At 64.5% G+C, this 56,559-nt stretch carries 56 protein-coding genes and 1 riboswitch (2 of these 57 running past the window's edge); of the genes, 34 read left to right on the plus strand and 22 right to left on the minus strand.

What is annotated here, in order from left to right:
- A protein-coding gene (locus CH286_RS07185; RefSeq protein ID WP_094608797.1) for an ABC1 kinase family protein crosses the window boundary here: on the plus strand, positions 1–1,375 show its 3' portion. The gene continues 11 nt to the left of window position 1, outside the view; 1,375 of the gene's 1,386 nt are visible here — the last part of the coding sequence; the start codon falls outside the window, past its left edge; its stop codon occupies positions 1,373–1,375.
- A gap of 21 nt (positions 1,376–1,396) precedes the next feature.
- On the opposite strand, the gene CH286_RS07190 is transcribed toward CH286_RS07185, so the two are convergent.
- The gene (locus CH286_RS07190; RefSeq protein ID WP_032378580.1) at positions 1,397–2,374 is read right to left on the minus strand and encodes an NADPH:quinone oxidoreductase family protein; all 978 of its coding nucleotides are present in this window, start codon (positions 2,372–2,374) and stop codon (positions 1,397–1,399) included.
- A 2-nt stretch (positions 2,375–2,376) separates the two neighbouring features.
- On the opposite strand from CH286_RS07190, the gene CH286_RS07195 reads away from it, so the two are divergent.
- Both CH286_RS07195 and CH286_RS07200 read left to right on the plus strand, forming a co-directional pair.
- A complete protein-coding gene (locus CH286_RS07195) occupies positions 2,377–3,234 on the plus strand; it encodes a dienelactone hydrolase family protein (protein ID WP_094608798.1) in 858 nt (285 codons plus the stop codon).
- Positions 3,221–4,129, plus strand: coding sequence for an amidohydrolase family protein (locus tag CH286_RS07200; RefSeq protein ID WP_094608799.1), 909 nt, complete (start codon positions 3,221–3,223; stop codon positions 4,127–4,129). Before CH286_RS07195 ends, CH286_RS07200 begins: the two co-directional genes overlap by 14 nt.
- Before the next feature lie 9 nt (positions 4,130–4,138).
- Here CH286_RS07200 and CH286_RS07205 read toward each other — a convergent pair whose 3' ends face one another.
- Both CH286_RS07205 and CH286_RS07210 read right to left on the minus strand, forming a co-directional pair.
- Positions 4,139–4,984, minus strand: a complete 846-nt coding sequence (locus CH286_RS07205; protein WP_094608800.1) for a patatin-like phospholipase family protein — start codon at positions 4,982–4,984, stop codon at positions 4,139–4,141.
- A gap of 29 nt (positions 4,985–5,013) precedes the next feature.
- Positions 5,014–5,880, minus strand: coding sequence for an alpha/beta hydrolase (locus CH286_RS07210; protein WP_094608801.1), 867 nt, complete (start codon positions 5,878–5,880; stop codon positions 5,014–5,016).
- Positions 5,881–6,046: 166 nt separating this feature from the next.
- Here CH286_RS07210 and CH286_RS07215 point away from each other — a divergent pair, with 166 nt between their 5' ends.
- A complete protein-coding gene (locus CH286_RS07215; protein ID WP_094608802.1) occupies positions 6,047–7,234 on the plus strand; it encodes an alkane 1-monooxygenase in 1,188 nt (395 codons plus the stop codon).
- Between the two features lies 1 nt (position 7,235).
- Here CH286_RS07215 and CH286_RS07220 read toward each other — a convergent pair whose 3' ends face one another.
- Entirely contained in the window at positions 7,236–8,438 is a 1,203-nt protein-coding gene (locus tag CH286_RS07220; protein ID WP_032402181.1) for an ATP-binding protein, read from the minus strand.
- A 228-nt stretch (positions 8,439–8,666) separates the two neighbouring features.
- Between CH286_RS07220 and CH286_RS07225 the strand changes: the two genes are divergently transcribed.
- Complete coding sequence (locus tag CH286_RS07225) at positions 8,667–9,134, plus strand: alpha-isopropylmalate synthase regulatory domain-containing protein (RefSeq protein WP_094608803.1); 468 nt, start codon at positions 8,667–8,669, stop codon at positions 9,132–9,134.
- A 48-nt stretch (positions 9,135–9,182) separates the two neighbouring features.
- On the opposite strand, the gene CH286_RS07230 is transcribed toward CH286_RS07225, so the two are convergent.
- Entirely contained in the window at positions 9,183–9,698 is a 516-nt protein-coding gene (locus tag CH286_RS07230; RefSeq protein WP_052064928.1) for an HD domain-containing protein, read from the minus strand.
- A gap of 115 nt (positions 9,699–9,813) precedes the next feature.
- Between CH286_RS07230 and CH286_RS07235 the strand changes: the two genes are divergently transcribed.
- The 3 genes from CH286_RS07235 to CH286_RS07245 are packed head-to-tail and all read left to right on the plus strand — an operon-like array spanning position 9,814 to position 12,719.
- Positions 9,814–10,713: a metal-dependent hydrolase gene (locus CH286_RS07235; RefSeq protein ID WP_094608849.1), complete on the plus strand. Its 900-nt coding sequence runs from the start codon at positions 9,814–9,816 to the stop codon at positions 10,711–10,713.
- Complete coding sequence (locus CH286_RS07240; RefSeq protein ID WP_094608804.1) at positions 10,710–11,816, plus strand: PDR/VanB family oxidoreductase; 1,107 nt, start codon at positions 10,710–10,712, stop codon at positions 11,814–11,816. The genes CH286_RS07235 and CH286_RS07240 overlap by 4 nt, the downstream gene beginning before the upstream one ends.
- Positions 11,817–11,828: 12 nt before the next feature.
- Complete coding sequence (locus CH286_RS07245) at positions 11,829–12,719, plus strand: alpha/beta fold hydrolase (protein WP_032402258.1); 891 nt, start codon at positions 11,829–11,831, stop codon at positions 12,717–12,719.
- 12 nt (positions 12,720–12,731) lie between these two features.
- Here the strand turns inward: CH286_RS07245 and CH286_RS07250 are convergent, their stop codons facing one another.
- Positions 12,732–13,586, minus strand: a complete 855-nt coding sequence (locus CH286_RS07250; protein WP_255182593.1) for a quinone oxidoreductase family protein — start codon at positions 13,584–13,586, stop codon at positions 12,732–12,734.
- A 169-nt stretch (positions 13,587–13,755) separates the two neighbouring features.
- Between CH286_RS07250 and CH286_RS07255 the strand changes: the two genes are divergently transcribed.
- Positions 13,756–14,343 carry a TetR/AcrR family transcriptional regulator gene (locus CH286_RS07255; protein ID WP_094608850.1) on the plus strand — a complete coding sequence of 196 codons (588 nt, stop codon included), beginning with the start codon at positions 13,756–13,758 and terminating at the stop codon, positions 14,341–14,343.
- Here CH286_RS07255 and CH286_RS07260 read toward each other — a convergent pair.
- Positions 14,337–15,605 carry an LLM class flavin-dependent oxidoreductase gene (locus CH286_RS07260; RefSeq protein ID WP_094608806.1) on the minus strand — a complete coding sequence of 423 codons (1,269 nt, stop codon included), beginning with the start codon at positions 15,603–15,605 and terminating at the stop codon, positions 14,337–14,339. The two genes, CH286_RS07255 and CH286_RS07260, sit on opposite strands and share 7 nt — an antisense overlap.
- Before the next feature lies 1 nt (position 15,606).
- Complete coding sequence (locus CH286_RS07265; RefSeq protein WP_094608807.1) at positions 15,607–16,368, minus strand: 3-oxoacyl-ACP reductase; 762 nt, start codon at positions 16,366–16,368, stop codon at positions 15,607–15,609.
- A gap of 49 nt (positions 16,369–16,417) precedes the next feature.
- A riboswitch (TPP riboswitch) is annotated at positions 16,418–16,510 on the minus strand.
- 105 nt (positions 16,511–16,615) lie between these two features.
- On the opposite strand from CH286_RS07265, the gene CH286_RS07270 reads away from it, so the two are divergent.
- Entirely contained in the window at positions 16,616–16,930 is a 315-nt protein-coding gene (locus tag CH286_RS07270; RefSeq protein WP_094608808.1) for a hypothetical protein, read from the plus strand.
- Here CH286_RS07270 and CH286_RS07275 read toward each other — a convergent pair.
- From CH286_RS07275 to CH286_RS07285, 3 genes are read right to left on the minus strand one after another with little or no spacing between them, the layout of a single operon-like run.
- On the minus strand, positions 16,920–18,215 hold the full coding sequence (locus tag CH286_RS07275) for an alpha-amylase family protein (protein WP_094608809.1): 1,296 nt from the start codon (positions 18,213–18,215) through the stop codon (positions 16,920–16,922). The genes CH286_RS07270 and CH286_RS07275 overlap by 11 nt on opposite strands.
- Positions 18,215–19,393: an alpha-hydroxy-acid oxidizing protein gene (locus CH286_RS07280; RefSeq protein WP_094608810.1), complete on the minus strand. Its 1,179-nt coding sequence runs from the start codon at positions 19,391–19,393 to the stop codon at positions 18,215–18,217. The genes CH286_RS07275 and CH286_RS07280 overlap by 1 nt, the downstream gene beginning before the upstream one ends.
- 9 nt (positions 19,394–19,402) lie before the next feature.
- Positions 19,403–20,116, minus strand: a complete 714-nt coding sequence (locus CH286_RS07285; RefSeq protein ID WP_094608851.1) for a type 1 glutamine amidotransferase — start codon at positions 20,114–20,116, stop codon at positions 19,403–19,405.
- Positions 20,117–20,164: 48 nt separating this feature from the next.
- Here CH286_RS07285 and CH286_RS07290 point away from each other — a divergent pair, with 48 nt between their 5' ends.
- Together CH286_RS07290 and CH286_RS27800 are read left to right on the plus strand one after the other, a co-directional pair.
- Positions 20,165–22,138, plus strand: coding sequence for a helicase-related protein (locus tag CH286_RS07290; RefSeq protein WP_037151848.1), 1,974 nt, complete (start codon positions 20,165–20,167; stop codon positions 22,136–22,138).
- A gap of 93 nt (positions 22,139–22,231) precedes the next feature.
- The gene (locus CH286_RS27800) at positions 22,232–22,387 is read left to right on the plus strand and encodes a DUF6131 family protein (protein ID WP_094608853.1); all 156 of its coding nucleotides are present in this window, start codon (positions 22,232–22,234) and stop codon (positions 22,385–22,387) included.
- A 261-nt stretch (positions 22,388–22,648) separates the two neighbouring features.
- Here CH286_RS27800 and CH286_RS27805 read toward each other — a convergent pair whose 3' ends face one another.
- A complete protein-coding gene (locus CH286_RS27805) occupies positions 22,649–22,810 on the minus strand; it encodes a hypothetical protein (RefSeq protein ID WP_155289226.1) in 162 nt (53 codons plus the stop codon).
- Here CH286_RS27805 and CH286_RS07300 point away from each other — a divergent pair.
- The gene (locus CH286_RS07300) at positions 22,809–23,567 is read left to right on the plus strand and encodes a GTP pyrophosphokinase (RefSeq protein WP_052058511.1); all 759 of its coding nucleotides are present in this window, start codon (positions 22,809–22,811) and stop codon (positions 23,565–23,567) included. The genes CH286_RS27805 and CH286_RS07300 overlap by 2 nt on opposite strands.
- 69 nt (positions 23,568–23,636) lie before the next feature.
- Here CH286_RS07300 and CH286_RS07305 read toward each other — a convergent pair whose 3' ends face one another.
- On the minus strand, positions 23,637–25,256 hold the full coding sequence (locus CH286_RS07305; protein WP_255182594.1) for an MFS transporter: 1,620 nt from the start codon (positions 25,254–25,256) through the stop codon (positions 23,637–23,639).
- A gap of 81 nt (positions 25,257–25,337) precedes the next feature.
- On the opposite strand from CH286_RS07305, the gene CH286_RS07310 reads away from it, so the two are divergent.
- Positions 25,338–25,904, plus strand: coding sequence for a TetR family transcriptional regulator (locus tag CH286_RS07310; protein ID WP_032402259.1), 567 nt, complete (start codon positions 25,338–25,340; stop codon positions 25,902–25,904).
- Between the two features lie 181 nt (positions 25,905–26,085).
- Here the strand turns inward: CH286_RS07310 and CH286_RS07315 are convergent, their stop codons facing one another.
- From CH286_RS07315 to CH286_RS07325, 3 genes are all read right to left on the minus strand, one after another.
- The gene (locus CH286_RS07315) at positions 26,086–27,108 is read right to left on the minus strand and encodes an NAD-dependent epimerase/dehydratase family protein (RefSeq protein WP_094608812.1); all 1,023 of its coding nucleotides are present in this window, start codon (positions 27,106–27,108) and stop codon (positions 26,086–26,088) included.
- A 112-nt stretch (positions 27,109–27,220) separates the two neighbouring features.
- Positions 27,221–28,054 carry a DUF72 domain-containing protein gene (locus tag CH286_RS07320; protein ID WP_094608813.1) on the minus strand — a complete coding sequence of 278 codons (834 nt, stop codon included), beginning with the start codon at positions 28,052–28,054 and terminating at the stop codon, positions 27,221–27,223.
- A gap of 236 nt (positions 28,055–28,290) precedes the next feature.
- Positions 28,291–28,872 (minus strand): TetR/AcrR family transcriptional regulator, encoded by a 582-nt coding sequence (locus CH286_RS07325; RefSeq protein WP_255182595.1) that lies wholly within the window; start codon positions 28,870–28,872, stop codon positions 28,291–28,293.
- Between the two features lie 50 nt (positions 28,873–28,922).
- On the opposite strand from CH286_RS07325, the gene CH286_RS07330 reads away from it, so the two are divergent.
- The 3 genes from CH286_RS07330 (at position 28,923) to CH286_RS07340 (ending at position 32,222) form a co-directional block, all read left to right on the plus strand.
- Positions 28,923–29,390 (plus strand): group II truncated hemoglobin, encoded by a 468-nt coding sequence (locus CH286_RS07330; protein WP_032378605.1) that lies wholly within the window; start codon positions 28,923–28,925, stop codon positions 29,388–29,390.
- Positions 29,391–29,529: 139 nt separating this feature from the next.
- Positions 29,530–31,074, plus strand: coding sequence for a metallophosphoesterase (locus tag CH286_RS07335; RefSeq protein WP_094608814.1), 1,545 nt, complete (start codon positions 29,530–29,532; stop codon positions 31,072–31,074).
- Positions 31,075–31,112: 38 nt separating this feature from the next.
- A complete protein-coding gene (locus tag CH286_RS07340; protein ID WP_094608815.1) occupies positions 31,113–32,222 on the plus strand; it encodes a S1C family serine protease in 1,110 nt (369 codons plus the stop codon).
- Positions 32,223–32,258: 36 nt separating this feature from the next.
- Here CH286_RS07340 and CH286_RS07345 read toward each other — a convergent pair whose 3' ends face one another.
- Positions 32,259–32,636 carry a VOC family protein gene (locus CH286_RS07345; RefSeq protein WP_037151866.1) on the minus strand — a complete coding sequence of 126 codons (378 nt, stop codon included), beginning with the start codon at positions 32,634–32,636 and terminating at the stop codon, positions 32,259–32,261.
- Positions 32,637–32,695: 59 nt separating this feature from the next.
- Here CH286_RS07345 and CH286_RS07350 point away from each other — a divergent pair, with 59 nt between their 5' ends.
- From CH286_RS07350 to CH286_RS07365, 4 genes are all read left to right on the plus strand, one after another.
- Positions 32,696–33,673 carry an LLM class F420-dependent oxidoreductase gene (locus tag CH286_RS07350; RefSeq protein WP_032379391.1) on the plus strand — a complete coding sequence of 326 codons (978 nt, stop codon included), beginning with the start codon at positions 32,696–32,698 and terminating at the stop codon, positions 33,671–33,673.
- 67 nt (positions 33,674–33,740) lie between these two features.
- Positions 33,741–34,349, plus strand: coding sequence for an AIM24 family protein (locus CH286_RS07355; protein ID WP_037172562.1), 609 nt, complete (start codon positions 33,741–33,743; stop codon positions 34,347–34,349).
- A gap of 1 nt (position 34,350) precedes the next feature.
- Positions 34,351–35,028 carry an AIM24 family protein gene (locus CH286_RS07360; RefSeq protein WP_032378609.1) on the plus strand — a complete coding sequence of 226 codons (678 nt, stop codon included), beginning with the start codon at positions 34,351–34,353 and terminating at the stop codon, positions 35,026–35,028.
- A gap of 11 nt (positions 35,029–35,039) precedes the next feature.
- The gene (locus tag CH286_RS07365) at positions 35,040–35,783 is read left to right on the plus strand and encodes an AIM24 family protein (RefSeq protein WP_094608816.1); all 744 of its coding nucleotides are present in this window, start codon (positions 35,040–35,042) and stop codon (positions 35,781–35,783) included.
- 17 nt (positions 35,784–35,800) lie between these two features.
- Here the strand turns inward: CH286_RS07365 and CH286_RS07370 are convergent, their stop codons facing one another.
- The gene (locus CH286_RS07370; RefSeq protein WP_094608817.1) at positions 35,801–36,523 is read right to left on the minus strand and encodes an alpha/beta fold hydrolase; all 723 of its coding nucleotides are present in this window, start codon (positions 36,521–36,523) and stop codon (positions 35,801–35,803) included.
- Positions 36,524–36,551: 28 nt separating this feature from the next.
- Between CH286_RS07370 and CH286_RS07375 the strand changes: the two genes are divergently transcribed.
- Both CH286_RS07375 and CH286_RS07380 read left to right on the plus strand, forming a co-directional pair.
- Complete coding sequence (locus tag CH286_RS07375; protein WP_032378612.1) at positions 36,552–36,878, plus strand: hypothetical protein; 327 nt, start codon at positions 36,552–36,554, stop codon at positions 36,876–36,878.
- A 48-nt stretch (positions 36,879–36,926) separates the two neighbouring features.
- Positions 36,927–37,652, plus strand: a complete 726-nt coding sequence (locus tag CH286_RS07380; protein ID WP_094608818.1) for a rhomboid family intramembrane serine protease — start codon at positions 36,927–36,929, stop codon at positions 37,650–37,652.
- Positions 37,653–37,722: 70 nt separating this feature from the next.
- Here the strand turns inward: CH286_RS07380 and CH286_RS07385 are convergent, their stop codons facing one another.
- Both CH286_RS07385 and CH286_RS07390 read right to left on the minus strand, forming a co-directional pair.
- On the minus strand, positions 37,723–38,871 hold the full coding sequence (locus tag CH286_RS07385) for a macrolide family glycosyltransferase (RefSeq protein ID WP_094608855.1): 1,149 nt from the start codon (positions 38,869–38,871) through the stop codon (positions 37,723–37,725).
- Positions 38,872–38,904: 33 nt separating this feature from the next.
- The gene (locus CH286_RS07390) at positions 38,905–39,219 is read right to left on the minus strand and encodes an ArsR/SmtB family transcription factor (protein WP_032402262.1); all 315 of its coding nucleotides are present in this window, start codon (positions 39,217–39,219) and stop codon (positions 38,905–38,907) included.
- Between the two features lie 89 nt (positions 39,220–39,308).
- On the opposite strand from CH286_RS07390, the gene CH286_RS07395 reads away from it, so the two are divergent.
- The 4 genes from CH286_RS07395 to CH286_RS07410 are packed head-to-tail and all read left to right on the plus strand — an operon-like array spanning position 39,309 to position 45,459.
- Positions 39,309–40,589, plus strand: a complete 1,281-nt coding sequence (locus tag CH286_RS07395; protein ID WP_094608819.1) for an MFS transporter — start codon at positions 39,309–39,311, stop codon at positions 40,587–40,589.
- Positions 40,558–41,145 (plus strand): GNAT family N-acetyltransferase, encoded by a 588-nt coding sequence (locus tag CH286_RS07400; RefSeq protein ID WP_032402263.1) that lies wholly within the window; start codon positions 40,558–40,560, stop codon positions 41,143–41,145. Before CH286_RS07395 ends, CH286_RS07400 begins: the two co-directional genes overlap by 32 nt.
- 9 nt (positions 41,146–41,154) lie before the next feature.
- A complete protein-coding gene (locus CH286_RS07405) occupies positions 41,155–43,524 on the plus strand; it encodes a lysylphosphatidylglycerol synthase transmembrane domain-containing protein (RefSeq protein ID WP_094608820.1) in 2,370 nt (789 codons plus the stop codon).
- Between the two features lie 15 nt (positions 43,525–43,539).
- The gene (locus tag CH286_RS07410; protein ID WP_255182596.1) at positions 43,540–45,459 is read left to right on the plus strand and encodes a bifunctional diguanylate cyclase/phosphodiesterase; all 1,920 of its coding nucleotides are present in this window, start codon (positions 43,540–43,542) and stop codon (positions 45,457–45,459) included.
- A 28-nt stretch (positions 45,460–45,487) separates the two neighbouring features.
- Here CH286_RS07410 and CH286_RS07415 read toward each other — a convergent pair whose 3' ends face one another.
- Positions 45,488–45,784 (minus strand): putative quinol monooxygenase, encoded by a 297-nt coding sequence (locus CH286_RS07415; RefSeq protein WP_032379396.1) that lies wholly within the window; start codon positions 45,782–45,784, stop codon positions 45,488–45,490.
- Between the two features lie 14 nt (positions 45,785–45,798).
- Entirely contained in the window at positions 45,799–47,304 is a 1,506-nt protein-coding gene (locus CH286_RS07420; RefSeq protein ID WP_255182597.1) for a PucR family transcriptional regulator, read from the minus strand.
- A 147-nt stretch (positions 47,305–47,451) separates the two neighbouring features.
- Between CH286_RS07420 and CH286_RS07425 the strand changes: the two genes are divergently transcribed.
- The 7 genes from CH286_RS07425 to CH286_RS07460 all read left to right on the plus strand — a co-directional run.
- Positions 47,452–48,318, plus strand: a complete 867-nt coding sequence (locus tag CH286_RS07425) for an FAD binding domain-containing protein (RefSeq protein ID WP_032402265.1) — start codon at positions 47,452–47,454, stop codon at positions 48,316–48,318.
- Positions 48,319–48,320: 2 nt separating this feature from the next.
- On the plus strand, positions 48,321–48,794 hold the full coding sequence (locus tag CH286_RS07430; RefSeq protein ID WP_032378620.1) for a (2Fe-2S)-binding protein: 474 nt from the start codon (positions 48,321–48,323) through the stop codon (positions 48,792–48,794).
- On the plus strand, positions 48,791–50,143 hold the full coding sequence (locus tag CH286_RS07435) for an 8-oxoguanine deaminase (RefSeq protein WP_037151886.1): 1,353 nt from the start codon (positions 48,791–48,793) through the stop codon (positions 50,141–50,143). Before CH286_RS07430 ends, CH286_RS07435 begins: the two co-directional genes overlap by 4 nt.
- Positions 50,140–52,464 (plus strand): xanthine dehydrogenase family protein molybdopterin-binding subunit, encoded by a 2,325-nt coding sequence (locus CH286_RS07440; RefSeq protein WP_255182598.1) that lies wholly within the window; start codon positions 50,140–50,142, stop codon positions 52,462–52,464. The genes CH286_RS07435 and CH286_RS07440 overlap by 4 nt, the downstream gene beginning before the upstream one ends.
- Before the next feature lie 109 nt (positions 52,465–52,573).
- A complete protein-coding gene (locus tag CH286_RS07445; RefSeq protein ID WP_037151889.1) occupies positions 52,574–54,016 on the plus strand; it encodes an NCS2 family permease in 1,443 nt (480 codons plus the stop codon).
- Position 54,017: 1 nt separating this feature from the next.
- The gene (locus CH286_RS07450) at positions 54,018–55,094 is read left to right on the plus strand and encodes an XdhC family protein (RefSeq protein WP_094608821.1); all 1,077 of its coding nucleotides are present in this window, start codon (positions 54,018–54,020) and stop codon (positions 55,092–55,094) included.
- Positions 55,095–55,758: 664 nt separating this feature from the next.
- On the plus strand, positions 55,759–56,559 hold the beginning of the coding sequence (locus CH286_RS07460; RefSeq protein ID WP_094608823.1) for a DUF222 domain-containing protein. It continues 1,077 nt past the right edge of the window; the window shows 801 of its 1,878 coding nt (coding positions 1–801); its start codon is at positions 55,759–55,761; its stop codon lies beyond the right edge, outside the window.

Below are 56,559 nucleotides of genomic sequence, written 5' to 3' on the forward strand. Positions count from 1 at the left end.
CGACACGACACCCGAGCCCGCTGTACCCGAAGCCTTGACGCCCGAGCCCGCACCCGAGCTGAGGACTTTCCGCATACGAGAACTGCTGCGGCTGATCGTCATCGGTTCGGTGTTGACGTACTTCCAGGTCGTCGCGATCGGACGCTGGGTTCGTGCGCCCCGACGCGGGTGGCCGTTACATGCGTCGGAGGCCGTCGTCGACGCCTTCTTCGCTCTCGGACCCACATTCGTCAAAGTCGGGCAGCTCATGGGCTCCTCACCGGGTCTGTTCCCGAAGGTCCTCGCCGATACGTGCCTGCGGTGCCTCGACGAGGTTCCACCGTTCCCCGGCTCGCAGGCACGCGCGGTGATCGAGGCCGATCTCGGCCGCGGAATCGACGATCTGTTCTCCTCGTTCGACGACGTGCCACTCTCGTCCGCGTCGGTTGCTCAGGTACACCTGTGCGTGCGCCGCGATAACGGGCGCGAAGTGGTCATGAAGGTGCAGCGGCGAGGGATCTACCACCGCATGAAGATCGATCTACGGATCGCGTACCTCATCGCCCGCGGGCTGGAGAAGTTCATTCCGTTCTTCGCCACCGCCAATGCGTCGGCCATCATCGTGGACCTGCATGCTGCCACCTTCGCGGAACTCGACAGCGCCGTGGAAGCGAAGCGGCAGGACAGCTTTCGCGCGGCCATCGGCGCGTTCGGCGACAACGAGCACGTCACCGCCCCCGAGGTGTTCCTCGACTACTGCGGCGGCCGCGTCATCTGTATGGAACGCATGCACGGTTCCCCACTCGACCGCTACGAGCCCGGGGAGCAGTCCGAGCTCATCGTCCGCCGAGCGGCCAAGGTCTGGATGGAAGCGCTTGTGCTGCACGGCCTTTTTCACGGCGACGTGCACGCGGGCAATGTGTGGGTGCTCGACGACGGCAGGGTGGCGTTCCTCGACTTCGGAGTCATGGGCGAGGTGGACGAACAGTGGCGCGCACTGCTACTGGACCTGTTCCATGCCACCGTGATCGACGGCGACTTCACCCGGCTCGCAGGCACCGTCAAACGCCTGGGAATCGTTGCACCACAGATGGGTTCGGACGCCGAGGTCGGGGCGATACTGCAGTCGGTCTTCGCCCCGATGCTCTCGACGACCCTCGCGCACTTCAGTCTGGCGGACTTCATCCGGGCCCTGGTGAACATGGGCAAGCAATACAAGACGTCGAGCCCCGAGGAGTTGATCCTGGTGGCCAAGCAACTCGGCTATTTCGAGAGATACGCCATCGAACTCGCACCCAACTGGGCTCTTGGCACGGACCCGTTCGTCTTCAAGAATGTCTTCCCCGCCGAGATAGCCGCCTTGGCCGAGGCGAGGGGCGTCGAACTGCCGGAGTGACCCGGCAGCCCGCACACCCGATCACAGACTGAAGTCGAGCACCACTTTACCTGCGGCAGTGCGGTTTTCCAGTGACGCGATGGCCGCAGCGGCATCGGCAGCCGGGAACACAGAGGGCTCGGGAGCGACGAGCGAACCGTCGGCGAGCAGCGGTTCGATCTCGGCCCACTGGGTGGCAAGGTAGCCCGGCCGCGTCATCCACCACGCGCCCCAACCGACGCCGACGACATCGACGTTGTTGAGCAGTAGCCGATTCACCTTCACCGTCGGAATCTCACCACCGGTGAAGCCCAGCACCAGAATTCGACCCGACGGTGCGAGCGATCGGATGCTGTCGGTGAACCGATCGCCGCCCACCGGATCCACGACCACATCGACGCCGCGTCCGCCGGTCAGTTCCTTGACCGCGTCCTTCCACCCGTCGACGAGAACGACGTCGGTGGCTCCGGCGGAGCGGGCGATGTCGGCCTTGGCCTCCGAGCTCACGACGGCGATCACCCGGGACGCACCGAGCACCGGAGCCATCCGCAGCGCCGAGGTTCCGATACCGCCGGCGGCACCGTGCACCAGCACCGTCTCGCCCGCCGCCAGCCGGCCGCGTTCGCGCAGTGCGAAGTGCACCGTCAAGTCGTTGAACAACAGCCCAGCCCCTGCGGTGAGCGATACCGACTCCGGGAGTGCGAACACCGTATCGGGTGAGACCACGGCGACCTCGGCCATACCGTCACTCAAGCCCGTCAGCGCTGCGACGCGATCGCCTGCCGAAAAGCCGGACTCCGCCGGAGCCGACCGGACGACACCGGCGATCTCGCTTCCGGGAACGAACGGCAATTCCGGCTTGTACTGGTACAGCCCACGGGTGAGCAGCGCATCGGGAAAGGCGACGCCCGCGGCATGGACCTCGATGACCACCGACCCGTCGCGCGGGGCAGGTTCGTCGATGTCCACCACGCTCACCGAGTCGGGTCCGTCGAGGCTGGAGATCTGTACCGCGCGCATGAATGGTCCTCTCGGTCGGGATCGTTCCCTCCACGCCACCGTACAAAACAGCCGAACTCACCGCGGCTACCGGCATGCGGTACTGGCTGGCCGAATGGGTCATTCCGCAGGCTCCACTCCTGCACTACTGGGTCGTTCCGCAGGCTCCTCTCCTGCTGTGCTCCAATCGAAGGGTGAACACCACTCCCCTCACCGTCGTCCAGCCCGACGGAACCGCCCGCGGCGGCGTCATCGTCATCCAAGAAGCATTCGGCGTCACCGACCACATCGTCGACGTCTGCAATCGGGTAGCGGCCGCAGGGTGGGTCGCGGTCGCTCCGCATCTGTTCCACCGGCAGGACGGCGTCACCGTGCTCGACTACTCGGACATGGACTCGGCCATGGCGGCCATCGGGAAATTGAAGGCGGACGAGGTCGATTCCGACGTGGACGCGGCGGCGAGTGCGCTCGCCGAACTGGGATTCGAGCCCTCGTCCATCGCGATCGTCGGCTTCTGCATGGGCGGCACTGTCGCGTTCCATACCGCTGTCCGACGGCAACTCGGTGCGGCATCGACGTTCTACGGGGGTGGAATCACGAAGGGCCGCTTCGGTTATCCCGCGATGGACTCGGTGGGCGACGCACTCCAGACACCCTGGCACGGATTCTTCGGAGACCTGGACGAGGGCATTCCGTTCCAGGACGTCGAGACGCTGCGCGAGATCACCGCAACGGCCCCCGTCGACACCGAGATCACCCGTTACGCCCACGGCAAGCACGGGTTCCACTGCGACGACCGCCCCGCCGTGTTCGACGCCGACGCCGCGGCCGATGCCTGGGGCAAAACTCTCGAGTGGTTCGACGCCCATGTCGCACGCTGAACAACCGCGCTCCGACGCCGAACTTCTCGAAGAGACGGAACGCATCGTCGCCTTCTGGACCGAGTTGTCGTTGCCCGGCCTGTTCGACGTCCACACACACTTCATGCCGAAGAACGTGATGGACAAGGTGTGGAGTTACTTCGACAGTGCCGGGCCGCTGACCGGCAGTGTGTGGCCCATTTCGTATCGCTTTGCCGAAGACCGACGACTACAGGTCATTCGCGGGTTCGGGGTGCGCAAGTTCACCTCGATGATCTACCCGCACAAGCCGTCGATGGCGGCGTGGCTCAACTCGTGGGGTGCCGACTTCGCGGCGCGTACTCCCGACTGCCTGCAGACCGCTACCTTCTACCCCGAGGACGGTGCCGCCGAGTACGTCGAGCAGGCACTGACGAACGGTGCCCGAATCTTCAAGTCGCACATTCAGGTCGGCAACTACTCACCGAACGATCCCTTGCTCGACGGCGTCTGGGGCGCGCTCTCGGACGCGCAGGTACCCGTGGTGATCCACTGTGGCTCCGGTCCGGCACCCGGCACCCACACCGGACCGGAGCCGATTGCCGAGCTGCTGCAACGATTCCCGAAGCTGCCGTTGATCATCGCGCACATGGGCATGCCCGAGTATGTCGAGTTCCTCGATCTGGCCGATCGCTTCGAGAACGTTCGACTGGACACCACGATGTCGTTCACCGACTTCTCGGAGGCGGGCGCACCGTTTCCGAGACACGAGCTGCCACGGCTAGTCGATCTACAGAATCGCATTCTGTTCGGCAGCGACTACCCGAACATCCCTTACCCGTATCTGCACGCCCTGCAGGCGGTGCGCCGACTCGACCTGGGAGACGACTGGGTTCGCGCAGTGTGCTGGGAAAACGGGGCCGCACTGTTCGGCTAGAAAGGTTCTCTAGACCCAGAACTCGGCGATACGCTCGGCGATGGCATTGCCCTGCGCTCGTCCGGCCACGGCTGCAGCGGATCGGACGGCGACGTCGGTGGCGTCGGGGCCGATTGCCGCCGACGAATCGGCGTCGGGTGCAACCACTTCCACCTTCGAGCCACCCTTCACCAACCGCTCTCGTTCGATGTCGAAGGGATCGTGCTCCAGGTCGAGTGCGCCCACCCTGAACACCAGCACCTTCTCGAAACCGACTGCCAGATCCGCGTTTTCGCTCGCGCGGATACCTCCGTCGACGTAACGATGATCGCCGATCGTCACGGGCGGCCACATTCCCGGGATGGCGCAGCTCGCGGCCACCGCATCGACCAGCTGAACGCCCGAGCCACGATCGAGTACCCGATGCCGGCCGGTCAGCGCGTCGACGGTGACGATCCGCAGGTCGCGGATCGGCCATGAGTGCGACGGCAGCCGTCGCTCGATGATTGCCCTGCGCTCACGCTCGGTGATCGTCGAGGCCGCCAGCGCCTCGCTGCCGATGCGTCGGCGAGTGTCGATGGCACTGCCGTCCGAATTCTGGGCCGCCCGAGCCAGCATGGAGACCAGCTCGTCGATGGTTGCCTCGGCGTGCGGCTCGTCGTCCTGTTTCGATTCGTCTGCCTGACGCTCGAACAACTCGTTCAACGTGGCACCGCTCGAGATCTGCGCTGCCACCGAGGAGCCTGCCGATGTTCCCAGCAGCATCTCCGCATCGGTGACGTCGGCTCCGGATTCCGCCAATCCCAGTAGGACACCCGTCTGCCACGCAATACCTGCGACTCCGCCGCCGCCCAATACGAGTGCTCGCCTGGTCATGGCCTTACTCCCTTCATCGAAAAGATCCGTCAGGAACTTACAGCGCTGGTCTGTACTCGCGGACGCAGCCAGGCGATGAGGTCGTCGAGGACGCGCTCCTTCTCCGGTTCGTTGAACACTTCGTGGAACAGCCCGTCGTACTTCTTCAGGGTCAGGTCGTCGGATCCGGCCAGCTCGGCGATGAGTTCGCTGCCGGAGACATCGGCCAATCCGTCCGCGGTTCCGTGCTGAAGCAACACCGGGATCGTCAGCGACGGCAGGCGCGCCGGGAAACTGTCACCGGCACCGAGCATCGCTGCGGCCAGGCCCGCCGAGACACTGCCGTGGTAGCCCAACGGATCGGCAACGTAGGCGTCGACGACGTTCTTGTCCCGCGAGACCAGGTTGGGGTCGAGCTTCAGTACGGGAGCGGCCGGTACCAGGCGCCCGAGGATCTTGCCCACCGCCACCAGGGCTTTCGGTTGCCCGACGCTGGGAACCACTGCTGGGCCGGACAGCATCAGCCCATCGAGGTCGGCCTGATGGTCGAGGGCGTAGGACAGTGCGATCGCGCCGCCCATGCTGTGGCCGAGTAGGAAAGTGCGCTTGTTCGGGTACTCGTCGGCTGCGATTCCGAACAGCGTGTGCAGGTCGTCGGTGAAGTCGGACCACTTCGCCAATGCCACCCGCTTGCCGCCGGAGCGCCCGTGCCCGCGGTGATCGGGCGCGTAGACGACAAGGCCGAGAGAGCCGAGCCGTTCGATGACGTGCCGGTACCGGCCCGCGTGCTCGGCCAGGCCGTGGGCCAGCACGACAACCCCGGTCGGTATGTTCTCGGCCGCAGTCTCGGGGGTCCAGACGTCGTAGACGATTCGGGTTCCGTGGACTCCGGTGAACGACGAATCGACATGCTTCATGCGGTCACCGTACAAGGGTGGCGGGTCGTGCGACGGCCCATCGGCGAACCCGCAAAGATTCGTTCGAGTAACTATCCTGGCCGAGCGGGCGATGTCATTGTGAGACGCCACTACCTCCGAACCTCGGCCCGAGGTTCGGCCACAAACCAGGAGTTACGAATCCAGAATGCGTGATCAGTCCGCCACCAGCACGTCGCCTCGGTGGCGCGACCCCAAGCGCTACCTGTGGCCGCTGGGATTGACGATTCCGTTGAGTCCGTTCCTGGCCTGGGGTCTGGTGACCCTCCTCGGTCCCGGCGCTTTCTGGACCCTCGGCCTGATGATCATGGGCATCGCGTTGCCCCTGGTGGACAAGTTCGCCGGTGTCGACCGCAGCAATCCACCCGACGAGGCCATCGCTGCGCTGGAGAAGGACCCCTACTACCGATGGTGCGTCTACCTGTTCCTGCCGCTGCAGTACGCGGGACTCGTTGCCGCCTGCTACCTGTGGGCGCACGGACCGCTGGGGGTTCCCGAGCGAATCGGCCTGGCCATCACCGTCGGCATCGTCGGCGGAGTCGGCATCAACGCCGCCCACGAACTGGGCCACAAGCGTGCCCGCCTCGAACGATGGCTCTCGAAGGTGACGTTGGCACAGACGCTGTACGGCCACTTCTACGTCGAACACAATCACGGCCACCACCTCCGCGTTGCCACCCCGGAGGATCCGGCATCGGCGAAGTTCGGCGAGTCGTTCTGGAAGTTTCTGCCGCGCACCGTCGTGCACGGCCTGCGCTCGGCCTGGGAGCTTGAATCCCGACGCCTCGCCCGGCAAGGCCTGTCGCGGTGGTCGTACCGAAACAATCTGTTCAACGCCGCGGCCATGAGCGTTGCACTGTTCGGCGTCCTGATCGCCGTCTTCGGCACCGTGATCGTGCCGTATCTGGTGCTGCAGGCCGCGATCGCCATCGTTCTGTACGAGGCGGCCAACTACCTCGAGCACTACGGGCTGTTGCGGCGGAAGCGGCCCAGTGGGCGATACGGCAAACCGACTCATCGGGACAGCTGGAACAGCGATCACCTGTGGAGCAACCTGTTCCTCTACCACCTGCAGCGACACAGCGATCATCACGCCAATCCGGTTCGCCGCTACCAGGCCCTGCGCACCGTCGACGAGTCCCCGCAGCTACCGGCCGGATACGCCGTGATGATCTTCTGCTCGCTGATTCCGCCGCTGTGGCGCCGGGTGATGGACCAGCGACTGATCGATTTCTACGACGGTGACGCGGACCTCGTCAACGTCGATCGCTCCGACCCGAGGGCAGTGCGGAAGCTCGAGCAACTGTGCGTCGAGCGAGCCGAGGCGCACCGATAGTTCACACCGCCGCGGGTTCGTCGGTCTGCGCGCGCAGATAGCGACCGAAGTGCGGCACCGTGAATGCGATGGTGCCGCGCTCGGCCGAGTAGATCAGGCCCTTCTTGATCAGGCCGTCGCGGGCCGGGGACAGTGACGCCGGCTTGCGCTTCAGTTCGGTCGCCACGGCCGAGGTCGGCACCGAGCCGTCGTCCACCGACAGTTCGGCCATCGCGCGCATGTATTCACGCTCGGCAGGCGTGGCGCGCTCGTAGCGAGAACCGAAGAATCCGACGGCCAGTTCCTCTTCGGCCGTCGGGGCGGCGACGCGTACGTCCTCGACGGTGATCGGGGTGTCGGCCGCAAGATCCCAGGTCGCCTTGCCGTAGGCCTGGACGAAATACGGGTAGCCATCAGCGGCCGCATACAGCGCGTCGAGGGCGTCGGGGGTGAATTCCACGTCCTCTCGATCGGCCGGTGCGATCAGCGCCAGGTCGGCCGCGGCTCGTTCGAGCCGACCGATCCGGTGGTAGCTGAACAGGCGCTCGGAGTAACTCTTGGATGCCGACAGCACCGCAGGCAGGTGCGGCAAACCGGCTCCGACGATGATCAGCGGGGCGGTGTCCTGACTGAGTTCGTGGCAGGCCGCACACAGCGCGGAGATGTCTGCGGGCCCGAGGTCCTGCATCTCGTCGATGAAGATGGAGATGCCCACGCCCACGTCGCCGGCCAGCGCGGAGGCGTCGAGCAGCAGTTCGACGAGGTCGATCTCGATGTCGCCGGAGTCGGCGCGGCCGGTCTTGGCCGGGACGTCGATGCCTGGTTGCCATCGCTCCCGCATGCCCTTATCGGCGGTGGAGCGCAGAGCGAAGGCCTTGAGCACCCCGAGGAATTCGTCGACGCGTTCGGGATCGCGATGCGAGGCCGCGATACCGCGGACCGCCATGTGCAGGGCCGAGGACAGCGGTCGACGCAGTTCCTGGTCGGGGCGGGCCTCGATCTTCCCGGTTCCCCATCCGCGGGCGATGGCTGCGGACCGGAGCTGATTGAGCAGCACCGTTTTCCCGACGCCCCGCAGACCGGTGAGTACGACACTGCGCTCCGGTCTGCCGCGGGTGATGCGTTCGAGCACCACATCGAAGGCGTCGAGCTGCTTCTTTCGGCCTGCGAGCTCGGGTGGGCGCTGGCCGGCGCCGGGAGCGTAAGGGTTACGCACGGGGTCCATGGGGCCAAAGTTACAACGAGTCGTGCGATATATGCGGACATCTAGCTCGTGTCCTAGAGATCTGTATTCACTCGATACTTGCGCGCGGCTGCGACGAAGGACTACTTTCTGGGGTGTGAAGCGCATTCTCGTAGTACGCCGCCGTAGCGGGGTCTGATTCGGACCGACCCCTCGCTGCGGGTCGTCGTGCTCTCTCGGTCCTCCCTTCACATTCGGAAGACCATCCTCATGAATGCACTTGCTTCTTCTTTCGCCACAGATCCCTTCCATGCCCGTTTCGGCTGTGCCCTACCGCGCACGATGCGCGACCAGATCACCTGGCAACACATGTCGTGGGCGAATTTCACCGAACGCTTCTCACCCACCACCGGGCCGCTCCGACTGGGGTCATGGACTGCCGGCAGGGCACCTGGTGGCAGGACCGAATTCGACGCCACCTTCGGCATCGGCGACACCATCATCAACTGTGCCGCAATGACATACGGGCCGATCGAGGCACTGTCGTCGATGTTGCACGATGCCGGATTCCGCATCGAGATTCTCTCGTTCCACCAGCAGAGCATCGGTTCGGAGACGGCCACATTCGTGCTGGCCGAGCGTGACGGTCGACGCGAATGGTCGATGGGCATGGATGCCGACGCGATCCTGTCGTCCATCAGGGCAGTCATCGCCGGCGCCAACCTTTTGGATCGGTAGCGCTTTCTTCGCCTGTCTAGCACTCGTGCAAGACAGGCGAAGATCTCGCTAGGGCATCTCGATCGTCTCGGCTCGGTGGACTTCGGCCAACGCCCGGCGCAGGTAGGTCTCGGCCCTGGCGCGGCGCACCGCAAGTAGGTCCGCAACCACCAACAACGCGTGCGCCGGACGGGGCCTGGAGCGGGATTGCTCTTCCGTGTCTGCGACACCCAGGGCTCCGGTGAGCACCTCGACGAACCCGGCGATATCCAGATTCGGCAGCCAGTGTGCGCCTCGTACGGTGCGGCCGAGCACCTCCTGGACGTTCTCGCCGGTCAATCCGTCGCTATATACCTCTTCCAGCAACGTGCGTACCATTTCGGCATGCACGTGACCGGCTTGCGCCGAGTCCGAGCGGCCCAACAGCTCGACGGCGTCGTCGAACGCGATCGGATCCCCCGCCGCAACAGCGGCCAGGGCATCGTTCGTGGCATCGGCGATCCGTCGAACCTCGGCCGGCCACTCGGCAGGCCACGTGATGGGGACGGTGCTCGGGGGAACTGCCGCTGGGGAGGGGTCGGTCATTGCAGAAGTCTCTCATTCGCGACCGACATGGTTCCTTTTACATGTAACCGGTGTTTATACTAAGTTTGCGCTCTGTGGCATCGGCCACACACGCGGAGTGGAGGAGGTGGACGCGATGAGCCAACGGAAGACTGTTGCATCGGATCCCGGCGAAGTGATGCTGCAAGCCAGGAACGTCAAGTTCGACTGGAGCGATCTGCCGATGCACTGGGTGCCGGGCGATCCGTACACCACGCACGTTCTCAACGTGCTGCACCTGTTGCTGCCCGCCGGCGAGCACTGGTTCGTGGACACCTTCAAAGAAGCTCTGCCGTACATCGACGACGAGAAGCTGCGCGACGACGTCATCGGTTTCATCGGGCAGGAGGCCGTTCACGCCGAGGCGCACACCGGCGTGCTCGTGCACCTGCAAACCAAGGGCCTCGACCCCACACCGTTCACCGACCAGATGGAGTGGGCCTTCGGCAAGGTCCTCGGATCCGACTCGGTGACCAGTCTGCGATCGAAGAACAACCTGGTCGAACGACTGGCTCTGATCGCCGCCATCGAACACGTGACGGCATTTCTCGGCGACTGGGTGCTCAACGCCGACGGTCTCGACCGCGCGGGCATCCACCCCACCATGCTCGACCTTCTGCGCTGGCACGGTGCCGAAGAGGTCGAGCATCGCTCGGTCGCCTACGACACGCTCCGCTACTTCGACAAGCGCGAAGTTCGTCGGCTGCGCACGTTCGTGGTCGTCGTGCCGTTGATGGCGTACATCTGGATGCGCGGGATCATCTTCTTGATGAAGAACGATCCGGAGCTGCAGTCGGCACCGAAATCCGTACGCAAACCGCGCTCGGCGCTGTGGAGAAAGTCGGTCCGCCGCGGCACCCTGCCCGCGCTGACGCACGTCGGCCGCAGCATGTCGCGCTACCTCAAGAAGTCCTACCACCCCAGCCAGGAAGGCTCCACTGCCCAGGCCGTCCGGTACCTGGCGTCCTCCCCGGCCGCGCAGGCTGCGGCGAGGTGAAGCTCACCTCACGCCGCGTCCCACGGCTGCTCCCCAAGGATGCACCGCCGGATCTGCGCGGACGCGGACGCCCGGATCGTTCGATGCAGCTGCTAGGCACATTCCTCAACGGGTACATGCAGGCGGCTGCCGGCGCGGAGTACAACGATGCCGTCGCCGGACACAATCCCGATTCCGCATTGCGATTGGTCGTCACAGAACGCGAGATCGTCGCCGAGGACAACGATGTCGCTGCCCTCACCCTCGCGTCGCCGACGGGCGAACAGCTCCCGATCTGGCATCCGGGCTGCCACCTCGATCTGCACCTACCGTCGGGTCGCCGTCGGCAATACTCTTTGTGCGGCAACCCATCCGACCGTAGTTCCTATCGCATCGCGGTGCGCCGAATCCCCACCGGCGCAGGCGGGTCCATCGAGATGCACGGACTGCAACCCGGCACCGAGGTCACTGTTCGCGGTCCCCGCAACGGTTTTCCCTTCGTCGGCGACGGCAGTGCACTCTTCATCGCCGGCGGGATCGGAATCACTCCCATCATCGCGATGGTCCGTGCCGCACGGATTCTCGGCATGGACTGGCAGTTCGTCTACTGCGGTCGCTCCCGCGACACGATGCCCTTTCTCGACGAGATCGAGAGCTGGGAATCGGACCGCGTGTTCGTCCGGACCGACGATGTACACGGATACCCCGGTGACGGCGAACTGCTCGAGCGCGCCCCAGCCGGCGGTGCCGTCTACTGTTGCGGCCCCACCCCCATGCTCGACGCCGTCCGCCGCGACTTCCGTCAGTCCCCGGCCACCGCACTGCATTTCGAGCGCTTCGGCCCGCCGCCGATTCTCGACGGCCGACCCTTCGAGGTGCAGCTGATCAGCACCGGAGCCGTGCTCGACGTAGCCGCCGACGCCTCCGTATTGACCGCGGTCAAGGAACAGAAGCCCAATATCGCGTACTCGTGCCAGCAGGGCTTCTGCGGTACCTGCAAGGTGCGTGTGCTCTCCGGTGAGCCCGAGCACCTCGAAACGCGATTGACCCCCGAAGAGCAGCGCGATCACATGCTCATCTGCGTCTCCCGCGCACGCAGCGGGCGTCTCGTACTCGATCTATAGAACGGAAAATTGTTGAGCAGCAATGCGGTTCGTACGACGGTCGTCAACGAAGGAATTCGGTTGGCGGTGTTCGAGAGCGGAAACCCGAACGGCGATCCGATCGTCCTCGTGCACGGCTGGCCCGATACTCACGAACTGTGGAGTCACATCGTGCCCCAGCTCGAGGATCGCTTCCGGGTGATCAGCTACGACTCCCGCGGTGCCGGCGAGAGCACGGTGCCCACCGAGCAGTCGGCGTACAAATTGGCGCGGCTGGCATCGGACTTCTATGCCGTCGCCGATGCGGTCAGCCCCGATGCTCCCGTTCACGTGCTCGCTCACGACTGGGGTGCCGTGGAGGTATGGGAGGCCGCAGCTCAACCGCAGGCGAAGGACCGAATTCGTTCCTACACATCGATTTCGGGACCCAATCTCGACCATCTCGGTAAGTGGTCGCAGTCGCGGCTCCGCAAACCCACTCTCACCGGCATCAAGCAGGTCCTCGCCCAGACGCGAGCGTCCTGGTACACCGTCACCTTCCACATCCCCGGCCTGTCGACGCTGCGGATCAAGCGACAGTTCGCCAAGGGTTGGCCGGCGTTCCTCCAGGAGTTCTCGGGAGTCGACCCGAAGCTCGTCACCCAGAACTCCACTCTGTGGTCGGATGCCACCAACGGCACCAACCTGTATCGGGCCAACATCATTCCGCTGCTGACCAATCCGCGGGATCGATACATCGACATCCCCGTTCACCTCATCGTCAACACCGAGGACGTCGCGGTGCGTCCGTACCACTACGACGACACCGGCAAGTGGGTGAAGAACCTCACGCGCAACGACATTCCGGCGGGGCATTGGTCGCCGATCTCCCATGCCGACGACATCGCGAGGTTGACAAAGGAATTCATCGACTCACTGGGCTGATGGGCTGATGGGTCAGGGGACCAGTACCAGCTTGTGACGGGTGCGTGGGGCTCGCTCCCATGCACTCGCGACCTCAGCCAGTGGCACATTCTCGTATTCCACTGCGATCCGCCCGCTGACGGCCCAGTCGGTGAGGGTGCGATACGCCTGCGAGGTTCCGTCGGGTCCGTAGTGCATCGGCATGAATCCGACGATGCTCGCCCCGAGTGATCGCAGGAGCTGCGCAGGAACGGTGACCTCGGCACCGGCTCGGTCGCCGATCTGTACCAGACGAACGAGCCGGTTGCCGGCACGTAGTGCGGCCAGAGCGACTGCGCCCCAGGTGTAATCGACGATCACATCCGCGCCGGAGGATGCCTGCCCAATGGCCGTGCTCAGCTCGTCGACGCTCCTCTCACCGATGGCAACCGTCGCCGTGGCCCCGAGATCACGGGTGGATTCGAGTGCGGCCTCATCGCGCCCCACGACCGTGATCGATCCTGCGCCGAGTAACCGCGCAGCCTGAACCGCGAGGCGGCCGACCACCCCGGTACCTCCGAGGATCACCACGTTCTCCCCTGGCGTCATGCGACCCCCATGGGTCAGTGGCATCAGCGCCGCAAGGCCGGCATTGCCCAGCGTCGCGGCGGTCGAGAAGTCCAAACCGTCCGGTAGTTCGACAAGCGACGACGTCCGTACCAACGCCTGCTGAGCCATCGAACCGTAGGGCGAGACCGGCAGGGAGAAATAGACGCGGCGACCGTCCTGCGTCGTACCCGCGCCTTCGATGCCGCTCACAGTCGGCAGCGACCGAGGGCTCAGGTAGTGCGTGCCCGCGGCGATGACGATGTCGACGGCATTGAGCGTCGCAGCCGCCACCTCGATCACCTCAGAACCCTCCACAGGTGCTGGTTTGTCGTGGTCTGTGTATGTCGGTACCCCGAATTCGGTCAGAACTACTGCCTTCATATCCGGCCTTTCGACGAATGCTCGTTCAGTGAATCTCGATTCAGTGTGTAGCGTGACTGCTGAGGTGTCAACAGGAAAGGGAACAGCGGTGGCAACCACTGGTCGCGCACAACAGGCCGAGCAGACTCGAATCGAACTCGAGAATGCCGCACGCGCCGTCTTCGCCCGGTCCGGGTACCTCAACACCAAGATCGTCGACATCACCCGCGAAGCAGGCCGGGCCGCAGGGTCGTTCTACAACCACTACTCCGGCAAGGACGAGCTGCTGTTGGCCCTCGCCGAGCAGATCGGTGAGGACGCCGACGTCATCGTCGCGGCGCAGGATCCTTCCGCTCGCGATCACCCCACCATGCGTCCGCATCTGGAGGTCTTCTGGCAGTTGCTCACACGGCACCGGGTCGTGATCGATGCGCTTCGAGACGCCGCACTGGTGAGTCCCGAGTTCGCCGAACGGGTACAGAGATTCACGCAGGTCCAGTTCGAGCCCTGGGTCGACCGCCTCGGCACCTTCGAGAAGGCAGGAGTCGAGCTACCGGCGTCCCCCGCCACCACTGCGGTGCTGATCGGCGGTGCGGCGGAGAATTTCGCCCGGCTGTGGCAGGGCTCGCCCGAGGACGGTCTCGACGCTCTGGTGACGTTCGTCGATCGGGGAGTCTTCGGGCCGGCCGCTCAGTGAGCGAGGTGCCCGCGAAGCGTCGACGAGGTGTAGTCCGCACGAAAGAGACTGCGCTGCTGCAGGATAGGGACCACCTGATCGACGAAGTCGGTGAGCGAGTCCGGGTAGCGCGGGCACATCAGGTTGAATCCGTCGGCACCGCGACCGATCCACGATTCCATCTCGTCGGCGATGGACTCCGGCGTGCCGATCATGGTGGCGTGCCCGCCCCCGGCCGCCAGGGTGCCGAGCAGTTCCCGCACGGTGGGAGCGTCCTTCTCGATGATCCGCAGAATCGTCTCGTAGCGACCCTGCGGTCCGGCGAACTCGGCGGCCGGCGGTAGCGGCGGCACCGGTTCATCGAGTTCCCAAGCAGCACAGTCCTGTCCGGTGAAGGTCGACAACATGGACAGCGACTGCTCGGTGGGGAGCAGCCGATCCAGTTCGGCCTTCTTGCGTCGAGCCTCGTCCATCGTCGATCCGATGTACGTCACCAAACCCGGCATGATGCCCACGGCTGTACTGTCGCGGCCGGCTCGATCGATTCTCGACTTCACGTCGTCGTAATAGCTTTGCGCTGCAACGAGATCGTACGCGACGGCATAGATCGCCTCGGCGTACTTCGCAGCGAGATCACGACCCGGCCCCGACGCCCCGGCCTGGAACAGCACCGGCCGACCCTGCGGTGAACGCGGCACCGTCAACGGACCGTCGACGCGAAAGTGTCTGCCGTCGTGATCGATGGCATGCACCTTGGCCGGGTCCGCATACGCTCCGGCGCGATCGAGCGTCAACGCATCGGCATCCCACGAATCCCACAGCGCCAGTGCAGTATCGACGAACTCTTCGGCGCGAGCATAGCGCTCCTCACGAGCCGGGATGACATCCATCCCGTGATTGCGTGCCTCGGCGTCGAACATGGAGGTGACGACGTTCCAGCCCGCCCGGCCGCCGCTGATGTGATCCAACGACGCCAGCATGCGCGCGGCATGGAACGGGGTGTAGAACGTCGAGGACACGGTAGTGACGAGCCCGATACGAGTGGTCGCTCTGGCCATGGCCGACAGAGCGGTGATCGGCTCGAGAAACCAGGTCCCTGCCCCGGCCGGGTCTCGAACCGAATGTCCGTCGGCGAAGAACACCGCGTCGAACTTTCCCCGTTCGGCGAGCTGCGCAAGTTCCTCGTAGTACGAGATGTTGCCCAGGTCCTCCACTCGCGAATCGGGATGACGCCACGCCGCGCTGTGGTGACCGCAGCCGTAGAGAAAAGCGTTGAGGTGCATGTCAGTCCTTGACCAGGCCGCCGTCGACGACGAGATTCTGACCGGTCACCGACCGCGCCCAGGGCGAGGCGAAGAACAACAGGGCGTCGGCGAACTCCTCCGGGGTGGTGACCCGTTGCAGCGGGGTCGAGGCCGCGATGAAATCGAACACCTCGGCCGGGGTGGCGGCACTGGCGTCGGTGGTGCGCAGCAATCCACCCGAGACCATGTTGACGGTGATGTTGTCTGCGCCGAGGTCCGCGGACAGAGTGCGGGTCAGCGAGAGCAGTGCGGCCTTGGACGCGGTGTAGTCGTGGTACGGCACCACCGGATTCTGGAACAAGTTGGTGCCCACGTTGACGATTCGGCCGAAGCCCACCTCACGCATACCCGGCAGCGCCGCCTGGGTGGTGAGCAACGCTGCACGGACACTGCCGCGCAGCTGAGCGTCGAAGCGGTCCCACGTGATGGTGTCGGCTTTGGGCCTCGCATCACCGTCGAACGAGAAGTCGGCCAGTGCGTTGTTGACGACGGTGGTGATCGGGGTGCCGAAATGCTCACGCGCCGAGTCGAACACCGTGGCCACCGCACGCTCGTCGGTCACGTCGCCCTGAACCGCGAAAGCACTTCCGCCCAGGCGATCGGCAAGCGCTTCGGCGGCTTCTTTGCTTGTGCGGTAGTCGATCACCACGCGTGAGCCCTCACCGGCGAAAGCAGCGGCAATCGCTGCTCCCAGTCCGCGGCCGCCGCCGGTGATCAACACTGTCTGCTCGTCGAATTTCATGCGCCTCGCCTCTCGTTCGAGGTCGGGACCGTCACGAGGGACAGGAAATACCGAAACGTCACGACATTCCCTTCGCTGGTCCTAACCAGATCAGGTTCGACGGGTGTGTTCTCAGCCCCTGGGGGCACCCCGTGTCGCGCTCGACTGTACCCACCGGTCTCGGTAGGGCAATGCATTGCCGTCTATACAACTCTCTAGCGCAAGTGATAGATAGCCGAATACAGCGATGACAAGTTACTGTGCCGCCATGGCCGAACGCGACTACCTGGAGTATCGCCTCGACGAGAACGTGATTTTTGTACTCGACCACCGCACGGTCGAAGCGTTCGACGCCGCCGTGAGGACCGCAGCCGGTGGGCGCTGTCGATGGCACGTGGATCAGCTCGGCGTGGACGCGAAGCCGACGCGAGACGGCACCAAGATCGTCCTCGGTCTGCGTGCATCCGACGGCAGCATCGGCTACTCGGGCGACCGAATGAAGTTCACCGTGACCGACGAACAGCTGCCGCATCTGCTGGCGTTCTTCGACCGCGCGAAGGCAGCCAGGACCCTCAGCCGATGACGGCCCAGCCGTGCGGCGGAACGCTCACCCGGCCGTCGTTCAGGTGCGCCTCACCGGCCAGTACTTCGCTACCCTGAGCCCGGTATTCGATGGCATCGTCGCCGAGGTTGAGCGCCACCGTCATCGAATTGTCTTCCCCGGACACGCGGTAGAGCAGCGCCGTGTTGGTGAGTTCGAGCGTCTCGGTGCGCGCGGAGTACAACCATGGATTACGACGCCGTACTCCGATCAACTCCTGATGCACGCGATAGACCGGCCAACCGTACGGGGCCAGATCGTCCGGGGATTGTGGATACTCGGGACGCACGTCGTCGTCACCGCCGACGCGATCTTCCTTGATACCGCGGAACGCCTGTTCGTCGCCGTAGTAGATCATCGGCATCCCACCCACGGTGAACAGAACCACCAACGCGTGCAGCAGATGTCGCTCGTCCTCCACTACGCTGGCAATGCGATTGACGTCGTGATTTCCGACGAACGTGGCGGGCACGAACGCGTCGAGCCACCCGTTGTGACGTTCCAGAGCATGCGAGAGCTCGAAGAAGTTCTTCTCGCTCAGGCCACTCCAGATCGCCTTCCACAGTTCGTACTGGGTAACCGAGTCCAGCGTGGAGGCCGAGACGATCCGGTCGTAATCACCGTGGATTACCTCGCCGAGAAAGTATGCATCCGAATGCTTCTCGCGAACCTTCGGCAGCACCGCGGCCCAGAAGCGTGGCGACACAGCGTAGGCAGCGTCGAGCCGCCAGGCGTCGACGCCGCGCTCGAGCCAGTGCGAGAGCACGTCCACGACGTACTCCTGCACGTGCGGGCTCTCGTGGTTGAGCGCGACCAGTTCGTCGTGGCCCTCGAAGTTTCGGTGCGTCGGCGTATCCCCGGACCAGTCGAGGTGGAACCACTGCGCGGCCTCGGAATCAGGCCCCTCGGCCAGGGCCTGCCGAAACTTCGGAAAGCTCTGCGCCACATGGTTGAAGACACCGTCGAACATGACCTTCAGGCCCCGACCGTGTGCAGCAGCGATCAAGGAGTCGATGTCCTCGTCGGTGCCGAGCCTGCCGTCGACGTGGAAATAGTCGACCGTGTCGTAGCCGTGCTTCTCGGATTCGAAGATCGGACCGAGGGCAATTCCCGACGCGCCGAGCTCGAGTGCGTAGTCGAGCCACTTCTCGATTCTGTTCAGCCGGTGCAGATCCGACTGCGATTCACCGTCCCAGCCGTGCACCGGCGCACCGGTGAAGCCGAGCGGGTACAGGTGCCACCAGATTGCGTGCTTCGTCCACTCCATCAGGACTCCAAGATCGAGTCGAGGCCCAGTTCGCCGGCACCGGTGTGACCCGACAAACTCGTTACCAGGTCGAATTCGGCTAGCAGACAACGCAATACGTGTGCAACACCTTCTTGCCCACCGAGCGCGAGACCGTACAGGAACGGCCGGCCGAGCAAGACCGCATCCGCTCCGAGCGCCAGCGCTTTGGCCATATCGGCACCGGTGCGTACACCGGAGTCGAACAGGATCGTCAGATCGTCGCCCACAGCCTCGACGATGGACGGCAACGCGTCGAGTGACGGCCTGGCACCGTCGATCTGACGTCCACCGTGGTTGGAGACCACGATGCCGTCGACTCCGTGCGCTGCTGCTTCACGGGCGTCGCCGACGGTGCAGATTCCCTTGAGCACGATCGGACCGCTCCAATGCTCGCGCAGGAACGCCAGATTCTTCCACGACAGCCCGGGGTTGGGGAACATCTGCGCCCAATGCATCGCGGCGGCAACAGGATTCTCCTCGACGGGCTGCGCCAGTCCGGCCTGGAACGCCGGATCGGTCAGGTAGTTCTCGATGCCGAGGTTGGCGAGGAAGGGAAGGTACCCGCGGTCGAGATCGGCAGGCCGCCAGCCCAGCAACGTGGTGTCGAGAGTCAGCACCAAGGTGGTGAACCCGGTGGCCTTCGCGCGCTGCAGGAAACTCAGCAGTACAGATTCGTCCGTCGGCCAGTACAACTGATACCAGCGCGGAGCGTCTCCGCCTGCCTCGGCGATCTGCTCGAACGAATGCGATGCCTGTGTCGAATGGATGTACGGCACACCGAGTTCCGCAGCCGCTCGAACCGTCGCGAGCTCACCGTCGGGATGGGCGAGAGTCTGGATGCCGACCGGCGCAATCAGCAGCGGAGCCGGCATATCGGTGCCGAGCACGGTGCATGCGTGATCACGCGAGGCCGAACTGCGGAGCATGCGCGGCGTGATGGCCCATTTGTCGAACGCCGCCCGGTTCGCCCGCGCCGTCGATCCGCTGCCCGCGCTGGCGACGATGTAGCCCAACGCCTCGGGCGAAAGCTTCTCGGCAGCTTGGTCCTCCAGCCGTGCCAGGTTGGTGGTGATCGGCGGTGTCTGCTGGGCGAACATCCCGGCGGCGTAGATGCCGAGTTGGTGATCGCTGAAGTTGCTGGGCCTGGCCTCGGTCATCGTTCGACCCTACCGGGGCACCGCCGAGGATCGGGCGAGAAAGGCGTCCAGCAGAGCCGAGCACCGCGCCCGAGCTGCCAGTTCCGCGTCGGCGATCTCTCTCCTGATCTCGTGCACGTCGACCCCGTGTTCGACGCCGTCGCGGTCCCACGCGGCCGCCCACGCGTCGTAGGTGTCGAGGTCGATCTCGGGGTGGAACTGCAACCCGAGGTGCGGGCCGCAGACGAAGGCCTGTTGCGCGGCATCGTTCCGGGCGATCACCGTGGCCTGCGCGGGAGCGGTGAACGTATCGCCGTGGAACTCCATCCACGGTCCGGGGGCGATGAGCTCGGGCTCGGACGTCTCTACGTCGACGAATCCGTACTCGGGATGCTCGGACTTGCGGACGGTGCCGCCGAGTACCCGCGCGAGCAGCTGCCCGCCGAAGCACACACCCAGAACCGGGACCTGCGCATCGATCGCGTCCTGTACGTACGCAATTTCCGGCGCGAGCCACGTCAGCGTGTCGTCGTACGCGGCATCGGGTGAGCCCATGACCACCACCAACTGCGCGTCGGACAGCAGCGGTGGTGCGACATCGGGGCTGTGGTCGAAGGAGTGCACGTCCAACTGGAAACCCCTGGTGCGCAATTCGGCAGCGAGAGTGCCGATGTCGCGTCGCGCAAGGATCGGATCCTGATCGTGGACGAGTACTACGGCGCGCGGGTGGTTCGGGTATGTCACAGGGCTCCTTTACGGTGTTCGTGCACACCGTACGACAGACTGGATCCGATGCCACCTCGTAGACGCACAGCCCGATCCACCACTGCCCGCACCGTCAAGGCCGGGCAGAGCAGTGCCGCGCGAAAGTTCGCGGCAGCGAAGAACGGCGAGCCCGCCGCTGCACAGAAGAAAGCTGCCCCGAAGAAGGCCGCTGCTCCGAAAAAAGCAGCACCGCGCAAGAGAGCAGCCCCGCGCAAGACCTCACCCCGCAAGTCGGCCGCACCCGATCTGCGGGTTCCCGATCCCGGCGAGCGCGTCTGGGTACTGGACGTACCGTTCGAGGATCGATCGGCAGCGGGTGCGGCCGGCGCGCGGTGGTATCCCGGGCCTCGGGTGTTCGCGTACTACGGCACCGAGTTGCCCGAGTATCTGCAGCCCTACGAGTCGACGCCGTACAGCCTGCAGCGGTGGCTCGAGGACGATGCCAACGATGTGTGGCGCGACGAGATGGTTCGGCAGCGGGCGATGCAGCCCCGAGAAACTCAACTCGAATCCGTTCGACGCCATCTCGCCGCGCTCGACGCGGGATTCCCGTACTTCGCGCAGATGGATTCGACGGGTCTGGGCAAAACGTTGGCGGTGTGCGAGGCCGTTCGGCAGATGTCGGCGGCAGAGATCGGGACCGTACTGGTGGTTGCGCCCAAGGGCGCGTTACCGGGATGGCGTCGCACCATCGCCGACAGCGAGGCCGACATCGAGCCGTCCGATCGCAAGCGCTGGCTGCTGATCACCTATCAGTCGACGAAGAAGCTGCTGTCGGTTCCGCCCGAGACCGATCTGGGCAAACGTAAACGGACACAGAACAAACGGACCATCTCGCTCGGTGAGCTGCGATTCGACATCGATGTGGTGATCGCGGACGAATCGCACGCGCTGATGAACATCGAATCCCAGCAGTCGCAGATCCTCTGGCGGTACCAGGAGGCGGCCCGCTCGGTGGTGTGGATGTCTGCGACGCCCGGCTATCAGCCGCTGCACTTCGCGTACATGGCTCGCGCGGTCGAGCGCAGCCGCGGGGTCGAGATCCTGGGTGACGACGAATATCTCGGTTATGCGGTGACGATGAAGTGGGCGGAGTTCCTCATCGAGTCCGGGTTCTCCGTCAAGGCAGGCAAGGCCACGACCGGTTTGACCACGTGGCGGTGGGAGCCGGAGGACGCGTCGAAACGGGCCCGCGACATTGCGTCGGTGCACGGTTGGTTGTCGGGAGGTGCCGTGCCGTGGTCTATTTCGCGGCCGTCGCCGCCGACTCCGCGGGAACCACTCGGTCAGGAACTCACCGCAGCGCAGAAGCGGCTGTACAACGCCGCGTGGGTGGACTACCGCAAGGAGGTGGGCCTGCCGAACTGGAAAGCCGTCGGTGGAAAGCGAGTGCTGCAGAAGAACCCCAGTACTCGGGCCGCGACGCTGCGATTTCGCCAGAAGTGTTCGTATCTGCGCATTCCCGCGTCGGCTGACCAGGTGCGGACGTGGGTCAAGGCCGGCAACCAGGTGTTCGTCTCGATGTTCTACCGAGAGTCGGTCGCGGCACTGGCGCAGACTCTGCGGGACGAGGGACTCGACGTTGCAGTGGTCGACGGCAGCATGAGCAGCCCCGAGCAGGAGGCGTCGATCAGACGCTTCCAGACCGGGGCCGCGTCGGTCATCGTCTCGACCACCACCAGCGCAATCAACCTGCACACCAACGAGTTACTGCTCCCCGAAGGGGAGGTGTCCACTCTCGCCCCGCGCGTGACGCTGATCCACGATCCTCGGTGGACACCCATCGACATCAGACAGATCGAGGGCCGCGCCAACCGCATCGACAAGGACCACAACCACACGACGTCGACCTGTTACTACGGTTACGCCGAGGGCACCGTGGAAGAGGAAATGGTGCTCACCGGTATCGAACGTATCGCTGACCTGGGATCGATCGTCGGGCAGTCGGATCTGATCGACCCGGAGGCATTTCTCGCAGCGAAAGTGGATGCCGGAAAATAGCGACAATTGTGACCATTCCTCTATCTCGGTGGCGTAGCTTCGGTCCTATCGGCATCCGCCGGTACCGGGCTCACCCCAACTTCAGGAGTGGTCATGATCGTTCTCGGAATTATCCTCGCCCTCATCGGCTATTTCGCCGGCATTTCAATTTTGACGACTGTCGGCATCATCTTGGTGGTCGTCGGCGCAGTTCTGACGGTGCTCGGTTCGATGGGGCGCGCAGTCGGTGGCCGCAAAACATGGTTCTGACTGCGTGTTAGAACATACGTTCGATTTCTGCTAGTGTGAATGCGCCCCCGGAGTTGGCGACGCAGCCAGCCGAGCCACTTCGGGCGGTCCATATCGAGCGGTAGACATTGTCGAAGGCGGTTGCGCGCGATGGCATCCGGCGAGCGCGATACCGACCCGGTTGCCGGATCGCTCTACCGCGTCGGCGATCGGTGGGCCGAACGAGCACCTACCCACTGCACCAACGGCCACCCACTCGTCGCCGGCTCGGTGCTGGTGGGCTCACGTGCGTGCTCGTGCGAGAGAGGGCATCACCGCACGCATCAATGTCAGAGCTGTGGTCTCGTGCGTTTCACCCCGGAACTCGGTCCGACGTGCAGTGATGCCAGCTTCGATTCCCGCGCCGCGCGCGCTCGGCCCGCCGTCGTGGACAATCGTGGTCATGAGCGAGGTCATGAAGAACGGTGAGACTGCGGTCGACCTGGGTCGACTGAGACAAGATTTCACGCGATTCATGATGAGCTACAAGTTCGGGATCGACGAGCTGATCACGAAGATCAACATCTTGAAGCAGGAATTCACCCACATCCACCGATACAGCCCCATCGAGCACGTCTCGTCGAGGCTCAAGACACCCGAGAGCATCTTCGACAAGGCTCAGCGGAAAAAGTGCGCGCTGACGCTCGACGCCATTCGCGAGAACATCCTCGACGTTGCCGGTGTCCGCATCACCTGCAGCTTCATTTCCGACACGTACCGCATCGCGGACATGCTCAGCAGTCAGACCGACATTCGAGTCGTCGAGGTCAAGGACTACATCGCGAACCCGAAAGCCAACGGCTACAAGAGTTTGCACCTCATCGTCGAAATCCCGGTCTTCATGTCCGACCGCGTCCAACCGGTACTGGTCGAGCTGCAGATCCGCACGATTGCCATGGACTTCTGGGCGAGCCTCGAGCACAAGATCTTCTACAAGTACCGCGGAGAGATTCCGCCCACTCTGCAGGCCGAACTGGCCGAGGCCGCCGAGAGCGCGAACAAGCTCGACGAGAAGATGGAAAGACTGCACGACGAGGTGACGGAGCTGAACGGCGATGCCGACAACTCCATCACCCTCGGTTCGTTGCCTCCGATGGCCGTGCCGCCGGAGTTGTTGCACATGCTGCTCACCGCGCAGGCCGACGCAATCGACCCGGACTGAGCGCACGCCTTCGAAGAAGACAACCCCGCTGCTCGACGGGTGAGCAGCGGGGCCTGTGTCCAGCGAGAGCTATCCGATATGCACCGGGGTGTCGCCGACGGGCAGGTCGTCCTTCTTCGCTCGGACGAGTCCCAGCACCACCGGGCACACCAGCGCGACCAGAATCGCGGCAGTTCCGAAGGCCCACGCGTAGCCGGAGACCTCGGCCGCGAACGCGTGGTCGATGGTGGCGAGCACGAAGTTGCGGATCGGCTCCGGCAGCGAGGCCAGTACTTCGGCGCTGGGGATCTCCTGGCCCGCGAGAGCTTCGGCGGGGACTCCGGCGGGCGGAGTCGGTGCCGGGTTGTCGGCCAGGTACGAGGTCTTGGACGAGGTGTAGACCGTGGTGAACACTGCCGCGCCGAGAGCGCCACCGACCTGCAGCGTGGCGTTGATCAGCGCAGATGCGGCACCCGCGTCGTGATCGGCGACCCCGATGAGCGCGACGTTCTGCATCGGCACCATCAGCAGGCCGAGACCGAGACCGAGCAGCACGACGCCGGGTAGCACGTGCGTCAAGTACGAGGTGTCGACGCCGATCTGCGTCAGCAGGAGCAGGCCGATCGCCGAGACGACGGGACCGACGGCCATCAGCGGCTTGGGTCCGATCTTCGGCACGAGTGCGGACGCGAGCGCTGCGGTGATCAGGATTCCGCCGGTCATCGGGAGTGACGCGACACCCGCGATCACCGGGCTCATCTCGAGCACGATCTGGAAGTAGAACGTGAGGTACAACGTGCCACCGAGCAGGGCAGCACCGATGACGGCCGAGCCGATGTACGCGGCACCGCGGTCACGGTCGAGCAGCACGCTCAACGGCAGCAACGGGTTGGCGGACTTGGATTCGACCACGACGAACGCGGCCAGCAGAGCGAGGCCCAACGCGATGAACGAGATGGTGGGTACCGTCGCCCAACCATTTTCGGCTTCGGTGAAGCCGTAGACCAGCGATGCCAGACCCAGAGCGACGAGGATCGCGCCGGGCAGGTCGTAGCGGGTGTCTCCGTGTGCCTTGCTCTCTTTCACCAGCGGCACTGCTGCGGCGATGGCGATCACTGCGACCGGGATGTTGACCAGAAGGCACCAGCGCCAGTTCGCGTACTCGGTGAGCACGCCGCCGAGAAGCAGACCGACGGCTGCGCCGCCGCCGGCGATCGCGCCGAAGACACCGAACGCTTTGGCGCGCTCCTTGGTGTCGGTGAAGGTGACGGTCAGGATGGCCAGTGCTGCAGGTGCGAGCAGTGCAGCGAAAACACCCTGGCCGGCGCGCGCGATGAACAGCTGCCAGCCTTCCTGGGCAAGTCCACCGATGGCGGAGGCAACGGCGAAGCCTGCCATGCCGACGATGAACGAGCGCTTGCGTCCCCAGTAGTCCGCAATGCGACCGCCGAGCAGCAGCAACGCACCGAATGCCAGAGCGTAGGCGGTGATGACCCAGGTGCGGCTGGTGTCACTGATGCCCAGGTCTATCTGCGCCTGCGGTAGCGCGATGTTGACGATGGTGCCGTCCAGCACGATCGTGAGCTGCGTGATGGCGACGATGCACAGCACCAGCCATCGGCGCTCGTAGTTCGGATTCAGATCCGGCGCTTCGCGCTCGGAGTGCTGCGACATGTTTCTACCCCACTCGTACTCGTTGATTCTGGGCACGAAAAATGTCCCGATCAGAAAGGTAAGCCACTCGGCACCGCCTGTCAAACGAACTAGTTGGTTGGGGGTATGGTGGCCGCCATGAAACCTGACGCCAGCGCGACCCGCGCCCGCATCGTCGCCGCCGCCCGTGGCGAGTTCTCGGTGCACGGACTGGCCGGAGCTCGAGTCGATCGCATCGCGGTTGCGGCCAAGGCCAGCAAGGAGCGCCTGTACGCATACTTCGGCGACAAAGAAGCCCTGTTCCGCGCTGTGGTCGAGGACGGGTTCGCGCGGTTCATCGAAGAAGTACCTTTCTCCATCGACGACCTCGGCGGGTATGCAGCACGCGAATACCTGCATCTCGCAGCACATCCCGAGGAACACCGCCTACTTCTGTGGACCCAGCTCCAGGGCGGCATGGCAGCATCGGGCACCGACGACATTCACTCGGTCATCGCGGAGCGACGCAACGCCATGGCCGCTGCCCAACGAGACGGACTGATCTCCGACGCCTTCACCGTCGACGACCTGATCACCATGATGTTCGGCATCACCTCGGCCTGGATGACCGCGCCGAGCAGAGCCTGCGAATCCGCCGACGACGCCGAGATTCAGCGCAGGGCGTCGAAAATCGAGGCCGCCGTGCGACGACTCTGCACTCCCTAGTCTTGTCTACCGATCTCTAGCGTCACTGCAAGAGTCCAGAATATCGGGGTAGCTGCCGCGTTCCCCGCAAATGCGCGCGCGTTTGTCAGATGCGAGCGAATTCGATACCGATCTCGCAGCTATTCCGAACGCGTCTGACGATTCCGCGCGCGTCTGACGATTCCGCGCGCGTCTGTCGAGTTCACCAACCCTCTGCATGCCCCACGCCCGCGAGAATTGCCGCCTCACGGTCGGCGGAGAGTCCGACAGGCGTCCGGTCGCGCCTCGTCGACGCCTCACCGTTCAATGACTGTAGCCAGGTCCACGTGTCTGCGACGGTCTCCTGGATCGGCCGTGCCCGAAGCCCCTCCGCGAATGCCTTCGACACGTCGGACGCGTGCAACGAATCATGATCTGCGCCAGGCGGAATCCAGATCGGTAGCTCCGTCCACGGCTGCACTCCGGCAGCACTGAGGACGTCCGGTTCCACCCAACGCAGGCGAGCATCGGACCGTGTCGCGGCAACACAGGCCTGCAGAACCTCGCGCATCGTTGCATGCCCGGGCCGACTCACCACGTCGTACGGACCCCCGAGCCCACGGGCAGCCGCGTCCAGAGCCCAGCCGACAAGATCGCGCGCGTCGATGTACTGCAGTGCCAGGTCGGCTGGACCGGGCGCGAGTACATCCCCGGCACGCCCATTCTGGTCACTCCGCAGGCTCCGCTCCTGCCCAATTCTGTTCAGCCACCATGGAAGTCGGCCGAGATTCTCGTACGGTCCCAGGATCAATCCGGCCCGGACCAGCAAGGCTCGAACACCGAATGCCGTGACGGCGGCCTGCTCACCACCGAGCTTGCATCGCGCGTAGTCATCGCCAGGCCCTTGCACCGTCGGCCAAGTCTCGGTCGCACCTGCTCCAGGCGCGTCGTACACCGATCGGCTCGACACATAGACGTAGCTGCGCACTCGACCGGTGAGCGCAGAAGCCGACTGCGCCACTACACCGGGCTCCCACGACCAGGTATCGAAGGCTATGTCCCAGTTGCCTTCTCGAACCGAATCCAATCCGTCGGCCGCGCGTCTGTCACCGCGAAGCTGCGTGACCCGAAAATCGGACGCCGTCGTGCCACGATTGAGCACGGTGACGTCCCATCCGAGGGCCAGGGCATGCTCGACGGCCGTTCGCCCCACGAAGTCGCTGCCCCCAAGAACCAGCAGTTTCATGAATCCAGTGTGCCGGTGAATGGGTCTTCGTCGCTGCCGGAACATGCTTCGGAGCGCTGCTCACAGCAGAGCCGCACCTCCAATATTGGAAAAAGGCTAGAGAACGAAATACTTACCTACCGACGCGCTCGATGAGCCTCATGGCGTCGAAGGGTGCGTAGCCCTTGATGTCGTTGTCGAAGTACACGTAGACGTCCCGTCCCGTCGACGTCCAGTCCGCAATCTTCTGGGCCCATCGATCGAGGGCCTCATCGGTGTACCCGCTGGCGTACAGTTCCTCGTCGCCGTGGAGTCGCGCATACATGAAATCCGCTGTCGGAGTGTCGATGTACGGGTACTTCCCGGCGGTATCGGCAACCACGATCGCAATATCGCTGCGCCGCAACAACTCCACCGCTTCGTCGGAGGCGAAGCTTGCATGCCTGGCTTCGACACAGTGCCGCAGTGGCCGAGACGACGCAGCAGGCAACAACACTCGATCCTCCGCCAACTTGTCGTCCCGTGTTTCCGCCAGAGCCACGGCAGCTGACACCGTTCGAGGCAACAGGGCACAGAAGTCCGCCACCTTCTGCGCATCGAATTCGAGGTTGGGTGGGAGTTGCCACAGGAAGGGCCCGAGCTTGTCCCCCAGAGTCAACACACCGGTGGCGAAGAAGTTCGCCAGAGCCGAATCGACGCCGACGAGCCGCTTGATGTGCGTGACGTATCGACCGCCCTTGATGGAGAAGACGAAATCGTCGGGGGTTTCGTCGTGCCACTTGGTGAAGCTCGACGGCTTCTGCATCGCATAGAAGGTGCCGTTGATCTCGATCGACGTCAGGTGCTCGGACGCGTACCCGAGCTCCTTGCGATGCGCCAAACCCGCCGGATAGAAATCTCCCCGCCACGGCGCGTACATCCAACCGGAGATGCCGATCAGAACTCGGGGTCGACGCTGCGCGGGCATGAGCAGACTCTAGTCGTGGACTTTCACGCCAACATTTCCGATGAGTACGAGTATGTGGCGGAAGGAATACTCGCCCGTCGACGTTCCCGACAGCCTGACGGCGTTCGACGACCGGTCCATCTCGGTCGAACCGGACGGTTCGCTCGCACCGCATTTCGGGCGGCCGTCCGATCTATCAACCACCTCACGCTCGGTGAAGGATCGTCGATATTCGACTGCAGGCAAGATGCTCCTTCCTAGCGCCGGTCGCCTCCAGCCGCGCGCCAGATCACCGCGGCCGTTCGCTCTGGCCAGCGCTCCGGAATGGGGTCTCCGGCAAGGGCCCGGCCGTAGAACGAGCCGGTCGCCATCGGAACGATGATCTCGAGGTCCGCGTCGACCGGAATCGCCCCTTCGCGCTGACCGCGTTCGAGGATGTCTCGAATACGTCGCCTCCGTGGGGCGACGACGCCTACGGCGTACCGGTCACGAACATCGTCGTCGGTTCCCTCCTGCAACATCGTCCCGACCAGAGCCATTCGGCCGGGGCGCGAGACGCCCGATCTGAAGTCGGTGAGTTCGCGGACCAGCGCTTCGAACGGCTCGGCGTCGTCGAGTTCGGGTGGTGCCACCTCGGCGACGGCGGTGACGGCTGCTTCCGCGAGCGCGGCCTTCGTCGCCCATCGGCGGTAGATGGCTTGCCGCGTGGTGCCGGCGTCGGACGCCACGCGCTGAACAGACAAAGCGTCGTATCCCGATTCGGCCAGCTGTCGAGCGGCGACGGCAAGAACACGGTCGTCGATCGTTGTATCGCGCATACGGCCCGTCTTGCTCACCATGATGGGCAACATACCTTGTCAATACAATACTGTTGTGTATTGTATTGAAGATGGCAGATCCCACGCTCTACGACTGGGCCGGTGGAGACGCTGCGTTCCGGCGGCTGCTCGACGCGTTCTACGACCACGTCGAGCGAGACCCGTTGCTGTCGCCGATGTTTCCCGGTGGCGTGAGCGAAGATCACCGCGCTCACGTCACCCTCTGGTGGGCCGAAGTATTCGGCGGACCTGATCGCTACACCACCGAGCTGGGTGGGTACCACCGCATGCTCGCCCACCACATCGACCTGGGAATCACAGCCTTGCAGCGTCGCCGATTCGTGGAGTTGATGTCGATCGCGGCGGACGACGCCGAGCTACCCGACGATCCCGAGTTTCGCTCGGCATTCATGGCGTACGTGGAATGGGGAACGCGACTGGCGTTCTCCAACTCTCAGCCGAACGCCGAGCTGGTGGCCGACGCACCCGTCCCTCGCTGGGGCTGGGGCGTCGCGCCGCCCTGGAATCCTGGCAGTTGACCGGTCGCGAATCCCTATCCGGGTGTCCCCACAACGATCGCGTGGTTCTTCGTCGGACTCGTCGTTTTCGATCCGCTCGCGGTGCTCCTCGTCATCGCGACGCCGCGGCTCTGGCGCTGGTATCGGTAACCTCGATGACATGAAGCGCCCATCGGCATTCGGCTCCCTGGCGCTGGCCTGTGTTCTGCTCGCCCTCACCGGCGCCGACGCGGGAGCCGAGCGTCGCAATCAGCCGGCACCTCGCCAGGCCGCTGCGGTACCGGGTGTCGGGTTGACGACGGTTCCCGCAGCGATCACCACGTCGATGGTGGCGGGGATCGCCGCAGAATCGGATCCGACGACGCACGCGGTCGGTGTCGAATCGTCGAGCACCGAGATGCAGACTTCCGGATGGGACGAGTACCCGTACCTTCGCTACACCGTTTCGGTGCTGCCGGGGACCGAAAGAACGACGCTCACCTGGTCCGGTCGATCGGTCAACACCAACGATCTCGCGCTGCATGTATGGGACGAATCGACGGCCGATTGGGGTCCGCCGCTCGCGGCAGCGCAACCTGCGACACCCGGCGGACTGATCGAACTCAGCGCCGACGTAGCCAGTGAGAGCGGCACTGTCGAGGTTCTCGTCATCGACAGTCCTCGAGCGGATCGCTCGTTCGCCGAGACCAACGCCAGCCCCGACCGGGCTTTCGCGGACGCCGACACCTACGACTTCGCGCTCCAACACATCACCGACACCCAGTACATCTCTCGCGACGACCCCGGTGTGTATTCGGACATGACGCAATGGACTGCCGACAACGCCGACGAGCTGAAGATCGACTACAGCATGCACACCGGCGACCTCATCCAGAGCTGGATCAGCCCCGGTCGACCGGATACCCAGGCCCGCAAAGAATTCGAGGCAGCCAGCGAGTCCATGAGCATCCTGGAAGACGCCGGCATCGCCCACGGCGTGCTGCCCGGCAACCACGACAACATCTGGAACGCAGCGGGCAAGTTGGTTCCCGGAGAGCACGAGAAGAATCACGCGCTCTACAACGAGTACTTCGGCCCACAGCGTTATCGCGATCAGCCGTACTGGGGCGGTTCCTTTACCGCCGAGGACAATTCGGCGCACTACGATCTGGTCGACATCGCCGGTGCAAAATTTCTCATGCTCTTCATCGGCTACAACCCACCCGAGAAGGTCATGCAGTGGGCAGAACGGGTACTCGACGATCACCCCGACCGCAACGTCGTCATCGGTACGCACTATTACCTCGACGAACTCGGCGAGAAGAAGCTGATGGGGTTCGGCGATATCGGATCGAGTTCGGGTCAACAGATCTGGAACCGACTCGTCGTACCCCACGAGTCGGTCTTCCTCGTCCTGTCCGGGCACGTGGACGGTCAGGTTGCCGTGGTCGACGAGAATGTCGGCGACACCGACCGCACCGTCGTGCAGTTGCTGGCCGATTACCAGTACTTCGAGGTCGACGGCGAACGAAGTACCGGCTTTCAGCGTCTGCTCCAATTCGACGTCGACGGCGCGACGATGGCCGTCACGACACACTCACCGACGCTCGACGCTTTCGACGTCGAGAACTACGACATCAAGAACCGGTACGGACCCGAGGACGGCGAGTTCGTCACCGATTTCACGTTGCGCGCCGACGTTCCACGGGCCGTGATCGTCAACTAGCTGGCACCTCCGACGCCACCGGACCATAATCGATTCCTATGCGGTCGGGTGGACGAGCGGTGGTTCTGACGCTGGTCGCTGCCGGTATGTGGCTGTTCGCGACGCCACCACTCGATCCCGGAACCACCGACTTCACTGCCGCGCCTGCACCCGTCCCACCAGTTGCTCCCGTCGTCGAACCGCCGCCACTGACTCTCGACGAGCTCTCGGCCCGGGTCGATCCAGCCGTCGTCACACTGTCGGCTTCCGCCGGTTTCTCCGGGGTCGCCGGTACCGGCTTCGTCGTCGCTCCCGACGGGATCGTGCTCACCAACTTCCACGTCGTGGAGTTCGCCACCGAGATCAGCGCGGTGAACATGGGCAACGGACTGATCTACGACGCCACCGTGCTGGGTTACGACAAATCTCGTGACGTCGCGGTCGTGCAGTTGATCACCGCGACCGACCTGCCAGTGGTCGAGTTGGCTCCGGACCCACTTCCCGACGTGGGTGATGCCGTCACCGCCATCGGGAATGCCTCGGGCGCAGGGGTATTGGTGCCGGCACCCGGCGCCGTGACCGCTCTCGATCAACAGGTGCGCACCCGCAGCTCGGTGGACGGCTCACGGAACACGCTGGACAAGATGATTCGAGTCGATGCCGATGTGCGAGCAGGAGATTCGGGTGGGCCGCTGTTCGACGCCTGGGGCAGGGTGGTGGGTGTGAACACCGCCGGGCTGTCGGACGACGCTCGCAACGGCACCGAGTTCGCACCGCCCCAGGCACCCGAGGCGTACGCCGTCCCCATCGGCGAGGCGGTTGCCGTGCTCGATCAGGTATTGGCCGGGCAGTCCGGCGGCACAGTGCATGTGGGTCCGACGCCGTACTTCGGAGTGTCGGTGCGTGATGTGTCGGTCTTCGAGAACAAGCCGGCGATGGGGGCGGCCGTCGTCTCGGTGAACTCCGATTCCCCGGCCGAGACTCTCGGCTTGTCGGCGGGAGACATCATCGTCTCGCTCGACGGAACGGACGTGCAGTCCTCGTCGGATCTGTCGGAGGCGCTCATCGGCCGCGTCCCCGGCGATACCGCCGTCGTGGAGTGGGTGAACGACGCAGGAGTGACCAATTCCGGGACAGTCGCTCTCGCCCAAGGAACCCCGACAGCTTGAGGCTCGTTCCGCAGGCTCCACTCCCGAGTGCATAGATCAGCCCTGCACCACCGACAACACATTGCCCGCAGGATCGGTGAACCAGGCGATCAGCGGCCCACCGTGTCGGAAGATCCCCTTCTCGTCGGTCCCCATATCTGGATATTGTTGGAAAACAACCCCTTTCGCACTCAGAACATCGACCGCGGCCTCGATGTCGACCACCGGGAAATTGAGGATGGTGTATTGCGCCGGCACGTGCCCGGGCCGGGGATAGACCAGTACCGTCGCTGCTCCCAGGTGTAGTTCGAGCATCCCCATCTCGTTGTCGGTCACCTCGACACCGAGGGTGTCGGCGTAGAACCTGCGGGCTGCAGGCAGGTCGTCGACGGCGAATCCGGAGAACGGTGCTCGGGCCAGATCGATGGTTGTCATGGACGAATTATCGCGCTCTCCCACGTGCCGTGGGCCGATATCCGAGTAGCGTGGATCTCGTGACTATTCGCCTCGGTTACCAGATGCCCAACTTCAGCTACGACGGTTCGGTCGCAGAACTCTTTCCCCAGGTCATCGCGCAGGCGCGCGAGGCCGAAGCGGCCGGGTTCGACACCGCGTTCGTGATGGATCACTTTTACCAACTTCCCGGCATCGGCAAGCCTGACGAGCCGATGCTCGAGGCCTACTCCGCGCTGTCCGCCCTTGCGACGGCCACCGACACCATTCAGCTCTCCGCCTTGGTCACCGGGAACACCTACCGCAATCCGGCGATCCTGGCCAAGACCGTAACCACGCTCGACGTCGTCAGCGGCGGTCGCGCGATCCTCGGGATCGGAGCCGGCTGGTACGAACTCGAGCACCAGAGCTTCGGACTCGAATTCGGTACGTTCACCGATCGGTTCGAGCGTCTCGACGAGGCCCTGCAGATCATCGAGCCCATGCTGCGCGGTCAGCGTCCGACATTCGACGGCCTCTGGTATCAGGTCGAGAACGCGATGAACGAGCCCCGCATCCGCGACGATCTTCCGATCATGCTCGGCGGCGGTGGCGAGAAGAAGACGTTCGGCCTGGCCGCTCAGTTCGCCGATCACCTCAACATCATTTGCGACGCACAGGAATTGCCGCGCAAGATGGCAGCCGTTCAGGCTCGGTGCGAGGAAGTCGACCGCGACCCGAAGGACCTCGAAACGAGCTTCCTCGCGTTCGTCATCATCGACGAGGACGGCGACAAGGCCAAGGAGTTGCAGCGCGAGTTCGTGCTGAAGCAGGGCCTCGATCTGACGAACCTGTCCGAGGAGGACGCCGCGAAGGCCACCGATCGCCACTTCTGCGGAACCCCCGACGATGTCGCCGAGCAGGTGCAGAAGCGCGTCCTCGATCAGGGCATCGACGGCGTCATCATCAACCTGATCACCAACGGACACCAGCCAGGAGCCGTCGAGCTGGCAGGTAAAGCCCTGAAGCCGCTCGTCTAGATATTTCCTCCAGCAGTAGCCGCGGGGGCGCGTGCAGTGGCATAGTTCCCCCGTGGCTCAGCTGAGGATGAACGGGCACCGCGTCTTGGTCGCAGACCTGACCGGCGACTCCCTGCGTGCGATGTCGGGTTCGATGGTGGCGTACGAGGGCGATGTCGCCTTCAAAAGCGCAGGGATGGGCGGTGGCGGAGGATTCCGCGCTGCCCTCAAACAGAAAGTGACCGGCGAGTCGCTGTCGTTGATGGACGTGTCCGGCAAGGGCACCGTGTACTTCGCCGTCGATGCCCAGGACATCACTCTCGTCGAGGTGCAGGGTGACAGCCTCCACGTCGAATCGTCTCAATTGCTCGCTCTCACAGGCCAATTGAAGACCGATGTGAAGTTCTCCGGTCTTCGCGGCGCAACGTCGGGGCAGGGCTTGTTCACCACGGTGGTCAGCGGATCCGGCACCGTGGCGCTGTTGTCGAAGGGTGGGCCGATCATCGCCCTCGCCGTCGATCCGCAATACCCCCTCGTCGTCGATCCCGACGCGTTCGTCGCCCATCGCGGCCAGTTGAATCAGAGCTTCGTCACCGACGTCACGTGGCGTTCCGCCATCGGCGGCGGCAGCGGCGAGGCGTTCTCCCTCCGCTTCGACGGCCAGGGCGTCGTCTACATCCAACCCGAGGAGCGCTGACGTGCCACTCGAACTCGTCAACAGCAAAGTCGTGAAATCCGTTCTGGCACCGAATCAGAACGTGCTCGCGCGTCGTGGATCGATGCTCTACTACACCGGCGACGTCCGGTTCGTTCCGCACTCGATGGGCGGCTCGGCCGGTGCTATGCCCGGCATGGGCGGCGTTGCCGGGATGGCCGGCCGGATGATGGCGGGCGAACATGTCGCGATGATGGCCGCCGAGGGGCAGGGCGAGGTGTTCTACGGTCACGCCGGGTTGTACATCGAGGTGATCCATCTCGACGGTTCGTCGATGCTCACCGTCGAAGCCGATCGACTCCTGGTGCACGACGGCTACCTTCAGAGTTCCATCGTTGCGTTGACCTCGCAGGGCGGCGTCCGCGGAGCAGTGCGCGGCGCAATGACCGGGCAAGGTCTGTTCACGACGCAACTGACCGGGCAGGGCAGCGTCGCGGTCCTGTCGCACGGCGGCGCAACCCCCTTGCAGGTCGGGCCCGATCACCCACAGGTAGTTGTCGATCCGCAGGCGTACGTGTGCCACATCGGCAACATCAACGTCGACATCTCTGCCAATGTCGGCTGGCGTGACGCCGTCGGCAAGGGCAGCGGCGAGGCGATCCAGCTGAAGATGACCGGCATGGGCACCGTGTGGGTTCAAGCCTCCGAGCAGAAGTTCTAGGGAGCGACGATATGAGCCTGGATATCCACACCCCGTACACCCTGCCGGTCAACGACAACGTGCCCGGCAACGACTACGCATTCTGCGTCGAACTCGCAGGTCAGCCGTGGTTCACGTCGAAGGGTGCGATGATCGCGTACTACGGCAACATTCGCTTCGAGCCGCTCGGGCAGACGTCGATGCCCGCCATCGTCGCCGCGCGGTTCTCGTCTCCGCTGTACTCGAACGACTGGGTTCTCGCGCAGGGTCAGGGCAAGCTGATTCTCGGCGATCGCGGATTCAACATCAACAGCTACGACCTCGACGACGGCAACCTGACGATCCGAGCCGCGAATCTGCTTGCGTTCGAGCCGACTCTGGATCTCAAGCAGTCCATCGTCCCCGGATTTCTGACGCTGCTCGGTACCGGTAAGTTCCTGGCCTCGTCCAACGGCACCGTCATGTTCGCCGAGCCACCACTACGCATCGACCCGGAAGCGCTTGTGGGATGGGCAGATTGCCCGTCGCCGTCGCATCACTTCGATGCAGACTGGATGCAGAACTTCCTCGGTGCGGCGCGCGGATTTCTCGGAGCCAACAGCGGCGAGGAGCGTCAGTTCGATTTCACCGGCGTCGGCACCGTGTTGATCCAGTCGAGCGAGAAAGTGCTCAACGATTCGCATCTGTTGCGCTACATCGAATCTCAGACGGTCTCGCTCGGCCAGAACTCGCTGCGGGCTCTGCACAACACCATCGGAGCCCGGCTACAGCAGTAGCCCGGCTTTCACTGCCTCTACGACGCCTTCGCGATTGTCGGCATCATGACGTGGCCGGCATTGTCGATGCGCGTGAAACCCACACCTGCAGAAGCCAATCGGTCCTGCTGCCTCGGAGCGCCGGTACGCTCTCCGTAGACGAACAACCGCGGTACGGTGACCGACTCGAGCATGGCCTGCACCGTCGGATCAGGTCCCACGCACAGGCCGACGGCGGTGCGATGAAGTGCAACCGGATCGGCAACGCGCAGGGTGGACGCCCATTCCGGATCCGCGTCGGCGATCAATCGGTCGATACCGGTGTCGACGAACTCGGTCTCCGACTGCCGGGCAATCTCGACGCTGGCGGTGCCGTCCCACGGCAGCAGGTTGGGTTCGAGCACGATCAGCCGGCCCACCAGATCCGGTCGACGGTGGGCAAGCACGGTGGCGATCGAGCCACCCAGGCTGTGGCCGACGAGGTCGACCGAGGTCAGATTCCGCTCATCGAGCAGGTCTGCAACGGCGGCAGCATGGTCGTCGAGCAAGTAGCCGAAATCGAGCGGGCGATCGCTGAAACCGAAGCCGAGCAGATCCGGCAGCAGCCTCTCTCGGCCCTCGAAAGCTGCCTCTACTGCGATGGCACCGAATGCCGGGATGCCCGCCGAGCCGAGCCCGTGCAGAAAAACCAGAGCCGGGTCGGTGCTGCCCGGCAACGTGAACGTGCGGACGCTCGGCGGCTGTTCGGAGTAAACGCGCATACTGGAGTTTCACCTAGGAGGTACTGCCATGGCCAACCAAGGACCCTTCGGATTCGGATCCGACGACTTCGACAAGTTCGCCCGTGAGGCAACCGAGGGACTGCGCGAGGTGGTCGGTTCGCTGTTCGCCTCCAACGTCGGTGCACCCAAAGCTCCGCCCGAGCCCGAAACCACAGGTCAGAAGGGCGACGGAGTCTGGGCGATCTACAGCGTCGACGACGCCGGATCGCCGCAGATCGACCAGCTCTACGCCACCGAACTCGATGCCCTCCGTGCACACAAGGACAACACCGACCCGCGTCGACGGGTCCGCTTCCTGCCCTACGGCGTGAGCGTCAGCGTTCTGGAGGACTGACGTGGGTGCATGCGGCTAGCGTGCACCTGTGTCAGCGAACGGTGACGGATGAATTCCGGGACCGACGCACGATCTGCGGATCGCCACTCAGCCGTACCGACGTTTGTGGTCGCCTCGATCACCACCGTGGTCAGCGTGGTCGCCTTTCTCGACTCGAGCGTGATGGATCTGCTCGTCCGGAACCGGCCGCTCCTCGAATCCGGCCAGTGGTGGCGAGCTGTCACACCGGTACTGGTGCAGCCGGACGGTTGGGGTCAGTTCGCCTTCAACCTCCTCGGAACAGTGCTGGTGGGGATCGCCGCGCAGCGCCGGGTGGGGCCGGCCACTTGGTTGTGTGCCTACGCCATCGGTGGTGTCGGCAGTGTCGCGATCTACAGCGTGTGGCATCCGGCAGACACCGGCGGCGGTTCGTCGGCGGCCGTCGCGGCCCTGATCGGAGTGCTGGTGGTGACCTGCGCGGTCGAGCCCGATCACAGTCCGCTCGGTGGATGCGCCCAGGTGTACGCGATGTTTTTCGCCGTCTACCTGACGGCACTCGATATCGGCGGCGTGGGCGCATCGGTGGTTGCGGGCAATGCTTCTATCGTGGCGACAGTGGTGGCGCGCCGCGGGCTGGGCGTCGAGCGAACGTCATTCGTGGTGCTGTCGATGGTCGCGCTGACCGGCATCACGATGACGGTGCTCAGAGACGACCACGGCACCGGCATCCTGATCGGCCTCGCGTTCGGAATCCTTGCGGAGATTCGCCGTCGCCGCTCGACCTCGGAGCGGTAGTCCGCTGCCGTACATCACCATGCCGACGACGCCCTGCTTCTCGGCATGCGGACGAATCGGATCGTGCCCGTCACGCGAGAAACGCCTCGACTGCATTCGCCGCCTGTTCGACTCCACCGTGTGCTCGCACCTCGGCACCGAGTTCTGCTGCACGTGAACCGAATTCGCGGGCGTCGGCGACTGCCTCTGCCAGCATCACAGCCGTGACCTTCTCGAAGTCCAGGTGCACGCCCACCCCGAGTTCGGCGAGCATTGCGGCGTTGCCGAACTGATCGACAGCCTGCGGCACCGCCACGGTCGGCACGCCGAACCACAGCGCCTCCGTGCACCCGCCCATCCCGGCGTGGGTGATGAAGACGGTGGTGGCGTCCAGCACCGCAAGCTGCGGAACATGTTCATGCACTTCGATATTCGCGGGAATATCACCCAGCACGGCCGGATCGACACGTCGACCGATGGAGATCACCACATTCCAGTCGGTGTTCCCGAACGCCTCGATACACAGTCGATAGAAGTCCGGTCGCTCGTTGTATCCGGTGCCGAGCGAGATGTACAGGACAGGTGCCCCGGGTGCCGTCCAGCTGCGGTCACTCAGGCGTACCGGATCGAGGCACGGTCCGACGAACTGCACCGTGTCGGCCACTCGGTCGGCATGCGGCTGCATCACCCGCGGAATCAGCGACAGGCAGTGCGCCGGATACGTGATCCACTCCCAGGGGTCGGCGTCGATGTCGTTCTCTCGCAGCCACGTTGCATAGGTGTCGCGATACGCGACACCGGTCGGCGACTCTCGGATGGCGGTCATCCCATCACCGAGATCCTCCGCGTAACCGGCCCAGGCCACGTACGTCGGCGAGAGTTGTACGGCAGGCACCCCGTAGCGCACCCCGAGGACCGGTGCCGTCATACCGCCGATGTCGTACAGGAACAGGTTCGGCTGATCATCGTCGTAGAACGCAGTGAGCACGGGGTACGACGCAATGGCCTCGTCGAGGAACACCCGCATCGCCGACGCCGGATCATCAGGCCACGAAGCCTCTCCGTCGGGCAGCATCGACTCGAAAGGGACCACCTCCACGCCTGCCGGTTCCACCATGTGCCGCAGGGAATCTCCCACGGCATAGGTGACGCGATGCCCGCGCCGCACCAGCTCGGCAATGACGGCCAGTGATGGATAGATGTGACTGGGAGCCGTCGTGCCGATCATTGCGATGTGCATGGGCATCACGGTACGACGGGCGACCGTTTCGGGCTAGCGGATTTCGTTGGCGATCAGATCGAGCAGGCCGGGGAACCGATCCTCGAGTTCGCGACGGCGCAGCGTGACCTTGCGACTGTTGCCACGGTCGACCTGGAACACGAGACCCGCCTCGCGGAGAACTCGAAAGTGATGCGTGAGAGTCGATTTGGTGACACCGAGCTCGAAAGACATACATGTTCGTTCGGCACCGTCGTCGTCGCCGACAAGTTCGGTGACCACCTTGCGGCGCAGCGGATCCGCCAGCGCGGACATCACCGCACCGAGTTGCATTTCTTCGGGCTCCGGATGCCCGTTCTCGTCTGCCATGAGCTCCTCCCGCATCAAGGTACGACTTGCGCCGTACCTCAAAACCTGTTCTAGTACGAAAAGCATCGTACCTAAGCGCAGGGGGATTCATGAGGGCAGTTCTACCGGTCGTACTCGCAGCGCAGTTCGTCGTGCCGATGTCGATCTCGGGCACCGCCATCGCGCTTCCGGTCATCGCAGCCGATCTCGGCTCCGATCCCACCCCGCTGCAGTGGGTCGTCAACGGCTTCAACGTTGCGTTCGCCCTCTTCACAGTGGTCTGGGGTGCGGTCTCGGATCGCATCGGGCACCGCACGTCGTTCCGCATCGGCGTACTGCTCACGGCCACGGCCAGCCTGGTGAGCGCACTCGCACCTTCCCTGCTTGTATTGGACGGGGCGCGGGTGGTCGCGGGTATCGGTGCCGCTGCGGTTCTGGTGGGCTCGACGTCGATTCTGTCGCTGCATTTTCACGGGACCGAACGGGCCACGGCATTCGCACTGTTCGGCACCGTGAACGGGCTGGGGCTGGCACTGGGTCCGACGATCTCCGGGCTGCTGATCGCCGCGGTCGACTGGCGCGGGGTGTTCGCCGCTCAGGCGATCGTCCTGCTGATAGCGGCCGTTGGCACCCTGGCTCTGCCTGCTCTGCGAAGCGAATCCACCAACCGTCTGCTGGATTTCGGCCTACTGCGCAACCGTCGATTCCTCGCGCTCTGCCTGGTCCCGGTCGCCGGAGCCATCGGTTTCGTCACCCTGCTCACCTATCTGCCGGCCGCCCTCAGCGCAGTCGCGTCGATGGCTCCCGGCCGAGCCGGACTGTTCATGCTGGCGATGACCATCCCGGTTCTTCTCGCCCCGCTGACCGTGGCACGGCTGAGCACGACGTTCGACGCCGTGACCCCCAGCCGCGTCATTCTCGCGAGCCTGGGCTGCCTCGCTCTCGGCAATATCGGCATGCTGGCCCTGCAGCCCGGCGTCCCACTTCCCGCCGTGACGATCCCCATGATTCTGGTGGGGCTCGGTTTCGGACTCCCCATCGGTTTGGTCGACGGCGAGGCACTCGCCGCGGTTCCGCCGCACAGCAGCGGCACCGCCGCCGGGGTACTCAACCTGTTCCGCATCGGCAGCGAGGCCATCGCGGTCGCCGGCTATGCCTGGCTGCTGGCCTTCCTCATCCGCGGGCGGGTGTCGAACAAGATCGACGCCGACGCAGCTGCATCCGGGCAACCCGGATTCGCCGATGCCTACGCGCACGCTTTCACCGAGGTGATCGCCCTCGTCGTCGTCGCTGTCGCCGTCATCGCTGCGGCAATCATTGCGCTTTCCCGGACGGCACGATCCGACGTATCGTCGGCGAATGCCCTTTCTGCAACCGGTGACCCTCGCTGACGATCTCGTGACTCTGGAGCCGCTGAGCCACGACCATCTCGAAGGACTGTCCGACGCCGCCCGCGACGGCGAGTTGTGGAACCTCTGGTACACCAGCGTGCCGAAACCCGAGGACATGGCGGCAGAGATCGATCGTCGGCTCGGATTGCTCGAAGCCGGAACCATGCTCCCGTTCACGCTGCGCCGCAACGACACAGGCCAGATCATCGGCGCGACGACGTTCTGCAACGTCGACTCGAAGAACCGTCGGGTCGAGATCGGGTACACCTGGAATGCCCGCTCCGCGCACGGAACCGGCACCAACGCCGCCAGCAAATTGCTGCTGCTGACGCATGCCTTCGAGGAGCTGGGATGCATCGCCGTCGAATTTCGCACCCACTGGATGAACCTGCAATCGCGCACGGCGATCGCAAAGCTCGGTGCCAAGCAGGATGGAATTCTGCGCAATCATCAACGCATGCCCGACGGTTCGTTGCGCGATACCGTCGTGTTCTCGATCATCGAATCCGAATGGCCCGCCGTCCGCAACGAACTCCGCAGGCGTACTGCACGGTAGGTTGACCCCATGCGTGTGGATGGGCGGGACATTCCCGTAGCGGGGAACCTGCTTCAACCGCTGGTGCGAAGAACCAGCGACATCATTCGGGTCGTGTCGGCTGCGGTACTGCTCGGCCTGGTCATCGCCGGTTCGCTGATCACCAGAAATCAGTGGGATGCGCTCGAGGAATCGGTATCGAACATCGTCGGCGTGCTCAGCCCCGACCAGTCCAACGCCGTCTACATCGTCTACGGCGTCGCCATCCTCGCGCTCCCGTTCGGAGTCCTGATCGGCCTGATCGCCGGCCGCAAATGGAAACTGCTCGCCGGCTACGCGGCAGCGGCATTGCTGGCCGCGTTGGCGCTGTCGATCACCGGCACCGGAATCTCCACCCCCACCTGGGACCTGGACGTTCCCGAGCGACTCGACACCTTCCTGTCGCAATTCCTCGACGACTCTCGCTGGATCGCCATGTTGGCCGCGGCCCTCACGGTGTCGGGCCCCGGCCTGCCCGCGCGGTGGCGTCGGGCATGGTGGACGCTGTTGCTCGCGTTCGTGCCGATCCACCTGGTCGTCTCCACTGTCGTTCCGGCTCGCTCGATGCTCGGTCTGGCCGTCGGCTGGCTCGTCGGAGCCGTCATCGTGCTGCTGGTCGGTACGCCGGCTCTCGAGGTTCCTCTCGACGCAGCACTGCGTCTGTTCCGCGATCGCGGCGTCACCGTCCACAGCTTCACCGTCGTCCGTCCGGCCGGACCGGGTCCGTTGGTGTTGAACGCACACACGTCCGATGCCGATGTGGTGGTCGAGTTGTACGGGCAGAATCAGCGCAGCGGCGGCGCGCTACGACAGTTCTGGAGATGGATCACGCGGCGTGGCAGTGAAACTGCGCCGCTCCATGCGTCGATGCGCAGGGCCGTCGAGCATCGAGCACTGATGGGCTTGGCCATCGAGAGGCTGGGTGCCGCGGGCAGCCATCCGCTCGCGGTCGCGGCACTCGATCGGGGGTGGACGTTGTACGCGCACGATCTGCCCCTCGGTCAGCCGGTCGAGGCCGAGCACGACGACGCCACCCTCAGCGCGTTGTGGAAGGCCCTCAACACCCTGCACGAGAACCAGATCTCGCACGGAGACCTGCATCGAGGCGAACTCCGAATCCATGAGGGTCGGGCTCTGTTCTGCGGATACGGGCACGCCGAACTGGGAGCGTCGGATGCCCAGATGCAATCGGATGTGGCGCAGCTGTTGCTCACCACAGCAGACCTTTTCGGCTCTCGCCGTGCCGTGGAAACGGCCGTCGGCGTCCTCGGCTTCGATGCCGTGATCGCGGCATCGGGCCGTCTCACCAAGTCCGCCATTCCGCCTCGAATCCGTCAGTCGGTTCGCGATGCAGCCAAGACGATGAAGGCCGTCCGGCTCGAGGTGCTCGAGCAGACCGGGGCCGCCAAGATCGAGGCCGAGCAAGTCACTCGCTTCAGCCGAAACCAGATCATCTCGCTGGTGTTGTTGATCGGACTGGTCTACGTCGCGTATCCGTTCATCAGTGCGGTGCCTGCGTTCGTCACCGAACTCGGTTCGGTGGACTGGTGGTGGGTTCTGCTCGGGTTGGCGGTCTCTGCTCTGACGTACGTCGGTGCCGGAGCTGCGTTGTGGGCGTGCGCGTTCGGCAAGGTCAGCTTCTGGAATCTGACGGTCATGCAGGTTGCCAACACCTTCGCCGCGACGACGACCCCCGCGGGCGTCGGAGGGCTGGCTCTGAGTGTGCGATTCCTGCAGAAGGGCGGATTGGGTGCCGTTCGCGCGACAGCGGCTGTGGCACTGCAACAGTCGGTCCAGGTGATCACGCACGTGAGCCTGTTGATCTTCTTCAGCGTCGTCGCCGGTACCTCCTCGGGGTTGTCGAACATGGTGCCCGGCAACACCGTGCTGTACCTGATAGCGGGTGCCGCATTCGGTGTCGTCGGAACTTTCATGTTCGTGCCCAAGTTGCGCCGGTGGCTTCGAGTCGCCGTCCGGCCGCAGATCAAGGAAGTCCTCACCGAACTGGGCGAGCTCGCACGTGATCCCAAGCGCTTCTCGATCATCATTCTCGGTTGTGCCGCAACGACATTGGGTGCAGCGCTGGCGCTCTGGGCGAGCATCGAGGCCTTCGGCGGCGGTACGACGTTCGTGACGGTGACCGTCGTGACGATGATCGGTGGAACCCTCGCGTCCGCCGCACCGACACCCGGCGGCGTGGGTGCAGTGGAGGCCGCACTGATCGGCGGTCTCGCGGCGTTCGGTCTACCTGCCTCGATCGCAGTGCCGTCGGTGTTGCTCTACCGTGTGCTGACCTGCTGGTTGCCGGTGTTCCTCGGGTGGCCCACGCTGCGTTGGATGACCGAGAAAGACATGGTCTGACCCACAGGCCGACAGGTGCGCCCGATTTCGGCCCCGCCACTGGTAGCGCTGGTAGCGTTCGTGATGGCCGGGGATCTGCCCAGGAGAGGTAAGCCCATTTCCAAACCGGGAACCGTGGTGACGGCCCAGGGCCGTACGCGGTACAGACCTGGGATCGGCATCCCTCTCGACAGCGTCGAGGACGACTACACCTACTTCGCGAACACCGCACGCGAACATTGGGTGCGTTACTTCATCGGGCTCGTGACGCTCCTGTTCGGTGTGTCCGGCGTCCTCATGTCTGCCACCGGCATCCACTACGAGGGTCTGGACGTGTACGTCTTCCTCGGCTCGTTGACGACGATTCCGGTGGCGATCGCCTGGTTCCTGCGGCCGTGGCCGTCACCGCGCGTGGCCAACGCCTTCGTTCTGTACGCCGATATCGGCGTCGTAGCGACCCTGTTCAGCAGTACGAACCGCCTCGTCCCGCTGACCGGGTGCATGATGTTCACCATCGTGGCGGTCTTCACCGTCATCGCCAGCTCGTATCGAGTGATGTGGGCTCACCTCGCCGTCTCGATGGCGACGGTCCTCACTCTCGCCGTCCTCGCAGTGAAACAGGGAACGAACCCGTGGCTGGTGGCCGCGACCGCGGTCACCGTCGTCACGTTGTACCTCACCCCGCTGATGATGCGGGCCTACATTCGGTACCTGCGTTCTCGGGCGTCGGGTGCAGTCACCGATTCGTTGACAGGCCTGTTCAACCGGCGTGGATTGCTCGAAGCGATCGACGGCGTCGGTATCGCGTACGCCGCCGATGCTTCCGATCGGACCATCGGCGTCACTGTGCTCGACATCGACCGGTTCAAGGAGATCAACGACCGGTTCGGTCACCCGACCGGCGACGCCGTCTTGATCGAGATCGCAGCGCGCCTCACCGCCGCGGTCCCGCGGACGTCGGTGGTCTCGCGCCTGAGCGGAGACGAGTTCGTGGTGGTGCACGTCGGGTCCCCCGGCGACATCGAATCGACTGTCGACAAGATCCGGAGCGGTCTCGACGAGACGTTCTCCGGACCTCCGTTCACCACCAGCATCGGATCTGCCGTGGAATCGCTCGGGAGCGCACCCGTCACCCCGACGGTGGTGCGCAAGCTGATCGCACTGGCCGATATCGAGATGTATCGCAACAAGTCTCGGCTGGCCGGGGACGACGGCAGCGCGCGCGGCAGCAGTACCGGAACGCGAGCCGACATTCGCGCACGCATCGAAGGTCTGATCTCGCGAGGTGGGCCGGACGTGGTGTTCCAACCCATCTGCGACACCGTCACCACTACCGTCGTCGGCTACGAGGCGCTCTCGCGCTTCCCGTTCGGCTACGGCTCGCCGACGATGTGGTTTCGCGACGCGACCAACGCCGGAATCGGGCCGCTCCTCGAAGTTGCGGCCATCGAACGTGCCCTCGTTGCCGCCGAGTCTCTGCCCCGCGGAATCTTCATCTCCCTCAATGCATCTGCCGACACCATTCGTTCCATCGACCTGGCTGCGAAGCTACGACCGTTCCAGAAAGACCGAGCGTTCCACATCGAGATCACCGAACACGAGCGGGTCGACGACTACCGTGCGGTCGCTCGAACCATCGAATCCTTACGCGTGGCGGGCATCTCGATCTCCGTCGACGACGTCGGTGCCGGCTTCGCCGGGCTTCGCCAGGTGGTCGAACTGCGGCCCGACACCCTCAAGGTCGACTACGCATTGGTGCACGGAATCGACACCGACGCGGTCCGACGGGCCGCTGCTGCATCGGTGATCGGATTTGCCCACGAGATCGGCTCGACCGTCATCATGGAGGGCGTCGAGACGGAGGCGGAACTGCAGGTCGCCGTGGAACTCAGAGCCGACATGGTGCAGGGCTTCCTCACCGGGCGGCCACTTCCGTTGGCGAAAATAATCGAGTGACGTTGCGCTGCGCCATCGCGCAGTGAACTCAGATCGACGAATCCACGGAGAACTTCGTCAGTACAGGCGCGGCAGCCAGGAGCGGCGGCATCTCGGTGATCTTGCCCGGGCCGGCGCGGAACTCGCGGTACTTCGCATCGGCCTCGGCCGACTCCCACGTCTCGTAGGCGACGACATGCGCCTCGTTCTCCTCGTCCACCCACACCTCCACGCCGAGGCAGCCCTCGAACGCACGGGTATCGGCAAGCACCGTGCGCAGCAACGCACGCGCCTCGGCAAGAGATTCGGGCTTGAACGTGAAATCCAGTGTTGCGATGAGGGCCATGGGCTTCACACTAGTCATCTCAGCCGAAGTGCCAAGTAGAACTCGATTCTGTCCTCCAGCCGCGACAGGTCGCGGCCGGTGAGTTCCTCGATGCGCTGCATTCGGTACCGCACAGAATTGACGTGCATGTGTAGTTGTTCGGCGCATCGGGTCCAGGCACCGTTGGTGTCGAGGTAGACCGACAGCGTGGCGATGAGATCGCTGTTGTGCTGATCGTCGTACTCCGTCAGGGGATCGAGAAGCCTCGAGGTGAACATTCGGCGGACGTCGTCGGGCACATTTGCCAAAAGTATTGTCAACGTTGCCAATTCGTCATGACCGACGACGCTGCAGTCCGCACCCCGCCCCTCGGCGAGCCTGCGGGCGTAGCGCGCTTCCTCGATTGCGCTTCTGATGTCGGCGGCCGCGGTGGGAGCGCTGACCCCGATGGTGGTGCCGCTGCCGATCAATCCCGGGGTGACGGACTGGACGGCACGTCGAACGGCGTCGGTCTTGTCGGTGCGCGCCTCCACCACAGCGATGGCCTCGTTCTCGACGACTCCCAGCGTGATGTCGAGAGGTGCCAGCAGTTCTCGTAGCAGCGGCCGCAGCTCACCGAGCCGGAGCGTCTCCCCCGAGGTAGCGGCAACGATTGCCGCATAGCGTGTTTCGGTATCGAGTCCGATGACGTGCATCTGCGCCAGGATGTCCGCCGGTGTCGCGCCGCACACGATGGAGCGAACGAATTCCTGAGCGAGGATGCCCGATCCTGACACGCGTTCGTCGACGCGACCGCGTTCGACGGCGACGATCGACGCCAACTGCCCGGCCAGCGATGTCCTCGGGACATCCCATGTCTGCCAATCGCTTTCGAAGGCGACGAACCAGTCCACGACACGTGGGGTGGCCTCCCCGTCGACCGGAAAGATCGACACCCGCTGCGTTCGGCAGTACCGCGGCAGACGTACCGAAGTCATGAACTCCCGCGCGACGGCCGCAGTGTCGGGCGGGTTCTCGGATCCGGCGAGAACACGTCCCGACGAGGCGACGACCCAGCACTTCATACCCAGATCGGAACTCACCATCTCCAACAGCGGCCCCAGGCCGCCGCCGGGTCCGGCGCTCGCCACGAGGCGTCGATGCCGGTCCAGCACGAGGCTCAGATCCGACGCCCGCGCCGTCGAGAGCTGCCGGACGACACTTTCGGTGACCGTGGCGAAGGCGATGTCGGCCGGCACTCGAAACAGCGGCAGACCGTGTTCGCGGCAGGCGTCGACCAGGTCGTCCGGCACAACACCGCCGTCGGAGGCCGCCAGCGCCGCGATTCCGGCCTTGGACACCGCCCGCACGAAGGTTCTCGAATCCTCCGGGCCCGCCCGCCACATCAAGCCGGTCAACACCAGTTCGCCGCCGCTGAGGTAACGGCTCGGATCGAGCATGTCGGTGGTGACGACCCATCTGATCGTCGGGTCGAAATGCTCGGGAGTCACGATCGGCTGCAGCTTCAGATCGGGGAGATCGGCCAGATCACGCAGTCTCACGGTGCCATCGACCTCCTCTTCGTATGATCCTCCAAAACCTACACTGTGATCGGCGTCATACTTCGTCGTTCCTGTCCCTCGTTCGCGGTACGCCCGGCGGCTGTACTGGGTGAACACGAAATATGGACAGCGAGCGGAGCACCGAACATGGATTTCCTGCGACCACAGACCTGGAGCGACGCGTTGGCCGCAAAGGCCGACGACGTCGACGTGGTGCCCATTCAGGGCGGCACCGACGTCATGGTCGAGATGAATTTCGATCTGCACCGACCGGGCGGACTGCTGGATCTGAACCCCATCAGCGAACTCACCGAATGGCAACAGCTACCCGACGGATCGCTTCGGGTGGGGGCAGGCGTGCCCTACGTCCGCATCATCGCCGAGCTCGGAGACAAACTTCCCGGCATCTCACAGGCGTCCCGCACCGTCGGTTCCCCGCAGATCCGCAATCGCGGCACCGTCGGCGGCAACCTCGGCGGAGCATCTCCTGCCGGTGACCTGCACGCGCCCTTGCTCGCTGCGGGCGCGACAGTAGAAGTGGAATCGGCCGCACGCGGGGTACGGATGATCCCAGCGACCGACTTCTACCTCGGCGTCAAACGCAATTGCTGCGAGCCCGACGAGCTGATCCGTGCGTTCCACGTCATGCCGGCGGCGGGACCTCAGTACTTCTCCAAGATCGGCACTCGCAACGCGATGGTCATTGCGGTGTGCTCGTTCTCGATCGCACTGTTTCCGCAGGAGGGCCGCGTCGGCACCGGTCTCGGCTCCGCTGCGCCGACGCCGCGTCGGGCTTACGATGCCGAGAACTACCTCGCGGCCGAACTCGACTGGGACGGTGCCCTCGATCCGCGGGTGTCCGAGGAATTCGGCCGATTGGTCAGTGCGGCAGCAAGTCCCATCGACGACGTACGAGGCACTGCCGATTACCGCAAGCACGCCCTCTCCGTGATGGCCCGGCGCACGCTGGGTTGGGCATGGCGAGACCTCACAGCCGCACGGAAGGTGGCCTGAACATGCGAGTCAACTGCACCATCAACGGAAAAGACATGGAAGCCGACGACGTCTGGGAGGGCGAGAGTCTGCTGTACCTGCTGCGTGAACGCATGGGGCTTCCCGGATCCAAGAACGCGTGCGAGCAAGGTGAATGCGGATCGTGCACGGTCTATCTCGACGGTATCCCGGCCTGCGCCTGCCTGGTGGCCGCCGGACAGGTCGAGGGCCGCGAGATCCGTACCGTCGAAGGCCTCGCCGACGGCGACAAGCTCGACCCGATGCAGGAGGCGTTCGTCGAGTGCGGAGCCGTCCAGTGCGGCTTCTGCACCCCGGGACTCGTAGTCCAGGCGCACGATCTCATCGAGCGCGTTCCCAACCCGTCGGACGTCGAGATTCGCGAGTCTCTCGCCGGAAACCTCTGCCGCTGTACCGGATACGAGAAGATCCTCGACGCCGTGCGGCTCGCAGCAACCCGAAAGGCCGAAGCCAAATGACCACCGTCATCTCGGGGGCATACATTGCCCCGATCGTCGGCGACGAAATCCCGAACGGGTATCTCGTCGTCGAGGGCACCACGATCAGCGCCATCGGATCGGGCCCGGCACCGATCATCGCCGGGGCCGAGACGATCGATGCGTCCGGCTGCCTCGTCACCCCCGGCCTGGTGAACACTCACCACCACCTCTACCAGTGGGCCTCTCAAGGTCTGGCCAAGGACAACACCCTGTTCGAATGGCTTGTTGCACTGTACAAGCCGTGGTCCAAGATGGACGCCGAAGTCGTCGGCGGTGCTGCCGCAGCCGGGCTGGGATGGCTGGCGAAGTCGGGGTGCACCACGAGCACCGATCACCATTACATCTTCCCCAAGGGCCGAGGCGACCTGTTCGCCGCCGAGATCGATGCGGCGCAACGCATCGGCGTCCGATTCCAACCGTGCCGCGGCTCGATGGACCGGGGCGTGTCCGACGGCGGATTGCCGCCGGACGAGGTGGTCGAGTCGCTCGACGACATCCTCACCGCCACCGCCGAGGCCATCGACACCTATCACGACGCCTCTTTCGGTTCCATGCTCCGGATCGCGGTCGCACCCTGTTCGCCTTTCTCCATCAGCAAAGAGCTGCTCGTGGAGTCCGCCGGGCTTGCTCGCGCCAAAGGTGTTCGGCTGCATACCCACCTGGCCGAGACCCTCGACGAGGAGGAGCACTGCCTCGCTCAGATGAACTGCACCCCGGTCGAGTACATGGAGCAGGTCGGCTGGCTCGGTGACGACGTGTGGTTCGCCCACGCCGTCCACCTGCACGACTCCGACATCGCGAAGATGGCGGCCACCGGCACCGGCACTGCCCACTGCCCGAGTTCCAATGCACGTCTGGGCGCAGGCATCGCCCGAATCTCCGATCTACTCGCGGCCGGCGCACCCGTCGGCCTCGGTGTCGACGGCTCCGCCTCGGCCGAGATGGTGCCGCTGGCCGGAGAGGTGCGGCAGGCAATGTACATGCAGCGCGCCAAGTACGGCCCGACGGCACTGACCGCGCGTCAGGCACTCGAGATCGGAACCATCGGCGGTGCAACGGTACTGGGACGTCAGAGCGAGATCGGTTCGCTCGAGGTCGGCAAGCTGGCCGACATCGCGATCTGGCGCACCGACGGGTTCTACTCGGCCGTGGACGATCCGGTCGTGGCGTTCGCCTACGGGCAGACCCCACCGCTGGCTCGCTTGATGGTGGGCGGACGAACGATCGTCGAGAACGACGTTCTGACCAGCGCACCGCAGGACGAAATAGGCCGCGCCGGAGCCGATGCGCACCGTCGCCTCATGAAACTCGCGGAGGACGTGCTGTGAGCGCCCCGACCACTACACCCCGGCAAGCTCCCGCCGACATCCCCGCACCGGGTCGCGGTCGCGTCGGCGACAGCCCGCTGCGACCGGACGGCACGCTGAAGGTCAAGGGCGAGTTCGCATATTCCTCGGATCTGTTCATCGACGGCATGCTCTGGGGCGCAACGCTTCGCAGCCCGCATCCCCGTGCGAGGATCGTCTCCGTCGACATCTCGAAGGCGCTGGCAACGCCCGGCGTCGAAGCTGTCCTCACGCACGAGGACGTTCCGGGGCGTAAGTGCTTCGGACTCGACCACACGTGGGACCAGCCGGTGTTGGCCTTCGACGAGGTGCGGCACGAGGGTGAACCGATAGCACTGATCGCAGCCGACCATCCCGAAACCGCCCGGCGCGCAATGGAAAAGATCGTCGTGGTCTACGACGTGCTCGAGCCCCTGACCGATGCCCGTCGCGCAGCCCTGGATCCGGATTACCCGAAGGTGCAGGAACGCGGCGGAGTGGCGCGGCATCAACCGGTTCGCGTCGGCAACGTCGCCGCCGCTCGGGCGACCGCGGACGTCATCGTCAGCAGCGACTTCGCCGTCGGGATCCAGGACCAAGCATTTCTCGGACCGGAATCCGGACTGGCCGTACCGGCCGAGGACGGCGGGATCGACCTGTATGTCGCAACGCAGTGGATGCACAACGACCTCGCACAGATCGGCCCGTGCCTCGGCCTGCCCGAGGAGAAGATCCGGATGACGCTCGCCGGCGTCGGCGGAGCATTCGGTGGCCGCGAGGACCTCTCGATGCAGATCCACGCCGCGATGCTCGCCATGCACACCGGCAAGCCCGTCAAGATCGTCTACAACCGCTACGAGTCGTTCTTCGGTCACGTGCACCGCCACCCGGCGCAGATGCACTACGAGTACGGTGCGACCAGCGACGGCAAACTCGTGTTCGCCGATGTCGAGATCATCCTCGACGGTGGCGCGTACACCTCGGCCACCCTGAACGTCGTCGGCAACGCGGCCTCGCTCGGGGTCGGACCGTACATCATTCCCAACATCGAGATCGATGCGTACGGGGTGTACACGAACAATCCGCCATGCGGTGCGATGCGTGGATTCGGCGCAGTACAAGCATGTTTCGCGTACGAGTCGATGATGGACAAGCTCGGTGAGGCCTGCGGCATCGGACCGGTTGCGATCCGCCAGATCAACGCCGTCAGCCAGGGCTCGATCCTGGCGACCGGCCAGGTCATCGAAGCGCCCGCGCCGCTCGCTGAGATGCTCGCCCGAGCCGAAGCGATGGAACTGCCCGCACCACTGGACGCGTCGGACATTCGAAATCTGCCGGGTGGGGCGTCTCAGACGACCCACGGCGAAGGGGTCGTGCGAGGGATCGGTTACGGCGTCGGGATCAAGAACATCTGCTTCTCCGAGAACTACGACGACTACTCCACTGCTCGCGTCCGTCTCGAGGTGATCGGCGGCGAGGCAACGGCATTGGTGCACACCGCTGCCGCAGAGGTGGGCCAGGGCCTGGTGACGTTGGAGGCTCAGATCGCCCGCACCGAACTCGGCGTCACCAAGGTTGTCATCCACCCGGCCGACACCAAGGTCGGCAATGCCGGATCGTCCTCTGCGTCACGCCAGTCGTACATGACCGGTGGTGCCGTCAAGACTGCCTGCGAGGCCGTCCGCGAGGCGGTGTTCGTCCTGGCCGGCCTGTACCTCGGCCGCGCCGTAGCGGACCTGAGCCTCGACGGCGGCAAGATCGTCTCGGCCACCGACGGTGTGCTGGCGACGATCGAGGATGTGCTCGGCGACCGAGTCATCGAGCAGACGCGCGAATTCCACCATCGCCCCACCAGCGGAATGGATCCGGTCACCGGGCAGGGCGCGAGCCACACCCAGCTCGCCCTGTGTGTCCACCGCGCCGTGGTGGACGTCGACGTCGATCTCGGGCTCGTGAAAGTGGTCGAGATGGCCGCTGTTCAGGACGTCGGCAAGATCCTCAACCGGCTATCGCTCGAGGGCCAGATCCACGGCGGCACAGCCCAGGGCCTCGGCCTTGCGGTGATGGAGGAGATCGTCGTCGTCGACGGACTCGTGAAGAACCCGTCGTTCACCGACTACCTCATCCCGACCATTCTCGACATGCCGCCCATGAAGCTGGACATCCTCGAGAACCCGGATCCGTTGGCTCCCTACGGCCTTCGCGGCGCAGGCGAGCCGCCCACGCTGTCGTCGACGCCTGCCGTCGTCGCTGCCATCCGCAACGCCACCGGACTCGCCTTGACCCGAGTTCCCGTGCGTCCCGAACACATCGTCAACCCCTGATTCATTCGATGAGACCTTCTCCAGCACAGCGCGACCCGAGGCCAACTCCCCCGGCACGGTCACCGTCACACGCTGGGACAAGGTTGATCACGCCCTGGGAGGGCCGATCATGACCGATGTACACACACCCAGTACTCGCAAGAGCGGACGAGGTCGATCTCAGATCGACAAGTTCTTCGATATCACCGGCCGAGGCTCGTCGGTATCGCGTGAGATCCGGGGCGGCGTAACCACTTTCGTGGCGATGGCGTACCTGATCGTCCTCATTCCGCTGATCATCGGCGATGCCCGTGATGTCACGGGTGCGACTCTCGACGCAGCGCAACTGTCGACGATGGTCGCCCTGTCCGCCGGCCTGACGACGATCCTGATGGGGGTGGTCGGTAACGCGCCCCTCGCGATGGCAGCCGGCCTCGGCGTGACACCCATCGTGGTGTTCCAAGCCGCGCCGTACATGACGTGGCCGCAGGCAATGGGTCTGGTGGTGCTCGAGGGCGTGGTCATCGTCGTCTTCGCCCTCACCGGCATTCGGCAGCTCATCATGGACGCGATCCCCTTGGTGCTCAAACAGGCGATCGGCGTCGGAATCGGCGCGTTCATCGCCCTCATCGGACTGGTCGACGCCGGGTTCGTCGGCCACCACGAAGCAGCCGCAACCGCCGTCACCCTCGGCACGTTCGGCAAGCTGGCGGGCTGGCCCGTGTTCGTGTTCTGTGTCGGCCTGATCCTGATGATCATGCTGTTCGTTCGGAGAGTGCCGGGCGCGATGCTGATCGGCATCTTCGTCGCCACCAATCTTGCGATCATCCTCAACTCGGTGTTCGACATCGCACCGGAGGCATGGGGTCCGGTGGTACCGAAGGTGCCCGATTCCATCGTCGCCACACCGCAATTCGACCTGCTCTTCAACGTCGACCTGTTCGGCGGGTTCGCTCGAGCAGGTGTCGTCACGGCCTCGGTGGTGCTGTTCACGCTCGTGCTCTCGGGTTTCTTCGACGCCATGGGCACCATCCTGGGCGTCGGCGAGGAAGCGGGCCTGGTCGACAAGCAGGGCAGGATGCCGGGATTGAGCCGCATCCTCACCGTCGACGGCATCGGTGCCATCGTCGGAGGTGCGATCAACGGATCCGCCAACACTGCCGTCGTCGAGTCCGCGGCAGGCGTCACCGAGGGTGCCCGAACCGGTCTCGCGAGCGTCGTCACCGGCGGACTGTTGACCAGTCTGATCTTCTTCACCCCGTTGGCCGGGGTGGTCCCCGTCGGTGCGGCAGCCCCCGCGCTGGTTCTGGTGGGCGCGCTGATGATGACGCACGTACGCAAGATCGACTGGGAGAACACCGAAATCGCGATCCCGGCCTTCCTGACCATCGTGCTGATGCCCTTCACGTACTCGATCACCGTGGGAGTCGCAGCGGGTGTCATCTCGTACACCCTCGTTCGCCTCGCCAAAGGCAAAGCACGCCAGACGCATTGGCTGCTGTACCTGATGTCGGGAATCTTCCTGGTCTACTTCGCCCTGCACCCCATCGAAGAAGCGTTGGGAATCTCGTAACATGAAAGAGATCGTCGATCGTCTGACCGCCTGGGACCACGCCGGTGTTCCCTATGCGGTGGCGACGGTTATCGCGGTATCCGGAAGTGCTCCACGGCTTCCGGGTGCCGCGATGGCGGTCTGCGCCGACGGAGAGGCCGTCGGAAGCGTCTCCGGTGGCTGCGTCGAAGGCGCGGTGTACGAGCTGTGTCGCGAGGTTCTCGAGACCGGCGAGTCCAAGCGAGAGTCGTTCGGCTACAGCGACGTCGACGCTTTTGCAGTCGGTTTGACCTGCGGGGGAGTGATCGAGGTGTTCGTACGCCTCGGCCCTCCGCGGGCCGTGCTTGCGGCCATCGCGTCGGATAGCGCGGTAGCCACGGTGACGATGCTCGACGGCTCCGGGCAGTCGCTCGCCGTCTCGTCCTCCGCGACCATGGGTACGACCGGTTTTTCGGACGTCGACGCCGTGGTCGTGGGTGAGGCGCTGGCGATGTTGGACTCCGGGGGCACCGGCATCCGGTCGGTGCGCTGCCGGCCGGACCTCGACGTGTTCGTGCAGTCGTACGCAACCGCCCCGCGGCTGCTGATCTTCGGGGCCATCGACTACGCCGGCGCACTCGCCCGCGTGGGCAAGTTCCTCGGGTATCACGTGACGGTGTGTGACGCCCGTCCCGTATTCGCCACTGCTGCACGGTTTCCCGACGCCGACGAGGTGGTCACCGAATGGCCGCACAGCTATCTGGCGCGGACGGCAGTCGATGCCCGGACGGTAATCTGTGTACTGACCCATGACGCCAAATTCGACGTGCCGCTGCTCGAGGTGGCCTTGCGACTGCCAGTGGCGTTCGTGGGGGCAATGGGATCGCGTCGGACCCATGAGGATCGCGCGGCCCGGTTGCGTGACGTCGGGTTGAGCGAGCAGGAGCTCGCACGCTTGAAGTCGCCGATCGGCTTGGACCTGGGTGCGAGAACTCCGGAGGAAACTGCGCTGGCTATCGCGGCGGAATTCGTGGCCGTGCGACGCGGGGGTAGTGCGTTGCCACTCACACGCACCGACGGCCCGATTCACCACGACGAGGCGAATGCCAAATACGCGTAGACCTTTGGTGGTGCTGCTTCATCCGGGTATCGATAGCGAAGGATCGACTGTTCCGATGGACTCCGAGGCTGCTTCGGCGGTGGTGGACCTTGCGATCAGTCACGCTTTCGTCGACTCGATGGACGTGGTCGCAGCAGAGTTGAGCCTCCTCGGGTGGACCCCGGAGGCAACTGATGGCGACGACACCTGCATCGATCAGCAGTGGGAGTACCCACCATCACATAACCTGTGGCGGATCCATACAGGGCAACGCGGTGCTGAGTTCTTCATGGGCTTCATCGTGAACACAGAAGACGAACCGTTGGCCCTGGAGTACGTTCGACACGCCCATTCCATCATCGCTCCCTCGTGTCGAGCCCATGGAGCGATCTACTCTCGCGACGAGTTCGATTCAGGGGTCTGGAAAGACGACCTCCGCGTCATCACCCTTGGGCTTCTGCCCGGGACTCCTCATCTGGTCGGCAAACCTGTACCTCCCGCGCTTCAACTCACTGTGCAAGACGTGGGAAGTAGTTGCACCTGACCGGAAGCAATCTCTATTTGGACCAAAATCGCCTGGTCGAGGGGCCTAGATCGATACTCCCGTTTCTTGTCGGTGGGCTGGGATAGCCTTCTTTCAGTTCGAACGCATGTTCTGAATCGTTGCTCACCGGGGGGGTGAAAAATGGGCGCAGTACCGACCGTGTCGCTGGAGGCATTGACCGCTGCTGCGTGTGCAGAAAATCGTCAGGCCGCTCGCAAGATTTCCGCCTGCTATGACATCCATCGGAGCTGGATCACCCACGACACCAAGCACAAGCACTACAGCCGGTACGGACGCACCGAGATGGCAGTGGCGTTGGGCTGTTCGGCGACGGTCGCCGAATCGTATGTCTCCGTGGGCGTCGCCCTGCATACCCGACTCCCATTGCTGCGGTCCGCATTCGAGTCCGGGGAGATCGACTTACCCCGGGTGCGGACGGTGTGCCGCATCCTCGACAACCTTTCCGACGACATCGTCACGATGGTCGAGGACGAGATCGTCGAGGCCGCCCGCCGGTCGTCACCGGGTCCCCTCGAAAAGGAGATCTGGGACATCCTTCTGCGGGTCGCCCCCGACGAAGCAGCAGCACTACGGGAATTCGCCAAGAAGTTCCGCACCGTCACCTACAGCCCCGCCGGCGAACTCACCCGGATCCGAGCAGAATTGACCGCCCCCGAGGCCGCCGCCGCATGGCAACTCCTCGAAGAAATGGCCGACACCCTCTGCCCGAAAGACCCCCGAGGCAAGAAGGAACGCCTGTGCGATGCGTTCATGGCCCGCATGCACGGCGAACCCCGCCTGGCATGCCTGTGCCACCGCGAGGATTGCCCGAAAAAGGATGCAGTATTGCCGGATCGTCGGGTGCCGTTGACGATGGTCACCGTCGATATCGCCACCCTCATCGGATTGCTGGCGAACCCGGCGTATCTGGCCGGTCACGGA

This window comes from Rhodococcus sp. WWJCD1 (assembly GCF_002258735.1).
Taxonomy (GTDB): Bacteria; Actinomycetota; Actinomycetes; order Mycobacteriales; family Mycobacteriaceae; genus Rhodococcoides.

Excerpts from the sequence above, each read along its gene's own strand:
- CH286_RS07190 (WP_032378580.1), bottom strand. The coding sequence starts at position 2,374 with ATGCGCGCGGTACAGATCTCCAGCCTCGACGGACCCGACTCGGTGAGC.
- CH286_RS07195 (WP_094608798.1), top strand. The coding sequence starts at position 2,377 with ATGGTCCTCTCGGTCGGGATCGTTCCCTCCACGCCACCGTACAAAACA.
- CH286_RS07200 (WP_094608799.1), top strand. The coding sequence starts at position 3,221 with ATGTCGCACGCTGAACAACCGCGCTCCGACGCCGAACTTCTCGAAGAG.
- CH286_RS07205 (WP_094608800.1), bottom strand. The coding sequence starts at position 4,984 with ATGACCAGGCGAGCACTCGTATTGGGCGGCGGCGGAGTCGCAGGTATT.
- CH286_RS07210 (WP_094608801.1), bottom strand. The coding sequence starts at position 5,880 with ATGAAGCATGTCGATTCGTCGTTCACCGGAGTCCACGGAACCCGAATC.
- CH286_RS07215 (WP_094608802.1), top strand. The coding sequence starts at position 6,047 with ATGCGTGATCAGTCCGCCACCAGCACGTCGCCTCGGTGGCGCGACCCC.
- CH286_RS07220 (WP_032402181.1), bottom strand. The coding sequence starts at position 8,438 with ATGGACCCCGTGCGTAACCCTTACGCTCCCGGCGCCGGCCAGCGCCCA.
- CH286_RS07225 (WP_094608803.1), top strand. The coding sequence starts at position 8,667 with ATGAATGCACTTGCTTCTTCTTTCGCCACAGATCCCTTCCATGCCCGT.
- CH286_RS07230 (WP_052064928.1), bottom strand. The coding sequence starts at position 9,698 with ATGACCGACCCCTCCCCAGCGGCAGTTCCCCCGAGCACCGTCCCCATC.
- CH286_RS07235 (WP_094608849.1), top strand. The coding sequence starts at position 9,814 with ATGAGCCAACGGAAGACTGTTGCATCGGATCCCGGCGAAGTGATGCTG.
- CH286_RS07260 (WP_094608806.1), bottom strand. The coding sequence starts at position 15,605 with ATGCACCTCAACGCTTTTCTCTACGGCTGCGGTCACCACAGCGCGGCG.
- CH286_RS07265 (WP_094608807.1), bottom strand. The coding sequence starts at position 16,368 with ATGAAATTCGACGAGCAGACAGTGTTGATCACCGGCGGCGGCCGCGGA.
- CH286_RS07270 (WP_094608808.1), top strand. The coding sequence starts at position 16,616 with ATGGCCGAACGCGACTACCTGGAGTATCGCCTCGACGAGAACGTGATT.
- CH286_RS07275 (WP_094608809.1), bottom strand. The coding sequence starts at position 18,215 with ATGGAGTGGACGAAGCACGCAATCTGGTGGCACCTGTACCCGCTCGGC.
- CH286_RS07280 (WP_094608810.1), bottom strand. The coding sequence starts at position 19,393 with ATGACCGAGGCCAGGCCCAGCAACTTCAGCGATCACCAACTCGGCATC.
- CH286_RS07290 (WP_037151848.1), top strand. The coding sequence starts at position 20,165 with ATGCCACCTCGTAGACGCACAGCCCGATCCACCACTGCCCGCACCGTC.
- CH286_RS27800 (WP_094608853.1), top strand. The coding sequence starts at position 22,232 with ATGATCGTTCTCGGAATTATCCTCGCCCTCATCGGCTATTTCGCCGGC.
- CH286_RS07300 (WP_052058511.1), top strand. The coding sequence starts at position 22,809 with ATGAGCGAGGTCATGAAGAACGGTGAGACTGCGGTCGACCTGGGTCGA.
- CH286_RS27805 (WP_155289226.1), bottom strand. The coding sequence starts at position 22,810 with ATGACCACGATTGTCCACGACGGCGGGCCGAGCGCGCGCGGCGCGGGA.
- CH286_RS07310 (WP_032402259.1), top strand. The coding sequence starts at position 25,338 with ATGAAACCTGACGCCAGCGCGACCCGCGCCCGCATCGTCGCCGCCGCC.
- CH286_RS07315 (WP_094608812.1), bottom strand. The coding sequence starts at position 27,108 with ATGAAACTGCTGGTTCTTGGGGGCAGCGACTTCGTGGGGCGAACGGCC.
- CH286_RS07320 (WP_094608813.1), bottom strand. The coding sequence starts at position 28,054 with ATGCCCGCGCAGCGTCGACCCCGAGTTCTGATCGGCATCTCCGGTTGG.
- CH286_RS07325 (WP_255182595.1), bottom strand. The coding sequence starts at position 28,872 with ATGGTGAGCAAGACGGGCCGTATGCGCGATACAACGATCGACGACCGT.
- CH286_RS07330 (WP_032378605.1), top strand. The coding sequence starts at position 28,923 with ATGGCAGATCCCACGCTCTACGACTGGGCCGGTGGAGACGCTGCGTTC.
- CH286_RS07335 (WP_094608814.1), top strand. The coding sequence starts at position 29,530 with ATGAAGCGCCCATCGGCATTCGGCTCCCTGGCGCTGGCCTGTGTTCTG.
- CH286_RS07340 (WP_094608815.1), top strand. The coding sequence starts at position 31,113 with ATGCGGTCGGGTGGACGAGCGGTGGTTCTGACGCTGGTCGCTGCCGGT.
- CH286_RS07345 (WP_037151866.1), bottom strand. The coding sequence starts at position 32,636 with ATGACAACCATCGATCTGGCCCGAGCACCGTTCTCCGGATTCGCCGTC.
- CH286_RS07355 (WP_037172562.1), top strand. The coding sequence starts at position 33,741 with ATGAACGGGCACCGCGTCTTGGTCGCAGACCTGACCGGCGACTCCCTG.
- CH286_RS07365 (WP_094608816.1), top strand. The coding sequence starts at position 35,040 with ATGAGCCTGGATATCCACACCCCGTACACCCTGCCGGTCAACGACAAC.
- CH286_RS07370 (WP_094608817.1), bottom strand. The coding sequence starts at position 36,523 with ATGCGCGTTTACTCCGAACAGCCGCCGAGCGTCCGCACGTTCACGTTG.
- CH286_RS07375 (WP_032378612.1), top strand. The coding sequence starts at position 36,552 with ATGGCCAACCAAGGACCCTTCGGATTCGGATCCGACGACTTCGACAAG.
- CH286_RS07380 (WP_094608818.1), top strand. The coding sequence starts at position 36,927 with ATGAATTCCGGGACCGACGCACGATCTGCGGATCGCCACTCAGCCGTA.
- CH286_RS07385 (WP_094608855.1), bottom strand. The coding sequence starts at position 38,871 with ATGCACATCGCAATGATCGGCACGACGGCTCCCAGTCACATCTATCCA.
- CH286_RS07390 (WP_032402262.1), bottom strand. The coding sequence starts at position 39,219 with ATGGCAGACGAGAACGGGCATCCGGAGCCCGAAGAAATGCAACTCGGT.
- CH286_RS07395 (WP_094608819.1), top strand. The coding sequence starts at position 39,309 with ATGAGGGCAGTTCTACCGGTCGTACTCGCAGCGCAGTTCGTCGTGCCG.
- CH286_RS07400 (WP_032402263.1), top strand. The coding sequence starts at position 40,558 with ATGCCCTTTCTGCAACCGGTGACCCTCGCTGACGATCTCGTGACTCTG.
- CH286_RS07405 (WP_094608820.1), top strand. The coding sequence starts at position 41,155 with ATGCGTGTGGATGGGCGGGACATTCCCGTAGCGGGGAACCTGCTTCAA.
- CH286_RS07415 (WP_032379396.1), bottom strand. The coding sequence starts at position 45,784 with ATGGCCCTCATCGCAACACTGGATTTCACGTTCAAGCCCGAATCTCTT.
- CH286_RS07425 (WP_032402265.1), top strand. The coding sequence starts at position 47,452 with ATGGATTTCCTGCGACCACAGACCTGGAGCGACGCGTTGGCCGCAAAG.
- CH286_RS07430 (WP_032378620.1), top strand. The coding sequence starts at position 48,321 with ATGCGAGTCAACTGCACCATCAACGGAAAAGACATGGAAGCCGACGAC.
- CH286_RS07435 (WP_037151886.1), top strand. The coding sequence starts at position 48,791 with ATGACCACCGTCATCTCGGGGGCATACATTGCCCCGATCGTCGGCGAC.
- CH286_RS07445 (WP_037151889.1), top strand. The coding sequence starts at position 52,574 with ATGACCGATGTACACACACCCAGTACTCGCAAGAGCGGACGAGGTCGA.
- CH286_RS07450 (WP_094608821.1), top strand. The coding sequence starts at position 54,018 with ATGAAAGAGATCGTCGATCGTCTGACCGCCTGGGACCACGCCGGTGTT.